This is a genomic window from Pelagicoccus sp. SDUM812005, assembly GCF_031127875.1.
Lineage (GTDB): Bacteria > Verrucomicrobiota > Verrucomicrobiia > Opitutales > Opitutaceae > Pelagicoccus.
This window is the reverse complement of sequence record NZ_JARXIA010000010.1, coordinates 1-57,671: the sequence shown is the minus strand read 5'-3', so window position 1 is coordinate 57,671 and position 57,671 is coordinate 1. Positions and strand designations below refer to the sequence as shown.

41 protein-coding genes and 1 pseudogene (1 of these 42 running past the window's edge) are annotated in these 57,671 nt (G+C 58.3%); 31 read left to right on the top strand and 11 right to left on the bottom strand.

Annotated features, from left to right (window positions below; all coding sequences use genetic code 11):
• The 4 genes from QEH57_RS13020 to QEH57_RS13005 all read left to right on the top strand — a co-directional run.
• Nucleotides 1-553, top strand: partial view of a carbohydrate kinase gene (locus tag QEH57_RS13020; RefSeq protein ID WP_309007182.1) — the 3' portion only. Its footprint begins 368 nt before the window's first position; the window shows 553 of its 921 coding nt (coding positions 369-921); its start codon lies beyond the left edge, outside the window; the stop codon is at nucleotides 551-553.
• Nucleotides 550-2,304, top strand: a complete 1,755-nt coding sequence (locus QEH57_RS13015; RefSeq protein WP_309007181.1) for a hypothetical protein — start codon at nucleotides 550-552, stop codon at nucleotides 2,302-2,304. The genes QEH57_RS13020 and QEH57_RS13015 overlap by 4 nt, the downstream gene beginning before the upstream one ends.
• 14 nt (nucleotides 2,305-2,318) lie before the next feature.
• Nucleotides 2,319-3,815 carry a mannitol dehydrogenase family protein gene (locus tag QEH57_RS13010; protein ID WP_343224776.1) on the top strand — a complete coding sequence of 499 codons (1,497 nt, stop codon included), beginning with the start codon at nucleotides 2,319-2,321 and terminating at the stop codon, nucleotides 3,813-3,815.
• A 180-nt stretch (nucleotides 3,816-3,995) separates the two neighbouring features.
• Complete coding sequence (locus QEH57_RS13005) at nucleotides 3,996-5,441, top strand: hypothetical protein (protein ID WP_309007179.1); 1,446 nt, start codon at nucleotides 3,996-3,998, stop codon at nucleotides 5,439-5,441.
• A 99-nt stretch (nucleotides 5,442-5,540) separates the two neighbouring features.
• On the opposite strand, the gene QEH57_RS13000 is transcribed toward QEH57_RS13005, so the two are convergent.
• From QEH57_RS13000 to QEH57_RS12980, 5 genes are all read right to left on the bottom strand, one after another.
• A complete protein-coding gene (locus tag QEH57_RS13000; protein WP_309007178.1) occupies nucleotides 5,541-6,686 on the bottom strand; it encodes an alpha-L-fucosidase in 1,146 nt (381 codons plus the stop codon).
• A 211-nt stretch (nucleotides 6,687-6,897) separates the two neighbouring features.
• Nucleotides 6,898-7,959, bottom strand: a complete 1,062-nt coding sequence (locus tag QEH57_RS12995; protein WP_309007177.1) for a glycoside hydrolase family protein — start codon at nucleotides 7,957-7,959, stop codon at nucleotides 6,898-6,900.
• 46 nt (nucleotides 7,960-8,005) lie between these two features.
• A complete protein-coding gene (locus QEH57_RS12990) occupies nucleotides 8,006-9,577 on the bottom strand; it encodes an arylsulfatase (protein WP_309007176.1) in 1,572 nt (523 codons plus the stop codon).
• Between the two features lie 19 nt (nucleotides 9,578-9,596).
• The gene (locus tag QEH57_RS12985) at nucleotides 9,597-11,120 is read right to left on the bottom strand and encodes an arylsulfatase (RefSeq protein WP_309007175.1); all 1,524 of its coding nucleotides are present in this window, start codon (nucleotides 11,118-11,120) and stop codon (nucleotides 9,597-9,599) included.
• A 7-nt stretch (nucleotides 11,121-11,127) separates the two neighbouring features.
• A complete protein-coding gene (locus QEH57_RS12980) occupies nucleotides 11,128-12,552 on the bottom strand; it encodes a sulfatase-like hydrolase/transferase (protein ID WP_309007174.1) in 1,425 nt (474 codons plus the stop codon).
• 355 nt (nucleotides 12,553-12,907) lie between these two features.
• Between QEH57_RS12980 and QEH57_RS12975 the strand changes: the two genes are divergently transcribed.
• The 8 genes and pseudogenes from QEH57_RS12975 (at nucleotide 12,908) to QEH57_RS12935 (ending at nucleotide 22,652) form a co-directional block, all read left to right on the top strand.
• Nucleotides 12,908-14,659, top strand: coding sequence for an ABC transporter ATP-binding protein (locus QEH57_RS12975; protein ID WP_309007173.1), 1,752 nt, complete (start codon nucleotides 12,908-12,910; stop codon nucleotides 14,657-14,659).
• A gap of 183 nt (nucleotides 14,660-14,842) precedes the next feature.
• Entirely contained in the window at nucleotides 14,843-16,285 is a 1,443-nt protein-coding gene (locus QEH57_RS12970) for a sulfatase (RefSeq protein WP_309007172.1), read from the top strand.
• A gap of 12 nt (nucleotides 16,286-16,297) precedes the next feature.
• The gene (locus QEH57_RS12965) at nucleotides 16,298-18,667 is read left to right on the top strand and encodes a glycoside hydrolase N-terminal domain-containing protein (RefSeq protein ID WP_309007171.1); all 2,370 of its coding nucleotides are present in this window, start codon (nucleotides 16,298-16,300) and stop codon (nucleotides 18,665-18,667) included.
• A 375-nt stretch (nucleotides 18,668-19,042) separates the two neighbouring features.
• Nucleotides 19,043-20,116: an ACR3 family arsenite efflux transporter gene (gene arsB / locus QEH57_RS12960; protein WP_309007170.1), complete on the top strand. Its 1,074-nt coding sequence runs from the start codon at nucleotides 19,043-19,045 to the stop codon at nucleotides 20,114-20,116.
• 165 nt (nucleotides 20,117-20,281) lie between these two features.
• Entirely contained in the window at nucleotides 20,282-20,605 is a 324-nt protein-coding gene (locus QEH57_RS12955; protein WP_309007169.1) for a metalloregulator ArsR/SmtB family transcription factor, read from the top strand.
• Between the two features lie 42 nt (nucleotides 20,606-20,647).
• Nucleotides 20,648-21,956: pseudogene (locus QEH57_RS12950) on the top strand (permease).
• Between the two features lie 19 nt (nucleotides 21,957-21,975).
• Complete coding sequence (locus QEH57_RS12940) at nucleotides 21,976-22,329, top strand: DUF4405 domain-containing protein (protein ID WP_309007167.1); 354 nt, start codon at nucleotides 21,976-21,978, stop codon at nucleotides 22,327-22,329.
• A gap of 86 nt (nucleotides 22,330-22,415) precedes the next feature.
• Nucleotides 22,416-22,652: a thioredoxin family protein gene (locus QEH57_RS12935; protein WP_309007166.1), complete on the top strand. Its 237-nt coding sequence runs from the start codon at nucleotides 22,416-22,418 to the stop codon at nucleotides 22,650-22,652.
• Between the two features lie 141 nt (nucleotides 22,653-22,793).
• Here the strand turns inward: QEH57_RS12935 and QEH57_RS12930 are convergent, their stop codons facing one another.
• Entirely contained in the window at nucleotides 22,794-23,024 is a 231-nt protein-coding gene (locus QEH57_RS12930) for a hypothetical protein (protein WP_309007165.1), read from the bottom strand.
• 83 nt (nucleotides 23,025-23,107) lie between these two features.
• Between QEH57_RS12930 and QEH57_RS12925 the strand changes: the two genes are divergently transcribed.
• From QEH57_RS12925 to QEH57_RS12895, 7 genes are all read left to right on the top strand, one after another.
• The gene (locus tag QEH57_RS12925) at nucleotides 23,108-23,815 is read left to right on the top strand and encodes a cytochrome c biogenesis protein CcdA (protein WP_309007164.1); all 708 of its coding nucleotides are present in this window, start codon (nucleotides 23,108-23,110) and stop codon (nucleotides 23,813-23,815) included.
• 166 nt (nucleotides 23,816-23,981) lie between these two features.
• Nucleotides 23,982-24,461: an Rrf2 family transcriptional regulator gene (locus QEH57_RS12920; protein ID WP_309007163.1), complete on the top strand. Its 480-nt coding sequence runs from the start codon at nucleotides 23,982-23,984 to the stop codon at nucleotides 24,459-24,461.
• Nucleotides 24,454-25,404 (top strand): NrfD/PsrC family molybdoenzyme membrane anchor subunit, encoded by a 951-nt coding sequence (gene nrfD, locus QEH57_RS12915; RefSeq protein WP_309007162.1) that lies wholly within the window; start codon nucleotides 24,454-24,456, stop codon nucleotides 25,402-25,404. Before QEH57_RS12920 ends, nrfD begins: the two co-directional genes overlap by 8 nt.
• An 11-nt stretch (nucleotides 25,405-25,415) precedes the next feature.
• Nucleotides 25,416-28,028: a molybdopterin-dependent oxidoreductase gene (locus QEH57_RS12910; protein WP_309007161.1), complete on the top strand. Its 2,613-nt coding sequence runs from the start codon at nucleotides 25,416-25,418 to the stop codon at nucleotides 28,026-28,028.
• Nucleotides 28,029-28,048: 20 nt separating this feature from the next.
• A complete protein-coding gene (locus QEH57_RS12905) occupies nucleotides 28,049-28,753 on the top strand; it encodes a 4Fe-4S dicluster domain-containing protein (RefSeq protein ID WP_309007160.1) in 705 nt (234 codons plus the stop codon).
• Nucleotides 28,743-29,336 (top strand): molecular chaperone TorD family protein, encoded by a 594-nt coding sequence (locus tag QEH57_RS12900; RefSeq protein ID WP_309007159.1) that lies wholly within the window; start codon nucleotides 28,743-28,745, stop codon nucleotides 29,334-29,336. The genes QEH57_RS12905 and QEH57_RS12900 overlap by 11 nt, the downstream gene beginning before the upstream one ends.
• Before the next feature lie 52 nt (nucleotides 29,337-29,388).
• Nucleotides 29,389-30,657, top strand: coding sequence for a porin (locus QEH57_RS12895; protein ID WP_309007158.1), 1,269 nt, complete (start codon nucleotides 29,389-29,391; stop codon nucleotides 30,655-30,657).
• A 72-nt stretch (nucleotides 30,658-30,729) separates the two neighbouring features.
• Here the strand turns inward: QEH57_RS12895 and QEH57_RS12890 are convergent, their stop codons facing one another.
• Together QEH57_RS12890 and QEH57_RS12885 are read right to left on the bottom strand one after the other, a co-directional pair.
• Nucleotides 30,730-31,239 carry an arsenate reductase ArsC gene (locus QEH57_RS12890; protein WP_309007157.1) on the bottom strand — a complete coding sequence of 170 codons (510 nt, stop codon included), beginning with the start codon at nucleotides 31,237-31,239 and terminating at the stop codon, nucleotides 30,730-30,732.
• A 202-nt stretch (nucleotides 31,240-31,441) separates the two neighbouring features.
• Nucleotides 31,442-32,581 carry a sialidase family protein gene (locus tag QEH57_RS12885; protein ID WP_309007156.1) on the bottom strand — a complete coding sequence of 380 codons (1,140 nt, stop codon included), beginning with the start codon at nucleotides 32,579-32,581 and terminating at the stop codon, nucleotides 31,442-31,444.
• A gap of 171 nt (nucleotides 32,582-32,752) precedes the next feature.
• On the opposite strand from QEH57_RS12885, the gene QEH57_RS12880 reads away from it, so the two are divergent.
• Nucleotides 32,753-34,141 (top strand): right-handed parallel beta-helix repeat-containing protein, encoded by a 1,389-nt coding sequence (locus QEH57_RS12880; protein WP_309007155.1) that lies wholly within the window; start codon nucleotides 32,753-32,755, stop codon nucleotides 34,139-34,141.
• A gap of 131 nt (nucleotides 34,142-34,272) precedes the next feature.
• Nucleotides 34,273-36,600 carry an alpha/beta hydrolase fold domain-containing protein gene (locus QEH57_RS12875; RefSeq protein WP_309007154.1) on the top strand — a complete coding sequence of 776 codons (2,328 nt, stop codon included), beginning with the start codon at nucleotides 34,273-34,275 and terminating at the stop codon, nucleotides 36,598-36,600.
• A 121-nt stretch (nucleotides 36,601-36,721) separates the two neighbouring features.
• On the opposite strand, the gene QEH57_RS12870 is transcribed toward QEH57_RS12875, so the two are convergent.
• The 3 genes from QEH57_RS12870 to QEH57_RS12860 are packed head-to-tail and all read right to left on the bottom strand — an operon-like array spanning nucleotide 36,722 to nucleotide 42,233.
• Nucleotides 36,722-38,032: a TolC family protein gene (locus QEH57_RS12870; protein WP_309007153.1), complete on the bottom strand. Its 1,311-nt coding sequence runs from the start codon at nucleotides 38,030-38,032 to the stop codon at nucleotides 36,722-36,724.
• 24 nt (nucleotides 38,033-38,056) lie between these two features.
• A complete protein-coding gene (locus QEH57_RS12865) occupies nucleotides 38,057-41,113 on the bottom strand; it encodes an efflux RND transporter permease subunit (RefSeq protein WP_309007152.1) in 3,057 nt (1,018 codons plus the stop codon).
• Nucleotides 41,114-41,117: 4 nt separating this feature from the next.
• Nucleotides 41,118-42,233 (bottom strand): efflux RND transporter periplasmic adaptor subunit, encoded by a 1,116-nt coding sequence (locus QEH57_RS12860; RefSeq protein WP_309007150.1) that lies wholly within the window; start codon nucleotides 42,231-42,233, stop codon nucleotides 41,118-41,120.
• Nucleotides 42,234-42,480: 247 nt separating this feature from the next.
• Between QEH57_RS12860 and QEH57_RS12855 the strand changes: the two genes are divergently transcribed.
• The 10 genes from QEH57_RS12855 to QEH57_RS12810 all read left to right on the top strand — a co-directional run bounded on the left by QEH57_RS12855 (nucleotide 42,481) and on the right by QEH57_RS12810 (nucleotide 56,407).
• Complete coding sequence (locus QEH57_RS12855; RefSeq protein ID WP_309007149.1) at nucleotides 42,481-43,077, top strand: TetR/AcrR family transcriptional regulator; 597 nt, start codon at nucleotides 42,481-42,483, stop codon at nucleotides 43,075-43,077.
• Nucleotides 43,078-43,355: 278 nt separating this feature from the next.
• Nucleotides 43,356-44,867: an arylsulfatase gene (locus QEH57_RS12850; RefSeq protein WP_309007148.1), complete on the top strand. Its 1,512-nt coding sequence runs from the start codon at nucleotides 43,356-43,358 to the stop codon at nucleotides 44,865-44,867.
• A gap of 76 nt (nucleotides 44,868-44,943) precedes the next feature.
• Entirely contained in the window at nucleotides 44,944-46,326 is a 1,383-nt protein-coding gene (locus QEH57_RS12845; protein ID WP_309007147.1) for a sulfatase-like hydrolase/transferase, read from the top strand.
• Nucleotides 46,327-46,343: 17 nt separating this feature from the next.
• Nucleotides 46,344-47,294, top strand: coding sequence for an alpha/beta hydrolase (locus QEH57_RS12840; RefSeq protein WP_309007146.1), 951 nt, complete (start codon nucleotides 46,344-46,346; stop codon nucleotides 47,292-47,294).
• Entirely contained in the window at nucleotides 47,291-49,078 is a 1,788-nt protein-coding gene (locus tag QEH57_RS12835; RefSeq protein ID WP_309007145.1) for an arylsulfatase, read from the top strand. Before QEH57_RS12840 ends, QEH57_RS12835 begins: the two co-directional genes overlap by 4 nt.
• Before the next feature lie 89 nt (nucleotides 49,079-49,167).
• Nucleotides 49,168-50,553 (top strand): right-handed parallel beta-helix repeat-containing protein, encoded by a 1,386-nt coding sequence (locus tag QEH57_RS12830; RefSeq protein WP_309007144.1) that lies wholly within the window; start codon nucleotides 49,168-49,170, stop codon nucleotides 50,551-50,553.
• A gap of 39 nt (nucleotides 50,554-50,592) precedes the next feature.
• Nucleotides 50,593-52,419, top strand: coding sequence for an arylsulfatase (locus QEH57_RS12825; protein WP_309007143.1), 1,827 nt, complete (start codon nucleotides 50,593-50,595; stop codon nucleotides 52,417-52,419).
• Between the two features lie 18 nt (nucleotides 52,420-52,437).
• A complete protein-coding gene (locus QEH57_RS12820; protein WP_309007142.1) occupies nucleotides 52,438-53,847 on the top strand; it encodes a sulfatase-like hydrolase/transferase in 1,410 nt (469 codons plus the stop codon).
• Between the two features lie 13 nt (nucleotides 53,848-53,860).
• Nucleotides 53,861-54,766, top strand: a complete 906-nt coding sequence (locus tag QEH57_RS12815; RefSeq protein ID WP_309007141.1) for a DUF6250 domain-containing protein — start codon at nucleotides 53,861-53,863, stop codon at nucleotides 54,764-54,766.
• A 42-nt stretch (nucleotides 54,767-54,808) separates the two neighbouring features.
• Nucleotides 54,809-56,407 (top strand): sialate O-acetylesterase, encoded by a 1,599-nt coding sequence (locus QEH57_RS12810; protein ID WP_309007140.1) that lies wholly within the window; start codon nucleotides 54,809-54,811, stop codon nucleotides 56,405-56,407.
• The last annotated feature ends 1,264 nt before the right edge of the window (nucleotides 56,408-57,671 follow it).

Here is a 57,671-nt window from a genome sequence, read left to right as displayed (position 1 = left end):
CGCCGCCTGCTTCGGCACCCTTTGCCAGCGTTCCGCCGCTTCGCGTCGAACCATCCGAGAAATCCTCGAGCTGATGCCGGTAGGCTCGCTCAAGATCCTCGACGTCAACCTGCGCCAAGCCTACCACGACCGCGAGTTGCTCGAAAGCTCCCTCCAGATAGCGAGCGCGCTTAAGCTGAGCGACGAAGAACTTCCTACACTGGCAGCCTACTTCGAGCTCGAGGGCAGCGTCGTCGAACAGTTGGAACAGCTTCGCTCCCGCTTCGACCTAAAACTTCTGGTCTACACACGCGGAGCCGACGGCAGCATCCTGCTCGACGAAAGCGATTGCGACGAGCACGCCGGCTTGCCCTGCGACGCCTTCGACTCGGTAGGCGCCGGCGACTCCTTCACCGCCGCGATCTGCATGGGCGCCCTTCACCAATGGCCGCTCCATCGCATCAACGAATTTGCCAACAAGGTAGCCTCTTTCGTCTGCACCCAACCAGGCGCCACTCCCGAATTGCCCCTGCAATTTTCCCTGAAAAACCACCCCCAATTCACATCGATATGAGTCTAGTTGCCGCCCCGCCCCCCAGCGCGAGTCCCCGCGCGTCGGCCCCTTCCATCGCTAACGTCAGCTCCGAACAACTCCCCATCCCGCAGCACAAGCTGCACGGCTGGCGACACTTCCTCGGCCTCTACGCCGGCGAACACGTGGCCGCCACCGAGTTCGTCATCGGAGCCACCTTCGTCGCCCTCGGAGCCAAGACCATCGACATCCTCCTCGGTCTCCTCATCGGCAACTTGCTCGCCATCGCCAGTTGGACCCTCATCACCGCCCCCATCGCGGTCAAGACCCGCCTCAGCCTCTACACTTACCTGCACAAGATCGCGGGCGACTCCATGACCAAGCTCTACAACTGGGCCAACGTCATCATCTTCACCGTCATCTCCGCCGCCATGATCACCGTCTCGTCCACGGCGGTACGCTTTCTCTTCGGCATCCCTGCCCAGCTTAGCTGGTACCCGACCAGCGCCGCCTTCGTAGGCGTGGTGCTGGTTGTCGGAATCATCGTGGTGCTCGTCGCCATGTACGGCTTCAACGCCGTATCCGAATTTTCAGGACTGTGCGGTCCCTGGCTATTCGTCATGTTCGCAGCCGGGGCCCTCGTCATGATGCCGGGCCTCACCGAAGGCGTACTGGGCTACACCTTGCTGCAAGGCTGGGACGACTTCATCGCCATCGGCGACCAATCGATCTGGACCGGGGTCAACGTCTTTGGCGAGCCGGGCATCGGCCTGCTGGAAGTCATCGGCTTCGCCTGGGCCGCCAATACCATCACCCACTTCGGCTTGATCGACATGGCTCTCTTTCGCTACGCCAAGAAGAGCGCCTACGGACTCTGCACCGCCTCCGGCATGCTCTTCGGCCATTACATCGCCTGGATCGCCGCCGGCATCATGGGAGCAGGAACCGCCGTCTTCCTGAAAACCTCCATCGCCACGCTCGACCCCGGCGACGTCGCTTTCCACGCCCTCGGCCTTTCGGGCTTCGTCATCGTCATCGTCGCGGGCTGGACCACCGCCAACGCCAACCTCTACCGAGCCGGCCTCGCCGCCCAAGCCATCTTCCACAAGCACTCCCGCCGCAAGACCACCCTCGCAGTCGGCATCGTTACCGTATTGGTCGCTTGCTTTCCCTTCGTATTCACAAAAATGCTACCGATGCTGACCTATGCCGGACTGCTGGTCGTTCCCGTAGGCGCCATCGTCTTCGCCGAGCACGTGATCTTCCCTCGCATCGGCTTGACCCGCTACTGGGTCTCCTACCGAAAACTGACCCACAGCGCCCCAGCAGTCACCTCCTGGATTGCAGGCCTCGTCTTCGGTTTCGGATTGAATGCCCTCGACCTCATCTCCTTCTACTACCTGTTCATCCCGACTTGGATCTTTACCATCGCCCTCTACACCGTGTTGGCCAAAAAGTCCGGAGCCGACCAGAAGTATCCCGTCGAGCAGGAAGAAGCTCGGATTCGCGACGAATCCATCGCGGCACAGCAAGCCGCCCAGTCCGCCGCCGAACCGGACCCTGTATCCGATAAGTCGACACTTACGAAGACCCTACGCTTCGTTTCGCGCGCCAGCTTGCTGGCCACGATCGGCCTCGCCGCATGGACCATGTTCGGCAGCCCGGACCTACAAGCCTACGAATTCAACCGCGAGACCTTCTATCGCTGGGCCTTCGTCTGCACCCTTCTTTACTTCGGCGCATCCTACTGGGCCCTGCGTCGCCTGAAAGCACTCAACCAAAAATCATCATGAGCCCCTACCCCGTTATGAACGAGCCCATCGCTCTCAAGCAAAAGAATCTCTCCCTCCTTCAAAACAGGGCCATCTGCCCGAGCTACGATCGCAGCAAGGTCAAGACCGGCATCGTACACGTCGGCGTCGGCGGCTTCCACCGCTCCCACCAAGCCTTCTACACCGACGAGCTCATGAACGCGGGCGAATCGCTGGACTGGGGCATCTGCGGAGTCGGCCTGCGCGAAGCGGACCGCAAGATCGGCGACGTCCTCGCCCAGCAGGACTACCTCTACACCCTCATCGTCAGGCACCCGGACGGCAAAGTGGAGAACCGCGTCATCGGCTCCATCGTCGACTTCCTGCTCGGCTGCGACGATCCCGAGGCCGTCATCGCCAAGATGGCCCACCCGGACACCAAGATCGTCTCCCTCACCATCACCGAAGGTGGCTACAACTTCAATCCGGCCACCGGCGAATTCGACTTCTCCAACCCGGGCATCCAAAACGACCTAGCCAATCCGTCCCGCCCGCAAACCGTATTCGGATTCCTCACCGCCGCCCTCAAACGGCGACGCGAAGCGGGGCTCGCCCCCTTCACCGTGCAATCCTGCGACAATATCCAGCACAACGGCAACGTCGCCCGCGAGGTACTGCTCACCTTCGCCCAAAAGCAGGACAAGGATCTCGCCTCCTGGATCGCCGCTTCCGTTGCCTTCCCGAATGCCATGGTCGATCGTATCACGCCGGTCACTACGCCGGAGGATATTCAATTCCTGGATACCAAGATCGGCATCGAAGACGAATGGCCCGTCACCTGCGAACCTTTCGTCCAGTGGGTGATCGAAGACAAGTTCAGCGCCGGGCGACCGTCCTGGGAAAAGGCAGGAGCCCAATTCGTACCGGACGTCACCCCTTACGAAACCATGAAGATCCGCCTGCTCAACGCAGGACACTCAGTACTGGGATTGCTCGGCTCCATCCATGGGCACCAGACCATCGACGGCTGCGTTTCCGATCCGCTCTTCGAATCCTACCTCAGCCGCTTCATGGACTTCGAGGCCACACCCGTGCTCGACCCCGTTCCTGGAATCGACCTCGACCAGTACAAGGACTGCCTCATCGAACGCTTCGGCAATCCCAACATCAAGGACAAGCTCTCCCGCATCTGCTTGGAAAGCTCTTCCAAGCTCCCCAAATTTCTCATCCCTACCATCCGCGAAAACCTGCAGCGAGGTGGCAGCATCGAATACGCAACCCTGGTCATTGCCGCCTGGTGCTACTACAGCGACACCGGCAAGAACAAGGATGGCGTAGCGCTCGACATCGTCGACGACATGAAAGCGGAGCTCTACCAGGCCGCCAAGGGCACTGACGCGGATCCCCTCTCCTTCCTCAAGCTGGAAAGCGTTTTCGGCGACCTCGCCCATAACGAGACCTTCGCCAAAACCTATACCGGCATGGTCGGCGCTCTCTACGAGAACCCCGACGTCGCCCGCCAGATGCAAGTCCTGCTCTTCGGCCGGGAATAGCGAGAGGCACTCCCCCCTTTCCCAGGCGGGTCGGAAAGGACCCGCTGAGTCACAACGTCACGAAATTTTCCAGTGTAAGCGTACTCGCCCCACTCTTTTTCTTCCATTACAGCGTAGAGAATTCTACTGATAACGGAGCCTCACATCTCAGGCCCCCTACCTCAAGAATCCCTCGACTGTATGAAAAAACTGATACACGGCCTCGCCTACGCGGCGGTAGCGCTCGGAGCGTACCAATTCGGGACCCATCAAAACCTGCCCCCCGCAGAATCCGAGACACCTTCCGCTGAACCGGCGCTCTCGAATCCGCAACGACTCGAAAACGCCGCCCCGCTCCTACCGAACGAGGATCCCGGCCAATCCGCCGCTCGGACAAGCCTGAGCGACCTCTTCGAGACGCCCGACTACAACGCCCGCTGGGCTGCCCTGAAAGAATACTTCAAGGATCTCGACAGCGAAAACGCGCACCTATTCCTGGCGGAGATCGAAGCCCTGCCTCCAGGTCCCAAGACAAACGGCATCATGCGCCAGTTTTTCTCGAGCTGGGGAAAGTCGGACGGACTCGCAGCCTTCGAGTACGCCAAGAACCTTAGGGGACGCGACCGTCTGGGATACCTTTCCGCTGCCGCAGCCGGATGGGCTGAAACGCAACCCATCGAAGCATGGGGCGCCGTCATGGATATCAGCAACAACGGTTCCATGTACGGCATCTCCACTTACAACGTGCTCAATGCGATTTCTAAAGACGACCTGCAACTGGCGGTCGACCTGTCGTTGGAAATCAAGGACGACAGACGGCGAGCCAGCCACTTTTCCTCACTGGTCAGAGACGTGTCCTTCCACGGCAACTACGAAGAACTCTTCGAGATCGCCAACACCTTGGAAAACCCGCACGACAAGAGCAGTCTCGTTAAGGATATCTTCGAAACCTGGGGAAGGTACGAGACCGACGCTCCCAACCAGCTCATGGCGACCATCTCGGATCCAACGATCTCACGCTACGCGGTGGAAGGGCTCATGGGAGGCTGGGCGGCGGTCGACGGGGCCGGAGCCTTCGCCTACGCAATCGAGAACCGCGACCAACCGGGCATGGAGGAATCCCTCGAATCGATCGCAAAAACATGGGCCCGTAGCGTTACGGCTAACGAAATGGAGAACATGATGAGCCAAGTTTCTACAGCCGATAGCAGCTCGAAACTTATGCAATCCATGATTCACGAAGTCGCCAGAGCCAATCCACAACTGGCAATGGATTGGGCCACAAATACGCCAGACGAATCAGCAAGAGCGAATGCAGTGAGTGCTACAATGTCATCTTGGGCGCGATCCAACATTAACGACGCTGAGAATTACTACCACAGCATGACCGATGACAAACTCCGCTCTCGATCCGCTTACAGCATTGCAAGAGGTTTGGCTTCAAAAGAAGCCAATCAAGACAGAATCCTAGCCTTGCTAGACGGTTTCGAAGACCCAAAAGTAAGAGGAGGTGCACTCATCACCGTTACAATGGCTGTCTCGCAAAACCGTTCGACTCCTACCCCGCTAATCGAAACACTCAAAGCAATGGTCGAGGCGGATCCAAACATTAAGCAAAAGCTAAAGGATTCGGTTCTAAATCGATAATAGCGGCCAACGGCCCGAATAGCGAATTTCCCAACCTTGAACAGTCTTAGACGAGAACGGCTGCCTATTGTCAGGCGCCTCACCGAGGTGCGGAGCCAGCTACGACTGCTCCCACTTCGGCCAGCCAGACTCGCGCACGATCTTGCCGACTTCGCGCAAGGTGGCGATATCTTGCTTGTCGATCGATCCGTCCGGCAAAGGCGCTGTATTCAAAAGTAGGTTACCGTTGTACTGGTTGGCATAACGCAGATTATCGAGTACCGAGTCGACGCCGCGGTGCTTGCCGTCGTGCTTAGCGGTGTAGCCCCAGCCTGCGATCGCGGTACAGATTTCCACCGGCTTTCCAGAAGCGACCATCTTTTCAACTTCCTCCTTCTGCTTCTTCAGCCAATGGATTTCGGGAGCGTAAAAGTCTTCTTCGCCATTGTAGCCCCACTTGGCGGAGATCATGGCTCCGGGCTGCAGCTTGCGAATCAAAGCGTAGGTCTCGTCGATCCTGAAGGCATCGATATCGCCGCTCATGGGCGTAGCGTGCCCGTCTAGCCAGATATTGGCCACAGGACCGTACTGCGTCAGCAGCTCCGTGAGCTGGTCGTGCATGTACGCAATATAAATGTCCAAGTCATGCTCGTCTCCATATTTGTAATACGGATCCTTCGGATCGTACTTCGGCCGCGCGTATCCGCCCCAATTGTCGTTGTTGGGCGCATGCGGGTGGCGCCAGTCCCGGCCGTGCGAGAAATAGAGGCAGAGGCCCAGGCCCTTCTTGTCGCAAGCCGTAGCCAGCTCTTCCACCAAATCGCGCTTGGCGGGCGAATTGACGCTGTTGAAGTCAGTCGTCTTGGTGTTGAACAAGCAGAACGAGTCGTGGTGGCGAGTGGTGATGTTCAAGTACTTCATCTCCGCTTCCAGGGCGAGGTCGGTGATGAAATCCGTATCGAAGTTCTCCGCCGTGAAACGGTCCTTTAGCTTCTCGTATTCCTTGACCGGTATCTTTTCGGAGAGCTGCACCCACTCCCCGCGGCCGAGCAAGCTGTACAGGCCATAGTGGATGAAGAGACCGAACTTGGCGTCGCGAAACCAGTCCAGTGTGCCTGCTAGCGGATCCTGACGATAGCCCGACTCGTACCCCTTGAGAAAGCTCGGAACCGAGTTTCCGTAGGACTGGCGACAGCCGAAGAGGCCTCCCGCCATAAGTGAAGAGGCGCCGAGGCCAGCAAGTTGAACAAAGGTTCTGCGATCCATAATAGAATAATTTTCCAGAAAGGGGTTAATAGGGTCTGAACGGAACGGTTCCGCGAAGATGTCGCCGTCCATCTCGACGACGCCAAAGCGAGAAACTCGTAGACGCTAGACTACACCAGTTCGGCACCATCGGTGAAGCTACACGAACAGGTAGGTAAGCGCAAGCGGCCACGAAATGAGCACGCCCGAGGAACGTACTCGACCGAGCCACTCATTGCCCGCGAGCCTTGATCCGAAAAACGTGCGAACAACTCCCGTGCCCCGGCGTGGCGTTCGTCCCTGTCGCCACATAGAGGTAGGCCGGCTTCCCGTCTACCATCAGGACTTGAGGACGCTCCAAGCGACCGCTGAGATCGCCCCGATACACCGTGGCGCCGCTCAAGGTATCCTCGCCGACGTAGTGCGAAAGGTGCTCGAAGGACCGAGTTACGTCACGGCTCGGAAAACGTAAGCCGTCCGAGGATTTCCACAGAAGTCCGCCTCCGTGAGAGCCTCTCTTGCTCCCGAAGTCACGGCTGATGAGATAAACCGAATCGTTCATGCTAAACGCGTAGGCATCCTCGATCCCCATGCCCACCTCCGTCACTGGTTCCGGAAAATGGGCGTAAGGCCCTTCAAGCGTATCCGAAATCGCAACACCGTAGGTATAGCGGCCGCGCTTGGCTGCAGGGTCCGTCTTAATAACCGATTTATCGTACAACAGGTATTTTCCATCATGCTTTATCAAGGTCGGATTGGAAACGCCCAACTGCGCCGTATAATTCCAATCAGTCGGATTCGTAGACTTCCTCAAGATCGTGCCATCCGCCTCCGCGCCAGCCGCCGGCCGCCAGGTATCCTCTAGGTCGTCAGCCACATACATGACGATACGTTGGCTCTTCAGCTGGCTGTTCTCGTTTACGATGAAGCACAAAACATACTGGTCGTCTATCTTCTGGACAGTTGGATTGTGCGGAGAATTAAAGAGCCCGCCTTCATCCGGTACCGCAACGCAGACAAACTCGAACGGCCCTTCCGGAGCATCTCCCACGTAATGGGCGATCTCGCAATCCTTGTACCAACCGCTGAAATTTGGACGCGTATCCATCGGCCATTGAGCGACATACAGGTGGACCCTCCCGTCCGGACCGATCACCGGCGAAGAGCCCCAAACGTGCATGCCCTCCTGCTGCACGGCCGGTCCTATGTATTCGTAATCGAAATCACAGAATCCATCCGAAACCAATGCGGAAAGAAGGCCTACCCAAACCAATAGCTTTTTAAAACGAAACATACGCATTTTCCATTTTCTCCTCCGATCAAGAAGGCCTTCTCTAAACTCAGAAACGTACCCCCGGACCTTCCAGCAACTCCTTCAGGCGCTTCTCCATCGAGGCCGCCTTCTCCGGATACTCTTCGATGAGATTGTTCTCTTCGCCTGGATCGGACTTGAGGTTGTAGAGCGTCGCGTGCGCCGGCGCCCCCCGCCTCGGGTGGGCCTTTCCGGCAGCGATGTACTTCCAGTCGCCCTCCCGCAAGGCGCGGCGCCATGGCCCCGCCTCTTCGACCATGTACGGCAAGCCGACAGAGTCTTCGCCGAGAAAGGCATCCAAGGTGTCGCGGCTATCGCGAGCTTCGCCCGCGGGCAGATCCTGCTTCAGCAGGCGGGAGAAGGACGTCAGAAAATCGATCTGGTTGACCAAGGCATCCGAGACGCCCGGCTTGATGCGAGCCGGCCAGCGTATGATAAACGGAACCCGCGTCCCGCCTTCGTAGATCTGGTACTTGCCGCCCCGAAAGATGCCTGAACCGTCATGCCCGCCGTCCGCCTCTTCCGCGGAGGTGAACACGCTCGTCCCGTCCTCGTATCCATCATCGTAGACCGGACCGTTGTCGCTGGAAAAGATGACGATCGTATTGTCGGCCAAGCCATGTTCTTCGAGGGCCTCCATAATCGCTCCCGTGGACCAATCGAACTGCACCATCGCGTCGCCCCGCTTGCCGAGCGTCGTCGCCCCTTGGAAACGTGGGTGCGGCGCTCGCGGAACATGGATGTCCTGAGAAGCGAAATACAGGAAGAAGGGGCGGCTTTTGTTGCGGGCGATAAACGCTTTCGCTTCGTCCACGAAGCGATCCGCCATGGTTTCGTCGTCCCAAAGAGCGGACTTCCCGCCAGCCATGTATCCAATTCTTCCGATCCCGTTGATCACGCTGTTGTTATGCCCATGCGTACTCGGGTAATAGGTCATAGCGGAGCGATCCTGGCGCCCATCCGGATAAACCGTGCTCCCGGGACGATTCACCTCTTCGGGGGTCCGCCCCACGAAGAGCGGATCCTTGGGATCCAGCCCCACCACGTAGTGACCATCCAAATACACGCAGGGCACCCGATCGTTGGTGGAAGGCAAGAGGAAGGACGAGACGAATCCTATTTCCAAGGGCCCTGGCTTCACCGCGCCGTTCCAGTCTGTCGGCGTTTCCGCTTGCCCAATTCCCAAGTGCCACTTGCCCACCACGCCCGTTTCGTAGCCGGCCTGCTGGAACAGTTTCGGCAAAGTAAGGATCTCCGTCGAGATGCTCAGCGGAGCGTTGGGCGGGAGAATGCTCACTCCATCCCGAAATCCGTGAATCCCAGTCAGCAGCGAATAGCGCGACGGCGTACAGGTTGCAGCGGAACAATGCCCATCGGTAAAGCGCAAGCCCTCGGCGGCGAGCTGGTCGATATGAGGCGTCGGAATCAGCTCCGAACCGTAGGCGCCCACGTCGCCGTAGCCCACGTCGTCGCCGTATATGATAACCACGTTGGGCGGAACGCTCTCAGCCCAACTTCCGGCCGCCCAAAACCATATTCCTGCCACCGCTCCAAACAACTTCGCTTTCCTTTTCATCACTTCGTTTATTATAGTGTTCATCCCCCGTCCCATCGATGCCCTACAAGTCGGGACGCTCCGAATCGAGCTCGCGCAGCAGGATCGTTTTCAGTTCTAGCACACGTTCGGGATACTGGCTCGCAAGGTCCTCGAATTCCAAATTGTCGGAATTCAGGTCGTAGAGCTGGAAACGATCCTTGCCGCGATCGATTTCTACGAGCTTCCAGCCTTCCTTCGTTATCAAGGCGGAACGTGCCATCTTGTTGAAGCGATTGTTCACCACGATATAGTCGTGCAGCTCGCGTTGCTCCTTCCCGAGCAAGGTCGGCAAGTAGGAAACGCTGTCCTTTCCGGGCGGAACCTCGCCGCCCACCATCTCCGCGAGCGTCGCCATAAAGTCGTAGTGGGAACTCAATACACTCGTTTCGCTCCCAGCCTCGACCCGGCCGGGCCACTTCACGATCAGGGGACATTGCATCCCGCCTTGGTAGCCGGAACGCTTCAAGCCTGCCCTTCCGCCCGCTCCGTCAAAAACGTCTCCGTGCTCCGAGGTCCGCCATTTCTTGTCGGTTAGGTTCGTCCGCTCCCCGTTCGGCGCGCGAGTGGGATAGTTAGGCTTGGGACCGTAATAGAGCTCGTGACCGTTGTCCGAAGCGAAGAATACCGCCGTCTTCTCCGCCAAGCCCTGCTCCTCGAGTTCCTTCAGGATCAAGCCCACATGCTCGTCCAACATCTTCACCATGGAAGCGTATTTCTTTTCAGCCAAGGAAAGGCTGGGATGCTCCGCGAAGTCGGGATGCAGCTTAGGGATGGCGACCGGACCGTGCGGCAGCTGGGTCGGGTGATAGATGAAGAAAGGCTCCTCCTTGTGTTCGCGTATGAATTCAAGTATCCCCTCGATGAATACGTTTTGCGAGTAGGTCTCCCCGCCCGACCCCACCGGTTCGTCGCCCTTTTCCGACATCTTGCCGCAATGCGGATCGTAGTTTCCCGCCAGTTCGAAGCGCTCCCCGTCCCGCCAGAGGTAGGGAGGATAGAAGCCATGGGCTCGGGTGTGATCGTAAAAGCCGACATGGTGGTCCCAACCGTAGCGTTCGACCCGTTCCTTCCAGGTCGTGAAGCCGTGGTCGATCTTTCCGAACTGAGCCGTCGTATAACCCGCCGCCTGTGCCACCTGAGCCAGAAACACCTCGTCGTCGGCGATCGGACTGGAGTTCGCCTTCAGCTTTTCCTGCTGCCGCCGGTATTCCTCCTCGGACATTTTGCCTGAATCCCGTGGGATCGGCAGCCCCCCTCGATTGTGCCCCCAGCCGCCGATGCGACCGTCATGCATCCCCGTCAGCAAAGACCAGCGGGCCGAAGCGCAAAAGACGCCCCCGTAGTAGTTGTTGAACTTGATCCCTTCCGACGCCAACCGATCGATGTTCGGAGTCGTCACGATCTTCTGCCCATAGCAGCCCAACATGCCGATTCCCAAGTCGTCGGCGTAGATGAGAATAACGTTGGGCCGATCCTGCGTCGCTCCCTCGCCCCAAAGCAAGGTCGCAACGAAGCACCACAGGGCGAGAAAGGCTGGCAGTCTCATGGGGCGACTAAAATTCGTACGGATCGCCGAGCTCCTGGTTGAGCGCGTCGAGTTCCTTTCGCATCCGCTTCAACACGCTCGCGTATTCCGGATTTTCCGCCAAGTCGTTCATCTCCTCGGGATCCTCTTCGAGGTTGAAAAGCCGCAGCTTCGGAACCGTCGGATAATGGATCAGCTTCCATCCGTCCTTCGTAACCATGCGCTGACGGTCAATGTAGGAGCCGTAAATCGCGTCGTAGCTTTTCTCCACCTCGCCTCGCAGCAAAGGCAGCACGCTCTTGAAATCGACGTAGTCCGGCTTCTCGATACCAGCCACTTCCAATGCGGTCGGCATCACGTCCTGCAGGTAGATCGGCGTCTCGATCTTACGTCCCGCCTCGACATCCGGTCCCACGATAAAGAACGGCACCCGAACGCTGTCGTCGTACATGTTCTGCTTTCCAATCAATCCGTGGTGCCCCACCGACAGGCCATGGTCGGCCGTGAAAACGATGTAGGTATTCTCGGATACGCCCGCTTCCTCGAGGCCATCCAGGATACGGCCGATCTGGTCGTCCATATGGGTGATCAGAGCAAAGTACTCCTGGCGATTCACCTTCACCGAGTATTCGGTACGGGGATACGGAGCCAACTTCTCGTCGCGCAGCTTCTTGCCGCAGATCTGATCGGCATAGGGATACTCGGGCAAAAAGTTCTCCGGCATCTCGATGCGGTCCAGCGGGTAGCGGTCCACGTATTCCTTGGGAGACTGACGCGGATCGTGAGCCGCGCTGAAGGCGAGGTACATGAAGAACGGAGTCTCCTTCCGGCTCGCCTTATCTATAAAGCCTAAGCTGTCGTTGGCCACCACCTCGCTCCAATGCGTGCCGCCTTCCCAGAATCCGCCGTACTTCGTTTCCCACGGCTTCCAGCCCTGCTCGTAGTCCTCCGGATCCTTCGGGCGATTGTACCCCTCCGGAGTCTGGTTGGGCATGCCCTTGCGGACGTTCAGGGCTTCGTCGAAAACCTCCGCCGCATTCGCCTTCACGTGCCACTTTCCCGTCATGTAAGTATCGTAACCGGCTTCCTTCATCTGCTGGGACCAAAAGCGCCCCTGCGACACCGACTCCGCCAGATCCGTTTGCATCGCCTTCCAAACGAAGCTTCCCGTATTGAGCATGGTACGGCTAGCCACGCAAACCGCACCGTTCCAAGCGCCCATGTTGTAAGCGTTGGTGAATACAGTCCCTCGCTCGGCCAAGCGATCCAAGTGCGGCGTATCGATATCGAGGCGACCGGCCGAACCGAGCGCCTCGTAGCTAAGGTCATCCGCAAAGATGAATACGAAATTCGGCTTCTCGGCACGGGTTTCCGCATGCGCGACAAACGCTCCTACAAGGGTCGCAGCGAAGACAGACGCAACGCCGCGAAGAAAGAGTACTGAAAATTTCATTACTTAGATTTTTGGGGGGCTTGGTTCAGACCTACTCGACAAAACCGCTCAAGGTAAAGCCTAAGTATAGCAAGCAAACAACTCGAGCGGTACTACACGATTAGATAGGTAGGCAAAGAGTCCGGCGCCGTTCGACCCAACCGCCCACAGCTTACCAGTGTAATCGTCCCCGACAGTGTCGCGCGGGACGCTTCCCACCTAGCTTGCCACACCGATTATTGGCTTCGCGGCCGCCCCTCTCTCGCTGCCCGAGAAAAGCGGAAGCGAGGCGCCCAACAAAATTCCGCTCCCATACAATCGATCCTATCGCTAGCCCTCGCCTCCCTCCAGCAGCTGCTGCAAGCGTCTCCCTCCCATGTCCCTCCCGGATTCCCGTATCCAACAAGAAAAAGAGCTGATCGGCCAACTTTTCGCCGACAAGAAAGGTCGCACTGCCAAAGCGATCTTCTTCATCACGCTCAAAGCTGCCCCCGTCTGGCTCGTCCCGGTCGTCATCGCTCGCATCATCGACCTCGGCGACGAGGAGACTCCGAGCGTATCAGAGCTCCTCCTCTACGTTTCCATCGGAGCGTTCCTCTACCTGCAAAATCTCCCCGCGGCCATCGCCTACATGAACAACCTCGTGCACATCACGCGAGGCATCGGCCAGGATCTCCGTATCAAGATTTGCAAACAGCTGCAGGCCCTCTCGCTCTGCTACCACAGCCGCAACAGCGTGGGCTCGCTCCACACCAAGGCGATACGCGATATCGAGATCCTGGAGCAAATGCCCAAGCTCGTCATCGAGCAGGGCTACACCTTTCTCTTCGGAATCACCGTTTCCAGCATCGCCATCGCCTACCGCAAGCCCGAGGCCCTCATCTTCTTCGCCGTCGTCGTACCCGTAGCGGCAATCATATCGGGGATCTTCCGCAAGCGCATGAGCAACAGCGTGAACGACTACCGCAAGAGCATGGAAGGCATGAGCACGCACCTCAACGAGATGGTCTCCCTGCTCCCCGTCACCCGAGCCCACGGCCTCGAGGAGCACCAGCTCCGCAACGTCACCACCGGCATCGTTGGAGTATTCAAAAAAGGGGTACGTTTCGACAAGCTGACCCAGCTCTTCGCCGCTACCAGCTGGGTTGCCCTCGGCGTCATGCAAATCCTCTTCCTCGGCGGATCCATGTACGCCTGCTTCCAAGGGGAAATCACCGTAGGCGACGTGGTCATGTTCAACTCCTTCTTCGTCACGCTCTCGAACAGTCTCTCCAACTTCCTCGTGGTCGTGCCGCAAGTCTTCCAAACCCGGGAATCGCTAGACTCCGTCATCGAAATCCTCAGAGCCCCGGACCTGGAAACAAACAACGGCAAGCCAACCTTCCCAAATATCCGCGGCAGCTTCCGATTCGAAAACGTGTCCTTTAGCTACGGCGAAGCCAACACCCCCGTCATCGCCGACCTATCCCTGGAAGTCCCGCCCGGAACCTCTCTCGCCATCACCGGACCCAGCGGCAGCGGCAAGTCCACCCTTCTTTCCCTGGTCATCGGCTTCATCCATCCCGTCCAAGGCAAGGTCCTCCTCGACGGAAAGAACATCGCGGAGATGGACCTGCGCAGCTACCGCCGAAGCGTCGGAGTCGTCAGCCAAGACCCCGTCTTCTTCTCGGGCAGCATCCGCGAAAACGTCGCCTACGGAAACGAAAGCCTCAGCGACGAGAAGATTTGGAACGCCCTCCAGCAAGCCCACGCCCACGAATTCGTCGAAAGCCTTCCCCAAGGTTTGAATACACGCATCGGCATCGAGGGCACCCGACTCTCGGGAGGACAAATGCAACGCCTCGCCATCGCCCGCGCCATCGTACGCGCCCCCCAGGTCCTCATCCTCGACGAAGCCACCTCCGCCCTCGACACCGAATCCGAACGGCACGTACAAGCCGCCCTCGAAAACGTCATGCAGGGCCGCACCACCTTCATCGTCGCCCACCGCATCTCCACCGTCGAAAACGCCGACCGCGTCGCCATCCTAGAAGCTGGCCACCTCGTCGCCTGCGACACCCCGCAAAACCTCCTGAAATCCGACAACTTCTTCAGTCGCGCGCTGAAGAGCTCCCAAGCGGCCGATTAAACGCGAACGCCTCCGATCTCTTCAAGATGCCCAACACGCTCCCCCTTTACGTTTCGGCCCCAGCCGCAGGCCAAGCGCCGAGCGAACGAATCGAGCAACCTAAGCTTGTCTCTCGTCCCAAAACCATAGTCTCTTGCTACCGAACCAACCCTTAGCGTTCTAAGGCTACCCCCCACCCGAAAAATGAGACCCAAGATACTGCTGCTCCCGATCCTTCTAGCTTTGGCCCTTCACGCTGAAGCAGAATCGACACTCAAGAAAAACGTCCTGCTCCTCTGCATCGACGACCTCCGCCCCGAGCTCAAGTCATTCGGGGTCGACTACATCCACTCGCCCAACATCGACCGTCTCGCCGCATCCGGACGCGCCTTCCACCGCCACTACGTCAACGCTCCGACCTGCGGCGCCTCGCGCTACAGCTTGCTCACTGGCCAATACGGCTCCTCCAACAACCAAGCCCTCTTCGCCAGAGCCAAGCAATTGGAGGCTTCCGACGCTTCCGTCACCCCGAGCCTCCCGGAATGGTTCCGAAAAAATGGATACACCACCGTATCGGTCGGAAAAGTTTCCCACCACCCCGGCGGCTGGGGAGGCGAAGACTGGTACGACAACAACATCCTCGAAATGCCCGGCGCCTGGGATCGCCAACTCATGCCCACAGGCCAATGGCGACACCCGCGCGGCGCCATGCACAGCTTGGCCGACGGCGAAATCCGCATGGGACGCTCCTTCACGGAAAACAAGATGGACGCCTTTCAAAGCGCCGACGTCGACGACACCTCCTACCACGACGGTCTCATCGCCGAAGCCGGCATCCATCAACTAAAGGACCTCGCCCAATCCGACACCCCCTTCTTCCTGGCCATCGGCCTGATCAAGCCCCACCTCCCCTTCGGTTCCCCCGCGAAGTACATGGAACCCTACCGGGACAGCGAACTGCCGCCGATCCCGTATCCAGAAAAGCCCGACTGGAGAACCACCTGGCACAAGTCGGGCGAGTTCTTCGGCCAATACAACCACCACGAACAAGACCCTCGCCAGAATAGCGACTACGCGGACCAAGTTCGCCGACACTACGCCGCCTGCGTCACCTACGCCGACAAGCTCGTAGGCGACATCCTCGAATCCCTCGAAGCCAGCGGCAAGGCCGACGAAACCATTGTCGTGCTCTGGGGCGACCACGGCTGGAACCTCGGCGAACACGCCATCTGGGGGAAGCACAACCTCTTCGAAGAAGCCCTCCGCTCCCCGCTCATCATCTCCTTGCCCCGCATGGAACAGGCCGGCCAAAAAACCGACGCCATCGTCGAAACCACCGACATTTTCCCGACCTTGTGCGAGCTAAACGGCCTCCCGGTTCCCGACTTCGTCCACGGAGAATCCCTCCTCCCGATCCTCGAAGATGCCAGCGCCTCAGGCCATCCCGCCTACTCCTACTACAAAAACGCGAAAACGATCCGCACCGAGACCCATCGCTTCACGCTCCATGAAGATGGATACGCCGAACTCTACGACCACACCTCGCCCCTCAAAGAAACCCAGAACATCGCCGAGCAAAATCCGCAACTCGTCAAAACCTACAAACAACTGCTCCTCCAAGAAAGCTCCCTTCACCAAACCAACTAAGAGACACGCCCCATGCGCCCCGCACTTCTAAAACTCGCTTCCCTCGCTTTATCCTCCCTCCTGCTCGTGGCCACGACCTCCGGGAAACCCACCCTGCAAATCGTCTCCGACAAAGGCGCCCCGTCCTGGGACGAAGGATACCCCATCGGCAACGGCCGCATCGGCCTCCTCACCCTCGGAACCTACCCGCAGGACACGCTCTACTTCAACGAGAACTCCATCTGGGCGAAACAGGAAGTTAACTTCCCCGCCGATGCCGCGGAATCGATGGCCCAAATCCGCGCCCTCGCCGAAGCCGGCAAGTTCAAGGAAGCCGACGCCCTCTATACCCGCAAGCTCCTCCAGCCGGCCTGGCGTCCGGCAAGCTACGAATACGCTGGGCACGCCACGCTAACGCACCGCGGCGTCGACCAGCCCGAAGCCATCCGCAACACCCTTGACCTGGAAACCGGACTCAGCCGCTCCGTCGCCATCTACGGCGACGGCGTTATCACCCGCGAAGCCATCGCCCTTCGCCAACGCGACGTCATCGCGATCCGCCTCTCGACCACGCGCCCCGACGGCTTGAACTTCGAACTCGCCCTCCTCCATCCCAACGGAAACGTCTCCGCTTCCCAAAACAAACTCGTCCTCGCCGCCCAAGCCGCGACTGGAGGCACCCGTTTCGAAACCCACCTGCAACTCCTATCCAAAAACGGGAAGCTCCAAAAAACGGATACAAACGCCCTCCGCCTCACCGGAGGAAATGAGGCCATCATCCTCTACACCACCGCAACCGACTACAACTTCTCCAATCCCGAACAGCCCCTCACCAACTGGCAAAAGAAAGCCGGCCAATGGCTCTCCCAAGCCGAAGACGCCACCTGGGCCACCTTGCTCGCCGAAGGCCAAAGCGAGATGAAGCCCTACATGGACCGCTTCTCCATCGACCTCGGAGAAAGCGATCCGGAAGTCGCCCAGCTTACCACCGCGGAACGTATCCAACGTTACGCGACCGGCAAAGCCGACCCCGACTACGAAGAACTGCTCTTCCAGTTCGGACGCTACTGCCTCATCGCCAGCAACCGCACCTCCGGACTTCCCAACAATCTGCAAGGCATCTGGAGCGAAGGCCTGGTCGCCCCCTGGTCCGGCGACTACCATCTGAACATCAATCTCCAGATGAACTACTGGCCCTCCGAAACGACCGGCCTTTCCGAGTTCCACCAACCCTTTCTCGACTTCGTCACTGCCATGCAACCGGGGGGCAAGCGATTGGCAAAGGCCCTCGGCTACGAAGGATTCGCCAGCGGACACGCCGTCAACGCCTGGATGAACACCTGGTTCTCCGGCGGCAAGCCGCTCTGGGGCGCGAGCCTGATGAACGGAGCCTGGATCACCGCCCACATGATGGAGCACTACCGCTTCACCGCCGACAAGGAGTTCCTTAAGAACCAGGCTTGGCCCGCCATCAGCGACAATGCTCGCTTCATCCTCAGCTGGCTCAAACGCGATCCCGTATCCGGAAAATGGATAACCGGTCCCGGCAACTCCCCCGAAAACGAATTCATCTATACCGTCGACGGCAAGGAGATCAAGGCCGCCGTATCCACCGGAACTACCCACGACCTTATGCTCGCATGGGAATCCCTCTCCGACCTCGTCGAAGCCGCCGCGGAGCTCGGCATCGAAAACGATTTGGTTGCCCAAGCGAAAACGGTTCTCCCCGACCTCGCCGAAGGAAAAATCGGCGAAGACGGTCGCCTCCTGGAATGGAGCCTTCCGCACAAGGAGCCCAACCCCGGCCACCGCCACGTCAGCCATGCCTACGGCTTCTTCCCCAGCCGCCAGTACAATATCATCGAAAACCCAGTACAAGTCGACGCCGTCCGCAAATCTCTCGACTACCGCCTCGCCAATGGCGGCGGACGCACCGGCTGGAGCCGCGCCTGGCTGATCAACATCGAGGCCTGCCTGCTGCGCCCCGAAGCCGCCTACGCCAATATCAGAACCATGCTCTCGAAGCTCATCAACCCGAACCTCTTCGACATGCATCCCCCCTTCCAGATCGATGGAAATTTTGGATACACCAGCGGCGTGGTCACCATGCTGCTGCAAAGCCAGATCCAGCTCGATTCCGGCGAACGCGTGCTCTGGCTCCTCCCGGCCCTGCCCGCAGCCTGGCCCACCGGCGAAGTCAAGGGATTGAAAGCCCGCGGCGGCGCCACCATCGACCTGAAATGGTCTCCCGAAAAAATCACCGCCCACATCGCCGGCGAACGCTGGGAACGCTTCCAAGTCCGCTACCGCGACCAGTCGATCTCCCTGCCTTCGCACGCAACCCAGGTCGAGATCACCCGCCTCGGCGAGGACGAAACGCCTCTCATACGGATCGTCGACTGAATTTCGCCCGCGATCGCTTCGATCCCCTTTCGATCGAAGCGTTCGCCCCCGGCGCACGCAGCCAGCAAAAGCGCCTCCGGCTTACCCACGCCACCTCGTGCCATTAGGAAAAGGGGCCAGTACCGGCCTTGGCGGGAACGCGACGGGAAAGCAATATTCTCTTTTCGGAATATTCTATTGACTGACTTTCTTTAGGCGGGTCTATTCGAGTGAACCAACGAAACGGAATCACCAACCCTTTGCACCTACCGAAAATGAACTATAAATGGCCGCTTGAAATTTCTCCTTTCGAACTAGCAGTCTCAGCCACCGTGGTCTTACTCATCGTCCTTTTCTCAGCTTTAGTTTCCTGAACACGACAATCGCACCTAACACATGAAACCTGCCAGCCAATCCATTCCCGGAGCCTGCGATCCCGCCCGCAAGAAACTCGGTTTCCTCGACCGATTCCTAACGCTCTGGATCTTCCTCGCCATCGCTGCCGGAGTCGCCCTCGGAGCCACCTGGGACGGAGCCACCGGATTCCTCGACCAATTCCAGGTCGGCACTACCAACATCCCCATCGCGATCGGACTCGTGCTCATGATGTACCCGCCGCTCGCCAAGGTTCGCTACGAGGAAATGCACCGGGTCTTCCGCAACGTGAAGGTCCTCGGCCTCTCGCTGATCCAAAACTGGATCATCGGCCCGGTCCTCATGTTCGGACTGGCAATCGCCTTTCTGAGCGGACACCCGGAGTACATGACCGGCGTCATCCTGATCGGGCTGGCCCGCTGCATCGCCATGGTCATCGTCTGGAACGAGTTGGCCGAAGGCGACAACGAATACGCCGCCGGACTGGTCGCTTTCAACAGCGTCTTCCAAATCATCTTCTTCAGCATCTACGCTTGGGTATTCATAACTTGGCTACCGGGCGTATTCGGCCTGGAGGGCAGCGTGGTCGCCATCACCATGGGCGACGTCGCCAAAAGCGTCTTCATCTACTTGGGCATCCCCTTCATCGCCGGCATGCTTACCCGCTTCGTCGGCGTTAAGCTCAAGGGACGCGAGTGGTACGAAACCGTCTTCATCCCGAAGATCAGCCCCATCACCTTGATCGCCCTGCTCTTCACCATCGTGCTGATGTTCACCTTCAAGGGCGACACCATCCTCGAACTTCCCTTCGACGTCCTGCGCATCGCCGTGCCCCTGACGATCTACTTCCTCATCATGTTCGTGGTCAGCTTCCTGATGGGCAAAATGGTGGGAGCCGACTACCGCCAGAGCGTCACCCTCAGCTTCACGGCAGCCAGCAACAACTTCGAACTGGCCATCGCGGTGGCCGTGGCAGTCTTCGGAATCGGCTCCGGCGTAGCCTTCGCCGCCGTCATCGGCCCGCTCGTGGAAGTCCCCGTCATGATCGCCCTCGTCAACCTGGCCTTCTGGTTCCGCAAACGGCTCTTCGCCTGAGATAACCCCACGGTATCACCGCGAGGTCGCTACCGTTCTCCCGAAAGGCGGGCGACTTCGCCCGCTTTTTAGCGCCCTCCCTTTCGCATGCTGCGAACAAGCTCGCCAGAGCCTAGCAAATGCGACCTTGACTATTTCGCATTTATGCGAAACACTATCCAGCACATGAGAACAAGCCAAGTTGCAGTCCCCCCTCACGAGGTATTCAAAGCTCTCGGACATCCCGCCCGCGTTACGATCGTCAAGGCGCTGTCCGAACAGGAGCGCTGCGTTTGCGAGCTTGTCGAAGCGGCGGGACTGGGTTGGTCAACCGTTTCTCGCCACCTTTCCGTGCTGCGAGAGGCCGGAATCGTAGCGGACGACAAGCGCGGACTGCAGGTCTACTACCGCCTCACGCTCCCATGCGTCGGCCGCTTCATCGCCTGCCTGGAAAGCCCGGGCGAATTTCCCGACCTGCTCTCCACTTCAAAAGCGAACTGCTGCAGCTAGCTTTTTTTGGCTTATTATTTCGCATATTTACGAAATACAATCATGAACCGAAAACGGGAAACAAAGATCTTCTTGATACTGGCGGCAGCCTTCCTCGGTTTCTACTTCCTACCAGTCGGACAAGTTCGATTCGACGCGGCCCTGACCGAGGCCCTTGAACTCAGCAAGTGGTACGCCCGCGAGCATGTGGTGCTTTGCCTGCTTCCGGCCTTCTGGATCGCAGGCGGAATCGCCGCCTTCGTCTCCCAAGCCTCGGTCATGCGATACCTAGGACCCAAGGCCTCCAAGCCACTTGCCTACGGAGTGGGGTCCGTTTCCGGCACTATCCTGGCCGTTTGCTCTTGCACCGTACTCCCTCTCTTCGCGGGCATCTATCGCATGGGAGCAGGGCTCGGACCGGCCGCAGCGTTTCTCTACTCCGGCTCTGCCATCAACGCCTTGGCCATCATTCTTACCTCCAAGGTGCTAGGCTTCGAGCTTGGACTGGCTCGAGCGATCGGAGCAATCGTCTTTAGCATTTTCATTGGCCTCGCCATGGCATGGCTCTTCCGCAAAGAAGAAAAGGAAAAGACAGCCAAGGCAGCCGACCTTCCCCTGCCGGAAGCGACACGTCCACTCTGGCAAACGGCGACATTCTTCGCCACCATGGTCGGAATCCTCGTTTTCGCCAACTGGGGCGGCGAACCGGAGGGCCATGATTTTTTCTCGGCAATCTACCGAATCAAGTGGCTGCTGGTGACGATCCTCGCGGCAAGCTTCGTCCTCGAACTTTGGAAATGGTTTGGACTGAACATCGCCAAGCTAAGCGTCGTCGTCACGGCAACGCTAAGCGTAGCGCTCCTCGTACCCGGACAACCCATATGGCCTTTCCTGGTCGCCACGCTCGGGCTGGCTTGGCTCACCGTCGGAGCTGGGGGGGGAAGCAAATGAATGGTTTTCCCAAACCTGGACCTACACCAAGCAGATCATGCCCTTGCTGCTTGGCGGCGTTCTGGTCGCCGGACTCCTGCTCGGTCGTCCCGGCCACGAAGGGCTGATTCCCGCTACGTGGATCAGCGAGTCCGTGGGAGGCAATTCACTCGCCGCCAATGCCTTCGCCTCCGTAGCCGGCGCTCTCATGTATTTCGCAACCCTCACCGAGATTCCCATTCTGCAAGGCCTACTTGGCAGCGGCATGGGGTCCGGCCCCGCCCTTGCCTTCCTTCTCGCCGGCCCTGCGCTCAGCCTACCCAACATGCTGGTCATCAACACTGTGATCGGCCCTAAGAAAACTGCCGCCTACGTCGGTCTCGTCGTCGTCATGGCCACCCTCTCGGGTTGGTTCTACGGATCTTTCTTCGCCGTCAATTAAAGCAACAAAGAATACAAACATGAAACAGCCGAAACTCTCCAATCTCACGATAAACCGAGCCCTCAACTTCTCCCTCTGGTTTGTCTTCTGCGCCCTCAGCGGCCTCGGCCTGCTTATCGCCTTCCGCTTGCCTCCTGGATCCCACGGCGGACGAGGCCTCTCCGCCCTAGGCCTAACGCGCCACCAATGGGGAGAACTCCACACTTGGCTCGGCTATGCGTTAATAGCCCTCGTCTTCGCTCACCTCCTCATGCATTGGCGCTGGCTCTGGCAAGCCGCATCCAAAAAACGCTCGCTATGGCTGGTCGGCGGTCTCGGAACGGGAATCTTACTGGTCCTCGTCCTCGCTCTTTTGCCCGTCACCCAGCAATAGGACCGGCACGAATCCTAGCCGTCAAAAAAACATACGAAAAGTCTCTGTAACCACTTCACCAATACGTATCCAGCAACCAAAACAAAGTGAAAACGATCCAAATCCTAGGAACAGGCTGCACCAAATGCAACCAACTCACAGAAGCCGCTAAAGCGGCCGCCAACGCGCTCGGCATCGACTATGAGGTCGAGAAGATCACCGACATGATGCGCTTCGCCGACTTTGGCGTCATGTACACCCCGGCTCTCGCCGTCGACGGCGAGCTTAAAGTCGCAGGACGCGTTCCAAATCTCGAAGAACTTCAAAAACTCATTGGACAATAATCTTTCGTCATGAAGTTTCCAATACAGGTACTCTCAATTCTTTCTGTATTCGTTTTCGCGAGCTGCTCAAGCGAGCCCCAGACCGATCTGGCAAAAGCGTCCGCAGCGACCCCCGAGGTCACTACCGAAGTTTCTGCAAACTCAGAACCCTTGCCTCAAATGGTCAACTTCGGAGCCGACAAGTGCATCCCTTGCAAACAAATGATCCCTGTGCGCAATGCCATAGCCGAAGAGTATTCGGGACAAATCCAAGATAGCTTTATAGACGTTTGGGCCGATCGCTCCGCTGGCGCCAAATTCGGTATCCGCATCATCCCTACGCAAATAATCCTCGATGCCGATGGCGTCGAACGCTTCCGGCACGAAGGCCATTGGCCGAAGGAGGAAGTCGTTGAGACGCTAAAGCGACTCAAGCTTCTCGCCCCTCCTTCGAGCCCGAACAGACCAGATCGAGCATGACACTCGAATCAGTCTTCACCTCGCTTAGCGAAGCCCTGGCCGGAGCGCCAACAGCAGCCCTAGCGGCCGCCTTCGCCTGGGGCGTTCTCAGCATCGTCCTAAGCCCCTGCCATCTTGCCAGCATCCCCCTAATTGTCGGATTCCTCCAGGATGGGCAACGGATAACCTCGCCACGAAGAGCTGCCGGATTATCCATCCTCTTTGCCGTCGGCATACTAGCTTCCATCGCAGCGATCGGGGGCATTACCGCCGCGGCAGGTCGTATGCTCGGTGACCTCGGTTACTGGGGAAACTACGCGGTCGCCGCCGTCTTCATTATCTTCGGCTTCCACTTGCTGGACTTCCTGCCGCTTCCCGACGCCTGGCGACCCGCGCCCAACCAATCCCGCCGCGGTCCCTGGGGCGCCCTCATTTTCGGACTTCTCTTCGGCATCGCTCTCGGTCCGTGTACCTTCGGATTCATGGCTCCCGTACTCGGGCTCACTTTTCAGATTGCTCCCACAGCTCCTGCCTACGCTTTCGCTCTCCTTGCCGCATTCGGACTCGGACACTGCATCGTTATTGCGATAGCCGGCGTATCAAGCCAATGGGTACAACGTTGGCTAGCCTGGCAAGGTTCCAGCCCTGGAGGCAAATGGCTCCGTCGGATCTGCGGAGCCCTGCTCCTGGCAGGAGGCGCCTACCTGATTGCGACCACAGGCTAGCAACAGCCCAGGCCACCACTTGCTGCCTACGACGACGAGAACACAAGAGGAGTTAGTCATAAAACCTTCTAATCCACCGCATTCATTCTTATTTAAAGACATACTTGTCCTTTATTAATTATAGACATGTTTGTCTTTTTTTGCAGAACAGAAGGCAGTTCCAGCCATGTTCTGTCTTTCCCAAAGCGTCGGTTACGCAATCCAAGCGCTCGCTTGCCTCGAGGGCTCCTGTTCTGGCCAGCCTCGAACTGTCAAGGAGATCGCAAGCTGTTCAGGCGTCCCCGCCTCCTACTTGGCAAAGCTCGTCAAGAAGCTGGTCAAAGCCGAGATTCTGGCCTCCAAGCCCGGTCCCAACGGCGGCGCTTGGCTCCACCGCTCCGCCTGCAGCCTCTCCGTCTTGGATATTAACGACGCGATCGACGGTCCGCATACCCTCGATCGCTGCCTGCTTGGCATGGCGACCTGCAGCGACGAGCGAAGCTGCCCCGTCCACGAATTTTGGAGCGTGGAGCGAGAGCGCATTCGCGAGCATCTCAAGCAGACAACATTGGCCGACGTCATCGCCCACGAGACTCACCTCAATTCAGTTTCACCCCCAGAAAACGAGGCATCCTGTGCCTGCAAGGAAAGGAAAAACCATGTCTGACGAAATCGTCTACCTCACCCAGTCCGGTCCCTATTGGGACTGGAAAGTCGCCCTCGACCTCTTCCTCGGAGGGGCCGGAGTCGGAGCCCTCCTCTTCGCCATCCTCCTCGATGCCGTCCTCCATGGCAAATACCGACGCATCTGCCACACGGCCGCTTGGCTCTCACCTGTACTCGTTTCGGCCGGCTTGCTCCTGATCATGATAAAAATGGGTCGGCCCTTCCACGCCTACCATACCTACCTCAACGCCAACCTAACCTCTCCACTCTGGTGGGGCGGCATCTTCCAACCGCTCGTGGTGGGAGGCGGAGTCGTCTACGCATTCCTTTGGAACCGGCCCGACCAGAACGTCTCCCTGCGCCGCGGTCTCGGTTGGGCGCTTGCTCCGCTAACCCTGATCGTCGGCTCCTATCATGGCATGTTGCTTTCCACCATGGTATCCCATCCGCTTTGGAATACCGGGCCGACCGTCATCGCCGCCTTGCTCAGCTTTGCTACCAGCGGCATCGCCATCGTCTTGCTGGTCCACCTGGCCCGCATGAAATGGGCTGGCCGCCTAGACCAACAGGACCACATAGCCACCTTTCTCAACGATCTCGCCATGGTTCGGAACGTCATGGGGGCCCTCCTGATTCTCCAGCTCGGTACCTTCGTGCTCTGGTGGCTCGATCTTCGGCTTGGCGGCATGCATGCCCAGCAAGCGCTCGAAGCAGCCAATCGCGCCTACGGCCCGGTTTTCTGGGGCATCGGCATCGGCATCGGCCTCATCCTTCCCTTGCTCCTCGGCCTTTGGTCAATCCTGCAGGGAGAGGCCAGCCACCGCCGTCAGCAAATCCGCGTCATCGCCACCAGCAGCGCCCTGATCGTCGTCGGCGCCTTCTTCTTCCGGTTGGCCCTCGTCCTCGCCGGTCAAGTACCACCCGCCGCAACTTCAATCTTCTAACTTTGCCAGCCATGAAAGATCTGCTTTCTACAGACGAAACGACAACCACAGAGTCCGCCGCAGGCCTCAGCCGGCGCCACTTTCTGCGCAACGTCATCGGAAGCTCCCTGCTTTGCGCCGTGGGCGGGGGCCCGGTCCTCAGTCGTTTCGCCCAAGCCGCCGTACCGGGTTCCGCCGCCTCTGCCGCATCCGCTGCCGCGCTTGCCGGAAAATGGCTAGCCTCCACCTGCCAAGGCTGCACCTCGTGGTGCCCCGTCCAACTCAAGGTGATCAACAACCGGGTCACCGACGTGCGCGGCAATCCCTTCAGCTTGGCCAACCACGGCAAGATCTGCCCGCGTCCGCACCTTTCTCTGCAACAGCTCTACGACCCCGACCGCGTCAAGGTCCCCATGAAACGGACCAATCCGAAAAAAGGACGGCACGAAGACCCCGGTTTCGTCCCCATATCCTGGGATGAAGCCATGGACATGATCGCGGACAAGATGCTTGAACTGAGGGCGAACGATGAAACCCACAAGTTCTTGTATTTGCGTGGTCGATACAGCTACCTGCGCGACCTGCTCTACTCCGCCCTCCCGAAAATTTACGGTTCCCCCAACGGCATCAGCCACTCCGCCATCTGCGCCGAAGCCGAAAAGTTCGGAGCCTACTACACCGAAGGGTACTGGGACTACCGGGACTACGACTTGGAGCACACGCGCTACGTTCTTTGCTGGGGCGCCGATCCGCTCTCGTCCAATCGCCAAGTGCCTCACGCCATAAACATTTGGGGCAAGGTCCGAGACCAAGCGAAAATCGCCGTCATCGACCCGCGCCTCTCCGCCACCGCGGCGAAAGCAAACCACTGGCTGCCCGTCATTCCAGGCGAAGACGGCGCCCTAGCCGTCGCCATGGCCCACGTCATCCTCACCGAAGGCATGTGGAGCAAGGAATTCGTCGGCGACTTCACCGACAAGGACAATCGCTTCGTCGCTGGCAAGGAAGTCGACCCCGATCTTTTCAACGAAATCCATAGCCACGGAGTGGTCAAATGGTGGAACCTCGAGCTCAAGGACCGCAGCCCCGAATGGGCCGCCGAACGCACCGGGATCCCGGCGAGCCAAATCCGTCAGGTCGCGATCGAGTTCGCTGAAGCTGCTCCTCGGGCGATTAGCTGGCTTTCTCCGGGGGCTGCCATGCAAGCCCGCGGCGGCTACTCGGCCATGGCCGCCCACGCCCTCAACGGACTGGTGGGCTCGGCCGACCACATCGGCGGCACGGTGCAAAAGACCAAAGTCGTCGCCGATTCGATCCCCGACTTTTCCGCCTACCAGGACGAGTTGGCCAAGAAGAACGCTAAGCAAAAGAAGATCGATCACCGCGGAACCCTCGCCTTCCCATCCTTGAAGGAAGGGAAGAGCGGAAGTGGAGTTGTCACCAACAATACCGCCGACGCTATCCTCAACGAGGATCCCTACGACATCAAGGTGGCCATAGCCAACTGGGCCAACTTCGCATTCTCCTGCTCCGGCGCCGAACGCTGGGAACGGGCCCTGACCAAAATCCCCTTCTTCGTTCACATCACCACCAACGCGTCGGAAATGTCCCACTTCGCCGACGTGGTGCTGCCGGCCGCCCACCAAATCGCCGAAAAGTGGAGCTTCCTCAAGAGCAAGCAAAACCTCTACGGCTACAATACCCTCACGGCGCCGGTCGTGAAGCCCATCTGGGACGTACGGCAAGACGAGACGGAGATTCCCTGGATGCTCGCCGAAAAGCTGGCGGAGAAAGGCTGGGACAATTTGTATCGATATTTCAACGACGAGTTCGCTGATCCGGAAACCGGCAAGCAGCCGGCCAACGGCGAGGAATTCGCCCTCTACGCTACGAAAATGCTCACTCGTCCCTGCTGGGACGCCTCCCATAAGGACTACGGAAAGTACGGCGACAAGCTCGGCGGCTGGGACGATTTCGTGGCCAAAGGAGTCTGGAACTCTAAACGCTACGAGTGCCAAACCAAGTGGGGCAACTTCGGCACCGCCACCGGCAAGTTCGAATTCTACAGCGAGACCCTCAAGAAGGCCCTCGATGGCCATGCGACGAAAAACGACGCCTCTATCGACGAGGTTCTGGCCGCCACCAACTACACGGCCCGCGGCGAGCAAGCGTTCGTCCCGCACTTCGAGCCAGCCCTGCGACACGGCGACGAAAAGGAATTTCCCTTCATCTTCTTCGAGCACCGCAGCCGTCTCAACCGCGAAGGTCGTTCTGCCAATTGCACCTGGTACCAGGCCCACAAAAACGCCGACCCTGGCGACGAAAACTGGGACGACGTACTCAAGATGAACCCGGTCGACGCCCGCCGACTCGGCCTAAGCAACAAGGACCAAGTCAAGGTAACCTCCACTACCGGAGCCATCACCGTCACCCTCAAGCTCTGGGAAGGCGTACGGCCGGGAACCGTGGCGAAATGCTATGGCCAAGGCCATTGGGCCTACGGTCGCGTCGCCGCAGCCGACTTCGACAAGAAGCTTCCCCGCGGCGGCAACAACAACATTATCCTTCCGCCCGAGTACGAGCGTCTCTCCGGTGCCACCGCACGTCACGGAGGCCCGGCCCGCGTAAAGGTCGAGAAAGTTTAACCTAAACCCTTTTCGGAAAAATGAAAACGGCCACCAAAAGACAGTACTCCATGGTCATCGACCTGCACCGCTGCGTCGGCTGCTCCGCTTGCGACATCGCCTGCAAGCGCGAGAACAACGTCCAGCACAGCTTCGCCTGGTCCAACCATATCCTGGAAACCCGAGGCACCTTTCCCAACACCTCCTTCCGCTACATCCCAACCCTTTGCAACCACTGCGAAGATGCCCCTTGCGTGGCCCACTGCCCGACCACCGCCATGCACAAGGACGACAACGGGCTCACCATGCACGACGCCGACAAATGCATCGGCTGCCGCGCCTGCCAGCAAGCCTGCCCTTACGGCGTCATCTATTTCAACCAGGAACGCCCGCACCGCCACTACCGCGAATACCTCAAGCCAGCGATCGCGGGCTGCACCTCCACCGGACCGGAAGCCGCCCAAGCCGCAGACGTTCCGATTCCCGTCTACAACCCGACCCGCGCGACCACCTATCCGGGAATACGCCCCCAAGGCATTGTCGAGAAATGCACCTTCTGCGACCACCGACTCGCGGTCGGCGAACAACCGGCTTGCGTGGAGGCCTGCCCTGCCGACGCCCGCATCTTCGGCGACAAGAAAGATCCGGAAAGCCCCGTCTCAATAGCCCTGCGCGATCACGCGTCCCGCGTCCTAAAACCAGAAAAAGGAACCCGTCCCAATGTCCACTACATCCGTGACTACTAAGCCTCAGCTCGACGCTCCCACCGCCAACCTCTTCCTTCTGCTCGCCAACGCCTTCAAAAGCCCCAGCGAGTTCACGGAAGACGAGCCACGATTGCTAAGGGAAACGCTAGCTGCAAGCGACCTAGACCTGAACGCAATCGGACTCGAGCTCGCCCGCCAATGGCAGCTCGTCCCCACGGCAGACCGTACCGCAGCACTGCGCGACTACGCTCGACTCTTTCTCGGCCCCTTCGAGATCAAGGCCGCCCCCTACGCCTCCTTCTATCTCGATCCCGAGCAACGCCTCATGGGAACCGTCAGCCAAGAGGTGGCCCGCCACTACGCTGCAGCCGGCCTCGCTCCCGCCGAAGGTCCCTGCGATGCGCCCGACCACATCGTGTCGGAATGCGAGTTCCTCTACTTTCTCGCCCATCAGTTCCTCACTACCAAGGACGCAACTTGGCTCCAGCGCTATCACGACTTTCGCCAAGGCCATTTCGACCCTTGGGTGGCCGACTTCGCCGACACCATTCTAGCCGTCGAAGCCCTCCACCCATTCTACCAAGCCCTGGCCAAATTTTGCCTTCGCATCGTCAAACCGTAATCAAAATCCAAATACATAACGATCCATTATGAACGCGATCCCATCCCCCCGTATGGGCTCACGACTCGCGAGCGCCGCCAAGCTGCTCGCGACCCTCGCCAGCCTCACTGCCGCAACCCTAACGCACGCCCAAAGCAACGCCGACATTCTCAACCTCCTCGTTGAAAAAGGCGTCATCACCAAAGCCGAGGCCGAGTCGCTCGTCGCCGAAGCCCGACAGAAAAACGAGCCGCCCCCCGCAGCCCAGCCTGCTCCCAAACCCACGGCCGTAATCCCTACCGCAAAGGCCGGAGCCCTGGAAAAACTGGCCTTCTCTACGCGGCTTCAAGCCCAATACGCAGCCATCGGCACCGATATCGACAACGCTGGCGACCCCGCGGATACCAACCACCTCTTCATACGCCGCGCCTACTTCGGAATCAAAGGCCAGCTCGTCGACAACGCCACCGCGGTCATAACCTACGATTTCGCTTCGTCCAACTTCGACGCAGCCTACATCGACTGGGAACTCAACGACCGGAATAGCCTCAACGTCGGCCTCACCAAGGTCCCCTTCGGCTTCGAGGAATTTCAAACCTCCAGCGGCAGCCTCAAGGCCATCGAACGTTCCGCCGTCACCCGCTTCTTCGTCGAACCCAACAACGGGCGCCGCCTCGGAGCAGGCGTCTACCGTAACGGCGTCTTTCTCAAGGGCAAGAACGGCAACTGGGACTACCAAATAGCGCTCACCAATCCGGAACGCATCAGCAGCCCCACCAGCGCCGGAAACGACTCCAACAACGGCATCGCCCCTTGGGCCTACGCTGGCTACAAGCAAGCGATCGGCGACGGCTACCTGCACAGCGGCGTTTCCTTCGGTTACCTGCCCGACCAAGGAGGAACCGTTCTGGGAGCAGGCGACGATCTCCTCGTCGGATCCCTTTTCTTCGACTACTCCCAAAACAACTTCCGCGTAAGCTCCGAAATCATGAGCAGCGACAACGAGCAAGGCGCCGCCCCCGGACAGGATTCCAATTCGTGGGGATACTTCATCCAGCCTAGCTACCGCTTCTCCGAAAAGTGGGAAGGCGTCTTTCGCTACAGCTATGTCGACAGCGACGGACGTGGCATAAACCTCTCCGACGCAGTACGCTCAGCACCAAGTGGTGGAACTATGGATACACTGAAAGAAGCCTATTTTGGCGGCAACTACTTCTTCCATGGCGACAACCTCAAGCTGCAATTCGGGCTCGTGTATGGAAAAAGCCAGGACGCCCTCGACGGCACTGAAGCGAAAGCCGAATCCTTCGGCGCCCGCACCATGCTGCAGCTCCAATACTAAGGACAAGCTGCCCCAAAAAGAGGAACGCCCTCAAACCGAGGCGCCACCAGCCCAGCTAAAACTCATCTACGATCAGGACACAGTTCCGAAGGTCGCTTGCTCGCCGATCCGCTTCACGTCTTCCTCGAACTTGAGACGGTAGTTCTGCCAAAGCTTTTCGTAGGGCAAGGCCGTCAACAAATCGATGCGACGAGAAATCTGGATCGCGACGTCCTTGAAAAATCGATACGTATCCTCCTCGCTCCCGACAAACGCCGCCGGATCGGGCGACCCCCAGTGAGCCACGATCGGCTGCCCCGGCCAAACGGGACAAGTCTCACGGGCGTTGTCGCAAACTGTTATCACGATGTCGAAACGCTTCCCCGCAAAGGTGTCCCACGACTTGCTCCGGGCTTCCGACACGTCCACATGGAATTGCTCCTTCAAGACCTTCAGAGCCATCGGGTGCGGCTCGTCCTTCGGGCTGGCCCCCGCGCTGTAGGCCGCGAAACGAAGCGGGTCCCGCTTGCGCAGGATGTATTCAGCGAGAATGCTGCGGGCGCTGTTGCCAGTGCACAGAAAGAGAACGTTCAGTTTATCCATCAGAGTTAGGTGCTAAGTTCCGTTTACCAAGAGCGTCGCTTCCAAAACGCGACAAGCGGTCTCCCTCCCCGCAAGGTTCAACTTGCAGTTAAGAATTCCGACATTTGCATATTCCTTTGTCGGAATATTCAGTCAAACAGAAACACCTCGCAAAGGTCGCCAGCCGGACATTGTCACCGAATCGGCGCGCGGCCTGCCCAATCTATTCCACCTGCAAGGTAAAAGCCTTGCCTTGGGCGGAGTGATTGCCCGTGCCCGCTACGATCCGCGTTTCGGAGAGCACCGCCAGGTTGCTCGCTCCCCCCGTCACGTCTTGGTCGAGCTCGATCCACTCGTACCAGGTCTTGGTCTGGTCGTCCGAAATCAGAACCACATGGCGATACGGCTTCTTCGTCTGGTCCGTCGCCGTCAACAGCAGGTAATCCTTCCCGCCCTTCTGGTAGGATTGAGCCATGCCGAGAAAACCCTTTTCCCAAAACTGGCGATGCTTCCGCCAGCTCTCCCCTTCGTCATCGCTGACGTAGAGCGTCGCCACCCCTGAGGCCAAAAGATACACCTTCCCGTCCGACTCGAAAAACCACATCATGTCCCGAGCCTCTGGATAGTCGGCCTTCTTCTCCCAAGTCCGGCCGTGGTCCGTCGACTTGTAGATTTTTCCGGAAGCTTCGTAGCCGACTCCTACGAGGACGTTGGGCCCACCCAAATTGTGGAAGCAGGTCGTGTTTTGCGGAGGCTTTTCGTCCGAAACCGGTACCCATTCGAAACTCTCGAAATAATTGTCCGACCGCACGATGCTGGTCTGCAACTGCTCCGCTCGCCGCAAGCCAACCAGCAGGTCCCCGTTATCGAGCTGCACGATCCCCACCGTGCGCGAGGACTGGGGACGGGCCAGCACCTCCCAGCTCGCGCCTTCGTCCTCCGAGCGGCAAACGAGGGCCGGCTCCGAAGTCGTGATGTAAAGATTTCCGTCGTCCGCGCGCAGGTAGTTGCGAACGTCGTCCAAGCCCCACAAGTCCCCGCCGTCGATCTGCTTCGTCCACGTTTCGCCCCCGTCAGAGCTTTTGAATACGTCACCCGTCTCTTCCGTTCCGATCAACGCTACGTTCTCGGCAAGCCTGAAAGAGGAACGCACGTTCGATTCGCCCGGCGGCTCGAACACGTTAGCGATCGAGACCTCGGGAAACCGTCCCGGCGCCGCGTCCGAAATCGAAAGCGGCGCCTCGACACCTGGCTCGACATACCCGACTGCCGCCTCCTCGGAGGGCGTGCAGGCGGCCAGCAGGAAGGCCAGGGTCGAAGCGGCGAGGCAGGAAAGAAGCTTAGGGGTATTCTCAACAGTCATGGCAAGCAACTCAGAGGGAAATGACGCGAAAGACAAACCCGCGGCGCGTTTTGCAGACCGATCGTTCGCTGCTTACCAGTGTAAGGCGCGTCTCCATAGGCGCCCTACATAGATAGGGGATATGCAAACGCGTACTTTTCCTGCATAATACAGAACTCCCCCGAAAATAAGATGAAGCTAAGTTACCGAATTATCAGCGCCGTCATCGGCCTCGCAGTCGCCGCCCTCAGCGCCCAAGCCGCCTCGCACTCCATTTCCAGCTTAGAAGAGCTCATGGAGCTCGCCTCACAGGACGGCAACGAAATCACCATGGCCCCCGGCACCTACAAAGTGCGCGACTACCTCACTCCGGAACGCATCGCTGCCGTGGGAAAAAACCTCGACTACAGCTTCGACAAGCGTCCCCCCAATCCCGTCCTCACTTTCAGCGGCAGCGACAACACCTACCATCTCGACGGCGTCACGATCGAAATCGATACCGGCCTCTTCGACGAAATCAGCCTCATCGCCTACCACCGCTTCTTTTTCATAAACGGCCATCGCAACAAGATAAACGGCCTCACGATTCGCTACAACGGCCCGCAACAGGGCTGCAACGGCACCGCGCTTACCGTTTGGGGAGATCACAACACCTTGGAAGACGTATCCCTCTTCGTGCACGGGTCACAGCCCTATGGATACGGCGACCTGCTCGGCAAAGGGCACAGCCGCATCACGCGTCTCGAGAAGCACAGCGGCCTCATGGTAGGCGGCGACCACACCACCCTCCGACGCTGCCGCGTCATCAGCCGCGCCTTCGGACATTGCTTCTACGTGCAAGGCGCCCACAACACCCTCATCGAAGACTGCTACGCCGAAGGCATCAACCGCTCTACTAGCGACATGCTGCGCGACAGCGAGGGTCCCGCTGCGGAAGTCGATTTCAAGTCCGTCTACGAAAACCGGTCCGGTCAGTTCAAGATCACTCCGGGCTACCGAAAAAGCCTTACCGAAGACGGCTTCCGCACCTACGGAAGCGGCGGACCACGCAAACAAAAGACCGGCAAGACCACTCTCATTAACTGCACCGCCATCAACACGCGGGCCGGCTTCGAAATCATCGGACCGGAAGACGGCGCCGAGAAGACGACCCTTACCAACTGCACCTCGCTCGGAGCCGAACGAGCCTTCCTCCTCATTAATGGGAACATCGTCACCCGCAAGTGCCGCGGCGACATCAAGCACGGCCCCCTCCTCTACCTCTGGCGCGGCGCCAACGCCGACGTCGAACTCGAAGTGGCCGGCCAAGGCTCCGACTACACGGTCCACTCCCTCGCCACCATTTCCGGCGAAAACCACCGCGTGAAGCTCACCCGCTGGGAACCCGAAGGCCCGCTGCCCGAACTCCCCATCATGCTCGGCTACGGCATGCCCGCCCACGCCGAAATGTCCTCGCCCATCCTTCCCGAAGAGGCCAAGAACATCACCCTCATCAACGAAACCCAAAGCCCGATCGTATCCAGCAACCTTGCCCAACCTCCACACCCCGACTCCGTCGACTTCTCCGACCCAGTCAAATAACTCCCAGCGAACGTATCCATCGTTCGACGTCACACTGCGTCCTAGCCGACGCAGTAGGATCCTCGCTTGCTGCCAGGCGAAAGGATCCACGCGAGGAACGAGCGTTGTGAGTTTAGTCAAGAATCCCCCTTATGATTGCCCTAAAAAATACCTTTGCCTTGCTCACAGCGCTCGCCGCGACCCTCGTCGCGTCCGCCTTCGAACCAAACGAGAGCCACGTCTATAAAACCGTCGGCGACACCGAACTAGAACTCCACGTATTCACCCCGCCAGGACACGACTCCCAAGACCAGCGCCCCGCCATCGTATTCTTCTTCGGCGGCGGCTGGAATAGCGGCACCCCCGCCCAGTTCTACGAGCAAGCCCAGCACCTCGCCGACCTCGGCATGGTCGCCATCTCCGCCGACTACCGCGTCAAGAGCCGCCAAGGCACTTCCCCCTTCGAAGCCGTGGCCGACGGAAAATCCGCCGTACGCTGGATTCGCCAAAACGCCGCCCGTCTCGGCATCGACCCCGAGCAAGTCATCGCCTCCGGCGGGTCCGCTGGCGGACATGTCGCCGCCTGCACGGGCGTTATCGCAGGCTACGACGAGCCAGGCGAGGACCTCTCCATCTCCTCCGTCCCCAACGCCATGGTTCTCTTCAACCCCGTCATCGATACCACCGAAAAGGGTTACGGAGTCAGTCGGGTCGGCGAAGCGCGCAAATTTGAAATCTCGCCCGCCCACCACGTACGCCCCGGCATCGTTCCCACCCTCGTATTCCACGGTACCGCCGACACCACCGTACCTTACGAAAACGCGGAACGCTTCGCCCGCCTCATGCAAGAAGCAGGCAACGACTGCGAACTCATGCCCTTCGAAGGCAAAGGCCACGGCTTCTTCAACGGCAAGTTCTTCCGTCCTAAAAGCAAGGATACAAGCGCCTACCACCAGAGCATGGAAAGAACCGTGTCCTTCCTGCGCGAATACGGCTACCTTCCCGACGCGAACGCTCCCCTCAGCCTGCGCCTCGCTTCCCCCTTCACTGACCACATGGTCCTCCAACGCGACCAAGATCTCCCCGTCTGGGGACTGGCCAAGCCGGGCTCGAAAGTCACCGTCGCATTCCAGCAGCAACGAAAAACCACCCAAGCCGACGCCCGCGGCAAATGGATCCTCAGCCTCGAACCAAGTCCGGCAAGCGCCTTTCTCAGCTCCCTCACCGTCTCGACCGACGCCCCCTTCGAAGCCATCGTAGTCAACGACGTACTCGTCGGAGACGTCTGGATTTGCTCCGGCCAATCCAACATGCAAATGGGAGCCAAGGGAATTCCGGAAATCGCCGCCCTCGACTTCTCCGAAGCCCCCGTGCGCAGCTTCAAGGTCGCCAATGCCGTCGCCTTCGAAGAACAAGAGTTCTGCGAAGGCAATTGGGCCAGCGCCCGCCCCGAAAGCGCCGTAGCAGCCGCCTTCGCCTATTATCTCGAACAACATGCAGGCGTACCCGTCGGCATCATACAAACCTCCTGGGGCTCCTCCTCCCTCGAAGCCTGGATGCCCCGCGACCTAACCCGGAGCGTCCCCCACTTCAAAACGATGATGGACGAGTTCGACGCCGACTCCGAAACCAAGTCCCGCATCCAAGCCATCCTCGACGGCCCTCGCCCCTGGAGCCGTCAGGACGACGTCTTCCTGCGCCGCCAATCCAATATACTCTACAATGCCATGATGGCCCCGCTCGCTCCCTACGCTTGCCGCGGCATCGTCTGGTACCAAGGCGAACGCAATACCCAATCCGTGCACGGCATGATCGAAGAGCCCTGGTTCTCGCGAAACTCTGGCATGCTCAAATACGGCGACACCCTTAAAAAGTGGATACAACGCTACCGCCAGGAATGGCAGAGCGACGACCTCCACTTCCTCATCGTCATGCTCCCCGGATACGGAAAGCTGCTTGACCCCCAGCCGGGCCAGGACGAGCTAAGCCCCAACGCCCACTCCTGGGCTTGGATGCGCGAGTCCCAGCTCAAAGCGCTCGAACTTCCCCACACCAGCGTCGCCAACACCATCGATCTCGGCGACGTCAAAAACATCCACCCCAAGGACAAGCTCCCCATCGGCCAGCGCCTCGCTCTTCTCGCCGCCCGCGACACCCTCGGCCAAGACATCGAAGCCCAAGGCCCGACCCTTCAGAAAAGCAGCCGAAAAGGAAAGCAGCTCGTCCTCACCTTCGAGCACGCCCAAGGCCTCACAACCACCGACGGCAAAGCGCCCGCTGGCTTCTGGATTGCCGACAAATCCGGAAAGTGGATACAAGCCGACGCTAGGATCGAAGGGGAAACCGTCGTCCTCAGCTCTCCCAAGGTCAAGCAACCACGCTACGTGCGCTACGCCTTCGCCGGCAAACCCGAGGTCAATCTCGTCAACGCCGCCGGACTCCCCGCCTACCCCTTCCGCACCGACACCTTCGCCCCCTAATTAAAACCGCGCCCCTTTCGCTTTGTAGAGAAGGCGAATCCCATGCTATCGCCTACCCTTCCGTAGCGATCATCCACCTGGATCGCGAAGTTCCAAGTGAGATAAACGGATTCATCCAACTTTACAGAGCGATCTCAAGCTCTCCTGTAGCGCTCGCGTAGCGCAATCTCCCCAACTCTAATAAAAGTTGCGCTTCAGTCCTATTCGTTTCCGCAGATGCTAAACCAAGCTGAGCCTCGATTAGCTCGCGATTATCTCCGACACCGTTTTGGAATCGATCCAATGCGTAGTCGAAGGTAGCTCGCGCTAAAGCGAATGTTTCCTCAGCTAGTCCTAGCCTCGATTCCGCCTCTTGCAAACGCCGGCTTGAAACATCTACTTCATTCCTTACTTGCTGCTCAACCTCCCGTAAACGCACTTCAACAGCAGCGAGATTCGACCGGGCCATCGCCTTGTCCGCCTTGTTCTTTCCACCTTCAAAAAGCGGTACTGAAAGCGCTATTCCCACTGCCCAGTCCTCTTCCTCTTCCCCATCGAAGGCCTCCTCGCTCACATATCCATAATCTCCATACGCGTTGAGCGATGGCAAACGCTGCCAGCCGGCTGCCTTGACCAACAACCGAGCACGATCCTCTTCGGTCAATCGTGCGAGATAGTCCTCCCTCTTTAGCAGTATCGCTTTATAGTCCTGAAACGTTGCGGGAGGGAGCCCAGCAGACTTCACAGGCAACAGCTCCAATGCAGTACCCAAATCCATATCGAGCAATAGCTTCAAGAGATGCTCGCTTTCAAAGACTGTCGTCTCCCGCGACACCACAACTTGTTTCGCGCTGCTGACTTCCAACTTAGCGCGCATCAAATCGATTCGGTTCGCCGCTCCAGCATCGACCCGATTTTGTGTGATATCGCGTAACTCTTCCGCTCGCGCCAAGGCTTCATGCCCGAGTTCCAAAGCGCGCCGCGCTCGCAGCACGCCCACATAGGTTTCAGCCACAGCCAATTTAATATCCTCAAGGACTGCCTGATACTCGTATTCAGAAATCTCGTTCACATACCTTGATTCACGGTACGCAGCAATGCTGGCAAGGTCGACCAAGGGAAGATCCACCGTCACTCCAGCGTTGAACCGACTAAACGGATCACTTTGACGAGAAATGCCAAATTGCTCCAACCCGAGTCCTACCGTGACCGACTGGTTGCGGGACTGGCCTGCTACCGCCGTTACAGTTGGAAGCAAGCCAGCGCGTGCCCGCCTTACCCCTTCCACCGCCTGCTCCAGCCCTTCACGGGCTGCGAGCAAACTTAAATTGGTATTCTCCACCTCCATCAGAGCGGACTCTAGCGAAAGAACACGTTTTTCACTCCCCACGACTGCTTGCGACAATACAAGCGTCGCAAGCAGCAACATTCCAATTAGATCTAAATTCTTCATCTTGAGAAACTCCTCTCTTAAAGATTAAGCTGATCCCCTCTCGGTCTCCCGGATACGGAAGAGAATCGAGTAGACCGCCGGTACTACGACCAATGTAAGCAAGGTGGCAAAGGCCAAGCCCGCCATGATGGTTATCGCCATGCCGATGAAAAACGCATCGAACACGAGCGGAGCCATTCCGAGAATGGTCGTAACCGAAGCTAAAACAACTGGCCGCGCCCGACTCACGCTGGCTTCTACCAACGCGTCATAACGTGCCTGTCCGCTTGTAATTCGGGCATCGATTTCGTCGACGAGCACGATGCTGTTTTTCAAAAGCATCCCAGTCAGACTTATGATTCCTAGTAGAGCCATGAAACCGAAAGCGACTCCAGTCCCTAGCAGTCCCCAGGTCACGCCGATCACAGACATTGGCACGACACTCCAAACGACAATCGGTTGACGCACTTTCCCGAACAGCAGAATCACGATTATGAGCATTCCGAGGTAACCGACAGGCAATCCCGCAAAGAGCGCCTTCTGGGCGTCGGTAGAACTTTCATATTCTCCACCCCATTCAAGTCTGTATCCATCAGGCAACTCTATGGCTTCAACCAGAGGACGATTTCTCGCGAACGCGGCGCTCGCAAGAACGCCCGCCACAGGTTCTGCCTGAACCGTCAAGGTACGCTCCCGGTTCTTCCGGTGAATCAAACCTTCCTCGCTAACCAGTTCGATACTAGAAACGACACTTTCCATCGGTACCCAACCACTCCGGCCCGGGCTCCAGATCAAGCGCTGGGAAAGCTCATCCGGATTCTCTCGATCCGCCTGCGGCAGTCGGACGCGGATCGGAAGCAGTTCATCGTTCTCGCGGTACATTCCAAAGACCGACCCTTCGCTCAACATCTTCAGCTGAGCTATAAAGTCTTCACGCGACAAGCCCTGCAACTGAGCGCGTTCGGTATCGAAATGCGGACGCAAGGTTGGCTCCAACTCCCGCCAGTTTGTGCGAATCGCCTCCAGCTCGTCATCTTGGCTAAGCACCGCTTGTACCTCGCCTGCGATTTCCCGCAAGCGCTCCGCATCGGAACCGATAATACGGGCTTCGATTTTCGCGCCACCTCCGGGCCCAAGCCTTACACGATCGGTTTTGACGAAGAGATCGGGATGCGACTTCTCCACCTTTGGAACATACTCCTCGATGATCGCATCGATATCTTCTACAGCGCGAGTTCGGACGATGAATTGCACGTAGCTTGGATCCGGCAGTTCCGGCGCATAGACCAACATGAAGCGTTGAGCCCCGGCTCCTACCAAGGTGGCAACCGATTCGATTCGCTCGTCTTCCAATAGCAATTGCTCAACCTCGCGAGCGATTTCATCAGTCGCCCGAATATCTGCACCGTAAGGCTGCCAGGCATTGAGATAAAAGATAGGTGTATTCGAATCAGGAAAGAAGCTCTGCTTCACTTTACTGAATCCAACCAAGCTCCCTAGAGTCATGAAGGTTAGAATCAGAACCGTAACCAGCTTGAAGCGTAGGGTTAATTTGAGTACAAATCGATAGACCGCGTACAATACGCCTTTGTACGGATCGACGCTCTCGGTTTGCGCTTTCGGCTTCTCAAGAATGTAGTTGCCAAGGAGCGGCGTTACAGTGACGGCAAACACCCAGCTAAGCAAGAGCGAGACGGTAACCACGACGAAAAGCGAAAAAGTGAATTCCCCTGTCGCATCACTCGAGAGACCGATACCAGAGAAAGCTAAGATCCCCACAACTGTGGCGCCCAGCAAGGGTAGCCAAGTCGAACGCACCGCTTCGCTGGCCGCTTCGATTTTGCTGATACCACGCTGAACGCGTACCAGCATCCCTTCTGCAACCACAATCGCGTTATCGACCAGCATTCCCATGGCGATGATCAAGGCGCCGAGCGATATACGCTCCATCTCGATACCCAGTATCTTCATTCCGAATACAGTAGCAGCCACCGAGAGAAACAGCACAACTCCGACGATCAATCCAGACCGCCATCCCATAAAAATAAATAGAACGCCCACAACGATCAGGACCGAAAGGGCCAGATTGAGCACGAAACCGTTCACTGACTCGTCTACGACCGAATGCTGCTGGTAAATCGGCGAAATTTCGACGCCAAGCGGACGTTCGGTTTCGAGCTCGTTGATCCTATCCTCAACTCGATACCCTACTTCAACTATGTTGACCTTCGGACGCCCAGCGACACCTAGGAGAATCGTGTCGTTTCCATTGTAACGAACAATTCGAGTGGGACGCTCTTCGTAGCCGCGGCTTACTTCCGATACGTCACCAAGCTTCAAATACGCCTCGCCCGCCTTTCGCCCAATAGGCAGGTCCGCCAAATCGTCGACATCGCGGTACATGCCTGTCGGCTGCAGACGAGCGAAGCGCCCTCCAACTTGAAATCCCCCCGCATCGGTCACCGCGTTTTGGGTAACGATACCACTTAACAGTTCTTGAGGACCGATGCCGAAAGTCGCCAGCTGCTCGGGCGAAACATCGATATGCAGCTCTTCCCCGATGTCGCCGAGAATTTGAACATCCGCCACATCTTGCACCTGCATTAGCTGAGTCTTCAGCCGTTTCACATAGCGATGCAAATCCGCGTGCTCGATTTGCGAACTGTTGACCGCGTAGAGCAAACCGTAGACATCCCCAAAGTCGTCATCGACCAACGTCGGCCCCGCCCCCGGCGGCAGCATGGCTTGGACGTCGCCTACTTTTCGGCGTAGCTCGTCCCAAATCTGCGGAATCACGTCCGGTCCGGCGGTACCGAACAACTCCACTTGTATTACGGAACGCCCCGCGTAAGACTGCGAACGTATCTCCTTAACCATGTCCAGGCGTTGGATCGCGGCTTCGATCTTGTCGGTAACCTCACGCTCCACCTCCTCGGCGCTCGCGCCCGGATAGGAAGTAAAGAGCACAGCCTCCTTAATCGTGAACGCTGGGTCCTCTAGGCGACCAACATTTTGGAATCCCCAGTACCCACCAAGCAACGAGGATAGAATCAAAAGCCAGGTCAAAACCGGCTTTTGTATAGAAACTCTTGCGAAATCCATCTTCTTAGGCTCCTCCAAGAGTGGTCACCAAGGTGTGCTCGCGAAGCATAGCGGCGCCGCTAGTCACGACCCGGTCTCCGACGTCCAGGCCGCGCACGATTTCAACCTTTTTCCCTTTGACCCTCCCGACTTCCACGGATCGTTCGACTGGGAGCGCCGCCCCATCTGCCAAGACCCAGACTCGGAAACCGCCATCGGGCAATGTGACCAATGCATCCGAAGGGATCTCAACCGGACGATTGCCCCGAGCATCTAGCCTCTCTACGATCGAGAGCCGAACTGGCGATCCCGGCAAAAGAGCTCTCGCGTTGCCGTTATCGAGCCTGAAAGTCACTCGATAGGCGCCGCTCAGCGGATCCGGCGATGTCGCATAGTCCTTCAAATGCAACTCCGTACCTGACAATTTTCCATCAGCAATTCGAACTGAGGAAACGTCGTTTTCTATCCCGCTCAGCAAACTGGCCAACTGGCTCTCGGTTCGGTAAAAATCGACCTCGGTCTTTCCACTCTGTTGGAATACCAAGACGGATTGCCCTGGCATTACGAAACTCCCCTTCTCCACCCGCTTGCTCGCAAGCTTGCCGTCGAAGGGCGCCACAAGAACCGTATCCTCCAGATCTTCCTTGGCTCTCTCCCATGCGATGCGAGCCAATACCGAGGAATTCTCAACTCGGTCGAACTCAGCCTGGGTAGAGCTTCCCCCATCCAGCAATGTCCGCATACGCGCCAGCTCCTTCTCCGCGTAAGCCAAACGCTGCGCCGCTTCGTCCAATGCCAATTGGTAACGGCGGGAATCCAGACGGCCCAATTCCTCACCCGCTCGAAACAACGTCCCCGTCGTTTCAGCGATCGCATCGACCCGCCCCGACAGCTCGAAGGCCAACTCCACTTCCTTGGGAGCCCGCACCCGGCCCACGTACACGCCTTCCTTCACGTCAGAATGTTTCTCGACCGTAAACGTCTCCACGTACCGCGCCGCATCCTCCTTAGCAACCTCCGCTTCTGTCTCGGAACACCCGAGCATTGTGAGCCCAGCTCCGATCGCAGCAACAGAGCCAACCGCAAGAGCGATCAGACTGCGCTTCTTCTTGGCGTTATCCAAATTCAATTCCGTGTTCATCGTAGTATGTGACGTATGCTTACCCTGAAACCTCACCGCATCGCCACTCGCTTACAGGTCCAAACCATAGGTTCGGCGATACGGAACTTTTATTAGTACGAACGCTCTATCTAATTACCGAGCCAAACCGTCAAGAACAATGTAGAATACTCATTCTATTTTACATTCTCGCAACATCCTGCTCGCCAAGCGCCAACTCTTATTTGCACTTGCTACGCTAATTGTTAGAATTCACGTTCTACGATAAATGAGAACCGTAAATCCCAACCTCGTAACGGAACGTCGCCGCCAGATCCTTGAAGCTGCCCTCGTATGCTTCCGAGAAAAAGGATTCCACGGGGCCTCCATGTCCTCGATCTGCAAAAAGGCGAAAATGAGCCCAGGCCACCTCTACCACTACTTCAAGAGCAAGAACGAGCTCATCAAAGCCATAGTCGAATCCGACTCCGCCTACCACGAAGAGAAACTCGCATCGCTCGTAGAGGGAGGCAACACCTTGGAGACCATGCTTAGCTGCATCGACGAAATCTGGCAAAAGGACAAGGACCTCGATGCAGTCCTTTACTCGGAGATCATGGCCGAAGCCAGTCGGAGCCCAGAAGCGGCCGCCGTCATCCGACAGCACGAAATCCGCCTACGAGATCGTTTCGCCAAAGTCATCGCATTTGGACAGGATCAAGGTTCGATCGACAGAAACGTCGATGCCCTCGGGTTCGCCACCGTTATCATTGCCTGCGTGACCGGACTTCGCGTCGCTGATCAAGCTGATACCCAGATCGATCGCGACTTAGCGACCACTGCCTTTGCCACCATGGTCTGCCGAACGCTGAAACCTAAGCCCTAGCTTGAGCCTCGACGAACCGCTCCGCTGATTCGATTTCGCCTGAGTCGCGAAGCGAAAAACTCATTCGCACCCGCTAAACCACCGTGCCTTTCCAAGGCATACGCCCAAAAGTTAAACACATCCGTCCTTATTGCGGAATTGGGATGCAGGTTCGCACTCGCGAACTTGCGCATCTACCGAGCGACCTCCCGTTTTGTTTAATAGGGTAACCTAGCGGAATCTAGCAGCTCGAGAAACCGCTAGGCATCATAACAAACCTTAGCCCCTAAGGGATTCTTATGATTAAAGACCTCGTACGATTCACCGCCTTCGCCCTCGTTATTTTTGCAACAGCCTGCACGGCCGAGCAACCCGGAAAGCCCAACATCCTCTACATCCTAGCCGACGACCTCGGATACGGGGATGTACAGATTCTCAACCCCGAAAACGGGCTCATCAAGACTCCCGTCATGGACAAGCTCGCGGAGGACGGGATGATCTTTACCGACGCCCACACCAGCTCCTCCGTCTGCACCCCTAGCCGCTACAGCATCCTTACCGGACGCTACAACTGGCGCACCCCCCTCCAAGCCCAAGTCCTAATGGGCTTCGACAAGCCGCTCATCGAAGAGGACCGCTTCACCGTAGCCGACCTCCTCAAGCAGGCCGGCTACAACACCGCCTGCATCGGCAAATGGCACCTCGGCCTCGGCTTCCCCACCATCGACGACCAAGAACTCTCCACCGAAGGCCTCACCAATATCGACTGGAACGGACGCATCGCCGGAGGCCCCGTCGACCTCGGCTTCGACTACTTCTACGGCATCTCCGCCTCCCTCAACATCGCCCCTTACATCTACATGGAGAACGACCGATTCGTCGGCGAATGCACCACCATCAAAGGCTTCAACCGCAAAGGCCCTTCCACGGAAGACTTCGAAGCCGTAGACACCCTGCCCATCCTCACCCAAAAGACCGTCGACTACATCAAGCAGCAGGACGCCTCTACCCCCTTCTTCGCCTACGTCTCCCTCACCTCTCCGCATACTCCCATCGTCCCCACTCCTGAATGGGAAGGCAAAAGCGGCATTAGCGGCTACGCGGATTTCGTGATGCATACCGACGCGATCATCGGCGAAATGCTCGACGCGCTCGAAGAAAAGGGCCTCGCCCAAAACACCGTCGTCATCGTCACGAGCGATAACGGCTTTTCGAAATGGGGCGGACTCAAGAAGCTCGAAGAAGCGGGCCACACCGTCAGCGCCCATTTCCGCGGCTCCAAGTCCGACATCTGGGAAGGCGGCCACCGCGTTCCGCACATCGTCCGCTGGCCTGCGAAAATAAAGCCCGGCTCCCTCAGCGAGCAAACCATCGTGCTCAACGACCTCATCGCCACCTGCGCCGAACTCACCGGCGTACCCCTTCCGCAAGACGCTGGCGAAGACAGCGTGAGCTTCCTCCCGGCCATCGTCGGCGAACCAATCCAATCCTCACGAGCCGGCATCGTGCACCACTCCTTCTCCGGACACTTCGCCTACCGCCTCGGCAAATGGAAGCTCTGCCTCGCCAAAGCCTCCGGCGGCTGGACGTATCCAACGGAAAACGACGCGCCCGCCGACGCCCCCATTGCCCAGCTTTACGACATGGAAGCAGACCCCGGCGAAACCACCAACCTTTACGCAACTCACCCCGAGATCGCCGAACGCCTCCTCGCCCAGCTAAAGAAGGACGTGGAAAACGGTCGCAGCACCGCCGGCCCCAAGCTCAAAAACGACGTCGACAACATCGTGCTCTGGAAAAGCGGCAAATAGAGCGCCATCAGCCTCCCCACCAAAGCCAACGGCGTCGCGCGGCCCCAGGCCGCCACAACCCACACCTCTCCACTAAATGACTCCCAAAAAACTCGTACTTCATCTGGCAGCTGCATTTCTCGCGACCGCGGCGATCGCCCGAACCACGGAACAACGCCCGCCCAACGTCATCGTCATCATGGCCGACGACATGGGCTACGGCGGCGTGAGCTGCTTCGACAATCCCTATTTCAAGACCCCCGAGATCGACCGCCTCGCCGCCGACGGCATCAAGCTCACCTCCTTCTACAGCAACGGCTCCCTCTGCTCTCCCACGCGGGCCGCCCTCATGACCGGCCGCTACCAGCAACGCAGCGGCTGCGACGAAGTGGTCAACGCCGACCCCGCCGAACCGATGCACCACGTCGGCATTCACGACGACGAATGGACCTTCCCCGAAGCCATGAAATCCGCTGGCTACGCTACCGGAATCCTCGGGAAGTGGCATCTTGGATACAAACCCAACTTCAACCCAACCTTGCACGGCTTCGACGAGTTCAAAGGTTTCGTCAGCGGCAACATCGACGCCCACTCGCACCGCGATCGCATGGGCGTAGCCGACTGGTGGGACGGCACCGAGCTCAAGGACCAGCCAGGCTACCACACCGACGTCATCACCCAAAACGCCGTCGACTTCATCGAGCGCCACCAAGACAAGCCCTTCTTCCTCTACGTCGCCCACGGAACTCCCCACTCTCCCCACCAAGCTCGTGGCTCGCTCATCCAGCGCGGTCCCGACAAGGGCAAGCGTCCCGATTGGGCGCCCGATGAGGAATATTCCAAAACGCCGGGAGACGAGGATTGGCTCATCCGCCACTTCATGCTCCCGCTGGACGAAAGCGTCGCCCAGATCCGCTCCAAGGTCGAAGCCCTCGGTCTCGAGAACGATACCGTCATCTGGTTCATCTCCGACAACGGCGGCACGGAAAAGAACTACACTACCAGCCCGAATACCCGAGGCGGCAAGGTCGACTTCTTCGAAGGCGGCATCCGCGTTCCCGGCATCGTTTGGGCCCCGGGCCGCGTCGCTCCCGGTTCCGTATCCGACGAGACAATACTCACCTTCGACATCATGCCTACCAGCATGGCCCTCGCTGGAGCGAGCGCGCCCGCTGGCCACATCCTAGACGGCATCGACGTCGCCCCCGCCCTCTTCGAAAACGAACCGCTCCCCCAAACCACCCGTTTCTGGAGTATGTGGAACGGCGGAGCCCTCAGAGAAGGCCCTTGGAAACTGGTAGTGCAAGCTGAGCGCAAACTCCTCTTCAACTTGGAAGACGACCCGCAGGAAACCACAGACCTAGCAACCAACTTCCCCGAGCGTGTCAGCGGGATGTACAAGACCTACACCAGCTTCCTAAGCGAAACCAAAGCCGACTCCCCTTATCCCACGCTCCCCGTGCGCCAATTCTACAAATAGCAGCCAACAGCCCTACCATGATCCCCCATCCATCCAAAACCGCCTTAACAGGCCTGCTTTCGCTCGTTGTAACCAGTTTTTCCGTACAACCCGTAAAGGCGCAGTCAAAACCAGCCGCCTACCACGAGTCCGTCCCGGCTCCGACCTTCAGCGATATCCGCTACGGCGACGGTCCACGCAACGTTCTCGACTTCTGGCAAGCTTCCTCCGACGAGCCCACGCCCCTCGTAGTCGTTATCCATGGCGGCGGTTGGAACGGTGGATCAAAGGAGCTCCTGCACAAATTCGTGGATACGCAGCAGCTCCTCGACGCCGGTATATCCGTCGCCGCCATCAACTACCGATTGATGAAGCACTCCCGCGAACTGGAGCCTCCCGTCCGAGGCCCCCTCTACGACGCCGCCCGCGCCGTGCAGTACCTGCGCAGCAGGGCTGACGAACTCAATTTCGACAAGTCCCGCGTCGCTGCCGCAGGCGGCTCCGCCGGCGCCTGCACGAGCCTTTGGCTCGCTTACCACGACGACCTGGCCGATCCGAATAGCAAGGACCCCGTGCTCCGCGAGTCTACCCGCTTGAGCTGCGTTGCCGCCCTGCGAGCCCAAACCTCCCTCGATCCAGTCCAGATGAAAACGTGGATCCCCAAGGTCACCTACGGAGCTCATGCCTTCGGATTGGACAGCTTCGAAACCTTCCTCGCCGAACGCGAAAACATCCTGCCTTGGATCGAGGAGTACTCACCTTATGCCCTTCTCACTGCGGACGACCCAGCGACCTACCTCTACTACACCATCAAGCCGGGAACGGGAAAAAACAAGGGCGACTACACCCACTCCGCCTCCTTCGGAACCGGCCTGCTGGAACGCTTGCAAGAGCTCGAGGTCCCTAGCGAACTCTACTACCCGGAATCCCCTAACGCCGTTCATCAAAACGCGACTGACTACTTGATCTCCAAACTCTCCAAAAAATGAATACACCCGCTTTCATCCCGCATTTTTTTCGACCTTCTTCCTGCCCGGCCTGGGCCAAAGCGATTCTGCTCGTCTGCATAACGAGCTTGTCGCTGGCAGCCACCAACCCACAAAAGCCGAACGTAATCTTCGTCCTTACCGACGACCAAGGCTACGGCGATCTCGGGGCCCACGGAAACCCAATCCTCAAAACGCCCGAGCTCGACCGCTTCCACGCCGAGTCGGTCCGCTTCACGGACTTCCACGTCTCCCCCCTCTGCACCCCCACCCGAGGAGCCCTGCTCACCGGCCGCGACCCTGCCCGCAACGGAGCTTACCGCACCAGCGCCGGTCGCACCATGCTGCACGAGGACGAACGCACCCTCGCTCACCTGTTTTCAGAAAATGGATACGCGACCGCCCTCTACGGAAAATGGCACCTCGGCGACAGCGCTCCGCACCGCCCCCAAGATTACGGTTTTCAGGACGTAGTCTGGCACCGCTGCGGCGGTATCGGCCAAGTGTCCGACTACTGGGGAAATGACCTCTTCGACGACGTCTACGAACGCAACGGCGAGCTGGAACGCTTCGAAGGCTACTGCACCGATATCTGGTTCCGCGAAGGCATGCGCTTCATCGAGGAGAACCAGGACAAGCCCTTCTTCCTCTACCTCCCGCTCAACGCCCCCCACACCCCTATCGTCGTCGACGAGAAATGGTCGGCCCCCTACAAGGACCAAGTCGACAAGCCCATCCGCGCGGACTACTTCGGCATGATCGCCAACATCGACTACAATTTCGGCCTCCTGCGCCAGAAGCTTAAGGAACTAGACCTGGAAGAGAATACCATCCTCATCTTCATGACCGACAACGGCACCTACCTAGGCGCCGAGTTCGACAAGAACGACAAGAACAACTCGGAAGCCACCTGGGGATTCAATGCAGGCATGCGCGGCCGTAAAGCCTCCGTCTACGAAGGCGGACATCGCGTTCCCTTCTTCGTTCGTTGGCCCAAGGGCGGCATCGAAGGCGGCAAGGACATCGACACCCTATCCGCCCACGTCGACTTCTTCCCAACCCTCGCCGAACTCTGCAACATTCCTGTACCCACGGACCGGATACTCGATGGAATGTCTCTCGCGCCGCTTCTCGAAGAAGAAAACCCAACCTGGGAACGCGGCCCCATCGTCATGCAATTCCATGGCGGTCCCGCCTTCCCTGAAGATCGGCTCAAGACCGAATTTTCCTATATCATGACCGAACGCTGGCGCCTCATCCACGGCCGGGAGCTCTACGACATCCAAGCCGACCCCGCGCAGCGGAACGACGTCGCCGCCCAGTATCCCGAAGTCGTCAAGGAACTCTGGGCCCACTACGAACCCTACTGGCAGTCGGTCAAGGAAGGCATGCGTCCCGTACGCCTCGACATCGGCAACCCAAGCGAAAACCCGGTCGAACTTTGCTCGCAAGACTGGTACATGCCCCAAGGCAATCCACCTTGGAACTTCCGGCTCATCAGCGCCCTGCCTCGCGTCACTGCGCCCTGGATGATCAACGTCAAGCGAGCCGGCTTCTACCGCTTCACGCTCCGCCAATACCCAGCTCTCGCCAACAAGCCGCTCGTAGCGGTACGGGCCAAGATTCGCGTCGCCGGTATCGAGAAGGAGGTCGAAGTCACCCCGGGCACCAGCGGCGTCGTCATCGACCTCAGCCTTCCCGTCGGCGAAACCGAACTCTGGACCTACCTTTACGACGAAAACGGCGAAGCCGGAGGCGCCTACTTCACCGAAGTCCAAAAGCTTTAACGGAAAAAGCGCCCCCATATTCGGGCCGCGAATACGCCCAAGCGATCGCCATCGCTTGGGCTTCCCTTCCTTCATCCGCTCGATCCCCCATGCAAATCCCCCGCACCCTAGCCGCAATCATCGCGAGCCTATTCGCCTACTCCTTCGCGACCGCAAATTCCGAATACGTCGAAATCAGCTCCCTCAAGGAACTCCGAAAACTGGCGACACGGAACGACCAAAAAATCCGACTCGCTCCCGGCCGCTACACCATCAAGGAAACGGAACCCGGCAACGTCACCGTATTCGAATTTTCAGGATCGAACAACGTCTTCGACTTCACCGACGTCACCATCGAACTGCCCACAAAAATACTGCGGGACCTCGAAAAGACCAAAGCTCACGGAATCAAGGCCTACCTCGTCTCCGGAGACAACTTGCAGTTTAAAGGAGGCCGCTTCGAAGATACAGGCGACCACCCGCCACGTATCAGCATACAAGACTTCTACGTTTCCGGAAACGACGTTACCTTCACCGATTGCGAATTCATCGTACGCGGCTCCGCCCCCTACGGAATGGGCGACTACCTTGGCAAAGGCCGAGGCTCAGCCGTTAGGCTGCAAAAGCACAGTGCCATGGCCATCACCGGCGATCGCCCGCTTATCGAGAACTGCTACTTTCGTATCCATACCTTCGGACACGGCATCCATATCCACGGCTCGCAAGACGTCGTGATCCGAAATACAAAGGTCGTAGGCGACCAACGCAAAACCGACGACATCTACGCCTCCAAGGATCCGCTTGCCAAGCAATTCAAATACAAGATCCAGTATCCGTCTTGGATGAAGGGCCAGCCCATCCCGCGCGGACAAGTCATCGGCCTCACCGAGGACGGCATCCGAGCCTACACCCGCGGAACCGACAAGCACGGCAACACTCGCAACACCGGTCACATCACTGTCGAAAACTGCACCGTCGACGCCATGCGAGGCGGCATCACCCTCGCCCTGGCTCGTCAGGCGACCGTAACGAACAGCATCGCTATCAATTGCTCCCACGCCTTCTCGCTGCCCTCCAACTCCACCGTGCGCCATTGCAAGGGGAACGCCGCCTATGGCCCGCTGCTGTCCCTGCCCTACGCTTCCAAATCCAATTCTGATATCGAAATCGAACTCCTCGATGCCCCGCACGAACTAGGCGACCATCCTCTGGCTCGTATCACTGGCTCCCACCACAAGATCAAAATCTTCGCCTCTACGGAGCTACCCATCCGCAAGCTTCGCCCCATCATCCTCGGCACCACCGGCGAACGATACACCACCGAGAACAGCGATTCGGAAAAGCTGGACCAAAACAATAAGGCCCACGGCATCGTAGTGACGAACCAATCACCCCACCCCACAGTTTTCAGCTCCTACTCCACGGACTGTCGCATCGAAAGCAAAGGCGAGCTTCTCCTAGACGAAGGAACCGGAAACACCTTCAGTAAGCTTTAAACCCTTATTATCCCTAAACGAAATCCCCAAAAAAAGAAAATGATCCGCTCTCACCTTCCCCTCAAGCTTCTGACCGCACTCGCGCTTTTCGCAAACCTCCTAGCGTACAGCCAAGCCGCCGAGAGCAAACCGAACGTTGTAATCGTCATCACCGACGACCAAGGCTACGGCGACCTGGGCTTCACCGGAAACCCAGCCATCAAGACTCCCCATCTCGACCGGCTGCGCTCACAAGCAACCCTGCTGGACAATTTCCACGTCGACCCCACCTGCGCTCCGACGCGTTCCGCCCTCATGACCGGACGCTATTCCGGGCGAGTCGGAGTCTGGCACACCGTGCAAGGCCGCAACATGCTGCGCAAACGCGAGGTCACACTAGCTGACGTGTTCTCGGAAAATGGATACGCCACCGGCCTCTTCGGCAAGTGGCACCTCGGCGACGTCTACCCCTACCGCCCTGAAGACCGGGGCTTTCAACATACCGTCTACCATGCGGCGGGCGGAGTCTCCCAAGCCCCGGACTACTGGGAAAACGACTACTTCGACGACACCTATATCGTTAACGGCGAATACAAGCGCTTCGAAGGCTTCTGTACCGATATCTGGTTCGACGAAGGCATGAAATTCATCAAAGAAAGCAAAGAGGCGAAAGCTCCTTTCCTCGCTTACATATCCACCAACGCGCCGCACGGCCCCTTCTACTGCCCCACCGAATACAGCGACCCCTACGAAAACGATCCACGCGTATCCATTCCCGAATTCTACGGCATGGTCGAAAACATCGATGACAACGTGGGCAAGCTCCTCGAATTCCTCGAAGCCGAAGGACTCGCCGACAACACCATCGTCATCTTCATGACCGACAACGGAACCGGCGGGGGCATCAAGGGCAATCGGGGCTACGACGGCGGCATGCGGGGCAAGAAAGGCTCCCAGTACGAGGGCGGACACCGCGTCCCCTTCCTCATCCGCTGGCCCGCAGGTAACATCGAAGCCGGCGAAACGGTCGAAGAACTCACCGCCCACCTCGATGTCCTCCCCACCTTGATCGAGCTCTGCGACCTACGCGCTCCCGATATCGCCTTCGACGGAACCAGCGTAAAAGATCTCCTGTACACCGACGCCCAGGACTGGGAAGACAGAACCCTCATCGTCGAGAACCAACGCGTCATCGACCCCATCAAATGGCGTAACAACGCCGTCATGACCAACCACTGGCGACTCGTCGACGGCAAGGAACTCTACGACCTACGCAACGATCCCAAGCAAGCAAACGACCTCGCAGCCCAGTTCCCCGAAGTCGTCACGCGCTTGAAATCCGAATACGAAGCCTTCTGGGCCGACGTATCCAGCGAACACGACCTAACCAGCTACATGGCTATCGGTTCCGACAAGTCCCCCATCGTCGCCCTTTCCTCCCACGACTGGCTCTACCACGAGCTCCCCGCCTGGGACCAGACCCACGTCATCAAGGGAGCAGTCGCTGTCGAGACCCATTGGGCCATCGAGGTAGAACGGGCAGGCGAATACGAAATTTCCCTAAGGCGTTGGCCCGTCGAAGCCGACAAGGGTATCAACGACGGCACCTACGGAAAGGCTTTCAACTACAAGCAAGCTCGCCTTCGTATCGGTGACACCGATACAACGAAGGACATTCCAAACGGAGCGAAGGAAGTAACGTTTAAGGTTTACCTCGAAAAAGGGCTCACCCAGCTAGCTCCGCTTTTCATCGGCGACGACTTGCAAGCGACCCCCTACTACGCCTACATCACTCACCGGCCCTTCGAAGGCTGGCAAACGCCCGAGGGCATGAACGTTCCGCGCTACGATCCCAGCTACGGACGACGCGCCCCTCAAAAGTCTTAGAGTCCCAAACGGCCAAGCATGGCAAACGAACGATACAACATTGTTATCATCAATCCCGACCAAATGCGTTGGGACTACCTCACGCCGAACGGACACCCCTTCATCGCAACTCGAAACCTCTCTCGACTCGCGGCGATGGGCACCAACTTCAGCCACGCCTTCTGCTCCTCGCCGATGTGCGGCCCCAGCCGGACTTCCTTCCTTACCGGCAAGTACCCTTGCGAACACGGCGTTCGCGACTACGGCGGCACCCTCCCTCACGAAGCGCCCGACGCCCTCAAGCAACTCCAGAAGGCCGGTTACCACACCGCCCTTTTCGGCAAGGACCACGTCCGCCAAGGCGATTCCATCGGCGTCAACTACCACGAAGGCGAAGACCTCTGCATCGGCAACATGGACGATCACCCGTCCTATACGCGTAGTTGGAGTTCGGGTACGCTGGAAAGCGGCAGCCCTTGGAACCTAACCGAACGCTTCACCACCGCCGGTCTCGACTACATCGAACGCCGCAACGCAACGGGCGAGCCCTTCTACCTCACCCTCAACTACCAAGACCCGCACCCCTACTTCACCGCTCCCGCTCCCTACGACACCCTCTTTTCTCCCGAACAATTCGAGCTACCCGAAAACTTCCGCCGCGCTCCCGTCGACGGGGAACCGGATCGCCTCAGCCACTGGCGACAAAACTCCCGCTCTCCCGAAGCGAGAGAAACCGACTTCAAAAAGGCCATGGCCATGTACTGCGGCCAGATCCGCTACGTCGACGACCAAGTCGGCCGCGTGCTCGACAAGTTGGAAACGTTGGGGATCCTGGACAAAACCATCGTCCTGTTCTGGAGCGACCACGGAGAGTACCTCGGCGACTACGGCGTCACCCATAAGCAGGCCACGTTCTACGATTCGCTCGTGCGCATCCCGGCCCTTATCTGGGATCCGAGCGGCCGAATCCGAAAGGGCAACTGCGACTCCCTCGTCGAAGCTCCCGACCTCATGGCCACCGTACTCGAGCTCTGCGGCATCGAGCAACCCACCGGCAGCCATGCGTATTCACTTCTTACCGACGGATACCAAGCTCGCGTCGACGTGTTCGCAGAAGGCGGTACTTATCTCGCGCCCTTGGACGCCCCCATCCCCGGCATAAACCTCCGAGCCCCGCACGGCCCCAGCCAATTCGGCCCCGGGGCCATGATCCGTACTCGCAAATGGAAGCTTTGCGCCCATAGCTTCGACCAGTGGGAACTATTCGACCTCGAAAACGACCCCTACGAAAATAGCAACGTGGCCCAACGACCGGAAAACGCCACCACACTCCAAGCCCTCTCCCAACGCCTCACCCAACGCTTGCTTTGCCAGGGGCAAGCCCCAGAACATTTGCCACGTCCCACCTGCGCCGGCCTTGACGAAAAACAAATGCCCATTTGGAAATAACATAACCACAGCCATGTATTCAGAAACGAAAACAACTCACTCCCCTAAATCCTGGAACCGCGGCCTCCACCTCGGCCTACTCGCCCTAGTCGGACTCCTCGGCTCCGCTTGTTCGCAAAAGGAAGCCCCGACAGCTGTGGCCATCGGCTATGGCGCCGACACCTTCACCATCGGCGAAGTCCTATACGCCGACAGCTTCAACAAGCCCGAAGACTGGGTAATCCAGATCGAGCAAAACGATAAGTCCAACAACGAGCCAAAGGCCGAATTCGCAAACGGAGTGCTCGACGCCTATATGCCCGCTCGCGGCTGCACCGCTTGGCTCAAGCAAAAGTTCGAGGGCCCTATCGCAATCGTCTACCAAGTGAAGTGTCCGACTGAATACGTCGACGGCGACGAGATCCAGGTGCGCGACATCAACAATTTCTGGCACGCCACCGACCCCGTCGCTCAGGACAGGCTCTTCGATAGCGAACTCTACCACGGAGGCTTCGGCAGCTACCACAAGATGCACGGCTACTACGCCAGCACCGGCGGCGGAGGTCCCAATCAGAGCAACTACACCACCCGCTTCCGTCGCTATCCGCGGCAAGACTATCAAGGCAACGACCTCGCCCACATCGCCCTCAACGAACGCGACGGCAAGGAAGGCTACCTCATCACCCCCGACAAGTGGCACACCGTCCAGCTCGTGGCCTACAACGGTCTCACCCAATACATCGTGGACGGCAAAGTCGTCTACGAACTCAAGGAAGGCGACCCCATCTCCATCGGCAAGGGTTCCGAGCCCCTCAAGCAAGGCACTTACACCTTCGACGAATTCCCAGTGCACAACGAAGGCTACTTCGGCCTCCGCATGGTCCGCACCCACCACCTCTACAAAGACCTGAAAATCTACCGTCTCGACCGCAAAAACTAGACGAGCCACCTCCGTCCCGATAAAAATCCCAACCCAAAGCAAATGCCCACTCCCATCAAAAGTATCCTCTGCTCAGCCTCATTGGCACTAGCCGCCCTCCAAGCGCTCCAAGCGGAGGTTCGGCTCAATTCGCTTTTCTCAGACGGCATGGTCGTGCAGCGAGAAACCGAAATACCGATCTGGGGATGGGCGGACGCGGGCGAAACCGTTTCCATCACCGCCAGCTGGGGAGCGAGCGCGCAAACCACCACCAACGCGGACGGCACCTGGAAAACCAGCCTCGCAACTCCGGCCGCCGGCGGACCCTTCGAAATCACTATCGCTGGAGAAAACGAAATCGTTCTCGACGACGTTCTTTCCGGCGAGGTTTGGTTCTGCGGCGGGCAGTCCAACATGGACTTCGCAATGAACCGCTACCTTAACGACGCTCGCGAAGCGGAGTACCAACCCGTCGTCGAGTTCATGCGAAAGGAAGTCGCCACCGCAGTGGATAATTGGATACGCCACATCGAAGTTCCCCAGACACCTTCGCTATTCGAAAAGAAAAGCGACTTCGATGGCCAATGGCTAAGCGTGAAACCGGGCCAAACCGAAGTCATGACCGCCACCGGCTACTTCTTCGCCAAAGAGCTGCGCAAGGAGCTGAACGTCCCCATCGGGCTCGTGGAATGCTCTTGGGGCGGGACCCGCATCCAACCTTGGATTTCCGAGGAAACCTATCGAAAGGACCCGAGCATGAGCGCCTACTTCGACGAGGAACTGGCCAAGAACCAGGCCCAGATCGATACGATGGACGCCCCGGGCTATGTTGACACAGCCTACGAAAAGGCGCTCAAGCGCTGGAAGGAAAACGGCAGCAAAGGCCGCAAGCCCAGCCCCACCACCGACCCACGCAAAGACCGGCAAACCCCAGCAACCTTGTACAACGGCATGCTTTCCGCCGTTATCCCTTACAAGATAAAAGGAGCCCTTTGGTACCAAGGAGAATCCAATGCCTCGTATATGACAGATGAATACGAGCAATACCTCGCCGCCCTCGTGAATAGCTGGCGCGAAGAGTGGGGCCAAGGAGCCTTTCCCTTTTACTGGGTCCAACTCGCTGGCTACAACGCGGGCGAACTTCGCGATATCGGATGGGCCGAGATCAACGACCAACTCCGCCGCGGCCTCCAGCTGCCGAATACCGGCATGGCCGTGGCCTACGATATCGGCGAAGCCAAAGATATCCACCCGCACAACAAATACGACGTAGGCAAACGCCTCTCCCTCTGGGCGCTCGGCAAAGACTATGGCGTATCCGTACCCGCCATCAGCGGTCCACTCTACAAGAATTCGAAGGTCAAAGGCCGCAAGCTCATCCTCACCTTCGACGAGGTCGGCTCCGGCCTCATGGTAGGCAAGAAGGAGCTCATGAACGAGACCGTTCCCGTTGACGAAGCCCTCCAGCAATTCGAAATCGCCGGCAAGGACGGAGTCTGGAAAAACGCGCAAGCGAGAATCGTCTCCAAGAACAAAGTGGAGCTCACCCATCCGGAGATTAAGAAGCCCGTCAAGGCCCGCTACGCCTGGGAAGCCAACCCAGAAGAAGCTAACCTCTACAACAAAGAAGGCCTCCCCGCCTCCGTCTTCACCACGGAGTAATCCGATAAACAGAGAGCCCCACAACTCCCCTCAGCAAAGTCCTCGCCCCGAGCTTGCGAGGGGATCAAGCGCAGCGTTGTTAATACAACCTCGATTCGAGAGACAAAAATCAATATCGCTCCTATCGTCGCTACCCCCCCCTTCGCGGCGATGATCCGACTGCGTCCGCAAGGACCGAAGCTTGAACAGAAAAATCCACAGATCCCCTTAGTAAGGTCCTCGCACCGAGCTTGCGAGGGGATCCTCACCCTGAGCTTGCGAAGGGATCAAGCGTAGCGTTGTTAAATACAACCTCGTTTCGAGATTCTAATCAACATCGCCCCTATCGTAGCTAGCCCCCCTTCGCGGCGATGATCCGACTGCGTCCGCAAGGACCGAAGCGAGAAACTCGACAGCTCCGTTAGCTGCTAGACAGTGTAAACAGCGTTTCACTTGGACTAGAGGTGTAGCAATCCTTTTGTACTTATATCGCCCCTACCCATGAGAACTAACCGTGCCACCCTCACGGTCAGCACTTTACTGCCTAGCTCCGTGCCGTTCGAATCCGCAACCAAACCTTGGCAAAACGTCCAACACACTAGCTCCGCAAGCGATGCATCTACTGAACTCAATCGAGTCGAAGCGTTTAACAGCTACAGAACGGAAACCAGTTTTGGAATCCATAGCATTCAATTTCCAGTCAAAGAAAGAAAAAAATACGCTCCCGATCGGCGGTTCTAGGCACCCGTGAATATTTAACAAATCGAATCCCTAGGCTCATTCTTAATATCGATTGGGCCCCTCGCTTTAGTAGACCTTCTACGGTAAGGACTTACCGACCTTACAGAGACCATAAGTAATCCCAACGTACCACAACGTCACCAAAACAAGAAGATCCAAAACATCTTACAATACCCCCCTTAATCCCCCTTGATCGAATAGATCTAAAATTGAAACAACCCAAGACTCTGAACCCAAAAAAGCTACGCACAATATCAAGACACTGCGAAAAAAAGCAGAACACCTCGCACCTACATCACACTGCCGGCATCACATCACTGCCCACGTGAACAATACACACCCGCTCAACACACACAGGCATCCCCAAACACCTGCTCGCCAAGGAACCAGAAAAACAGAACTGCACCACACGACAAAACCTCACAAAACACGCATGCAAAAAAAAGAGACCTAGCCTGAATAATTCACGAAAAAAGACGCTGCATTGGCAAATGCTTCCTGTTAAGGAAGTTGTGTGATCAAACCAAAAACAGCGTCTTTGAAC

Bases quoted from the DNA above. Each gene is read 5' to 3' on its own strand.
- arsB (WP_309007170.1), top strand. From the start codon at position 19,043: ATGAAACCTGCCAGCCAATCCATTCCCGGAGCCTGCGATCCCGCCCGC.
- QEH57_RS12910 (WP_309007161.1), top strand. From the start codon at position 25,416: ATGAAAGATCTGCTTTCTACAGACGAAACGACAACCACAGAGTCCGCC.
- QEH57_RS12995 (WP_309007177.1), bottom strand. From the start codon at position 7,959: ATGTTTCGTTTTAAAAAGCTATTGGTTTGGGTAGGCCTTCTTTCCGCA.
- QEH57_RS12860 (WP_309007150.1), bottom strand. From the start codon at position 42,233: ATGAACACGGAATTGAATTTGGATAACGCCAAGAAGAAGCGCAGTCTG.
- QEH57_RS12885 (WP_309007156.1), bottom strand. From the start codon at position 32,581: ATGACTGTTGAGAATACCCCTAAGCTTCTTTCCTGCCTCGCCGCTTCG.
- QEH57_RS12925 (WP_309007164.1), top strand. From the start codon at position 23,108: ATGACACTCGAATCAGTCTTCACCTCGCTTAGCGAAGCCCTGGCCGGA.
- QEH57_RS13015 (WP_309007181.1), top strand. From the start codon at position 550: ATGAGTCTAGTTGCCGCCCCGCCCCCCAGCGCGAGTCCCCGCGCGTCG.
- QEH57_RS12830 (WP_309007144.1), top strand. From the start codon at position 49,168: ATGCAAATCCCCCGCACCCTAGCCGCAATCATCGCGAGCCTATTCGCC.
- QEH57_RS12850 (WP_309007148.1), top strand. From the start codon at position 43,356: ATGATTAAAGACCTCGTACGATTCACCGCCTTCGCCCTCGTTATTTTT.
- QEH57_RS12890 (WP_309007157.1), bottom strand. From the start codon at position 31,239: ATGGATAAACTGAACGTTCTCTTTCTGTGCACTGGCAACAGCGCCCGC.
- QEH57_RS12980 (WP_309007174.1), bottom strand. From the start codon at position 12,552: ATGAAATTTTCAGTACTCTTTCTTCGCGGCGTTGCGTCTGTCTTCGCT.
- QEH57_RS13000 (WP_309007178.1), bottom strand. From the start codon at position 6,686: ATGGATCGCAGAACCTTTGTTCAACTTGCTGGCCTCGGCGCCTCTTCA.
- QEH57_RS12905 (WP_309007160.1), top strand. From the start codon at position 28,049: ATGAAAACGGCCACCAAAAGACAGTACTCCATGGTCATCGACCTGCAC.
- QEH57_RS12840 (WP_309007146.1), top strand. From the start codon at position 46,344: ATGATCCCCCATCCATCCAAAACCGCCTTAACAGGCCTGCTTTCGCTC.
- QEH57_RS12815 (WP_309007141.1), top strand. From the start codon at position 53,861: ATGTATTCAGAAACGAAAACAACTCACTCCCCTAAATCCTGGAACCGC.
- QEH57_RS12985 (WP_309007175.1), bottom strand. From the start codon at position 11,120: ATGAGACTGCCAGCCTTTCTCGCCCTGTGGTGCTTCGTTGCGACCTTG.
- QEH57_RS12895 (WP_309007158.1), top strand. From the start codon at position 29,389: ATGGGCTCACGACTCGCGAGCGCCGCCAAGCTGCTCGCGACCCTCGCC.
- QEH57_RS12930 (WP_309007165.1), bottom strand. From the start codon at position 23,024: ATGGCCTTCGTGCCGGAAGCGTTCGACGCCATCGGCATCGAGGATTAT.
- QEH57_RS12870 (WP_309007153.1), bottom strand. From the start codon at position 38,032: ATGAAGAATTTAGATCTAATTGGAATGTTGCTGCTTGCGACGCTTGTA.
- QEH57_RS12825 (WP_309007143.1), top strand. From the start codon at position 50,593: ATGATCCGCTCTCACCTTCCCCTCAAGCTTCTGACCGCACTCGCGCTT.
- nrfD (WP_309007162.1), top strand. From the start codon at position 24,454: ATGTCTGACGAAATCGTCTACCTCACCCAGTCCGGTCCCTATTGGGAC.
- QEH57_RS12975 (WP_309007173.1), top strand. From the start codon at position 12,908: ATGTCCCTCCCGGATTCCCGTATCCAACAAGAAAAAGAGCTGATCGGC.
- QEH57_RS12820 (WP_309007142.1), top strand. From the start codon at position 52,438: ATGGCAAACGAACGATACAACATTGTTATCATCAATCCCGACCAAATG.
- QEH57_RS12835 (WP_309007145.1), top strand. From the start codon at position 47,291: ATGAATACACCCGCTTTCATCCCGCATTTTTTTCGACCTTCTTCCTGC.
- QEH57_RS12865 (WP_309007152.1), bottom strand. From the start codon at position 41,113: ATGGATTTCGCAAGAGTTTCTATACAAAAGCCGGTTTTGACCTGGCTT.
- QEH57_RS12970 (WP_309007172.1), top strand. From the start codon at position 14,843: ATGAGACCCAAGATACTGCTGCTCCCGATCCTTCTAGCTTTGGCCCTT.
- QEH57_RS12965 (WP_309007171.1), top strand. From the start codon at position 16,298: ATGCGCCCCGCACTTCTAAAACTCGCTTCCCTCGCTTTATCCTCCCTC.
- QEH57_RS12845 (WP_309007147.1), top strand. From the start codon at position 44,944: ATGACTCCCAAAAAACTCGTACTTCATCTGGCAGCTGCATTTCTCGCG.
- QEH57_RS13005 (WP_309007179.1), top strand. From the start codon at position 3,996: ATGAAAAAACTGATACACGGCCTCGCCTACGCGGCGGTAGCGCTCGGA.
- QEH57_RS12990 (WP_309007176.1), bottom strand. From the start codon at position 9,577: ATGAACACTATAATAAACGAAGTGATGAAAAGGAAAGCGAAGTTGTTT.
- QEH57_RS12920 (WP_309007163.1), top strand. From the start codon at position 23,982: ATGTTCTGTCTTTCCCAAAGCGTCGGTTACGCAATCCAAGCGCTCGCT.
- QEH57_RS13010 (WP_343224776.1), top strand. From the start codon at position 2,319: ATGAACGAGCCCATCGCTCTCAAGCAAAAGAATCTCTCCCTCCTTCAA.
- QEH57_RS12875 (WP_309007154.1), top strand. From the start codon at position 34,273: ATGATTGCCCTAAAAAATACCTTTGCCTTGCTCACAGCGCTCGCCGCG.
- QEH57_RS12940 (WP_309007167.1), top strand. From the start codon at position 21,976: ATGAAACAGCCGAAACTCTCCAATCTCACGATAAACCGAGCCCTCAAC.
- QEH57_RS12880 (WP_309007155.1), top strand. From the start codon at position 32,753: ATGAAGCTAAGTTACCGAATTATCAGCGCCGTCATCGGCCTCGCAGTC.
- QEH57_RS12855 (WP_309007149.1), top strand. From the start codon at position 42,481: ATGAGAACCGTAAATCCCAACCTCGTAACGGAACGTCGCCGCCAGATC.
- QEH57_RS12955 (WP_309007169.1), top strand. From the start codon at position 20,282: ATGAGAACAAGCCAAGTTGCAGTCCCCCCTCACGAGGTATTCAAAGCT.
- QEH57_RS12810 (WP_309007140.1), top strand. From the start codon at position 54,809: ATGCCCACTCCCATCAAAAGTATCCTCTGCTCAGCCTCATTGGCACTA.